Genomic DNA, 57671 nt, shown 5'->3' with positions numbered 1-57671 from the left:
GCGTGGAGACGAGCACGTAGTGCGCCCCCGGTTCGGAGGCGTAGGAGATGTCGGTGCGCGAAGGGTAGGCTTCGGTCGCGGTGTGCGAGTGGTATATGACCACGGGCTCTTCGTCGCAATCGTCCATCTCGCGCCAGACCTTGAGCTGTTCGACGGAGTCGAACCGGTAGAAGGTCGGTGAGCGTTCGGCGTTGACCATCTCGATGAACCGCTCAGGCCGGTCGGAGCCTTCGGGGCCGGCGACGACGCCGCATGCTTCGTCGGGATGGTCTCGGCGGGCATGGGCGACGATCTTGTCGTAGATCGAGCGGTCAATCCTCAGCATGACTCTCAGCGTATCGGAGAAAATATCCCTACCCACTCACTGGGTATGGCTTCTTTCACGCGGAACCCACCGCGCGCCGGGTCAGGGTCCACCGGCTCCGTACAGCGCCTGGACCAGGCTCTCCTGCAGGCCGCCGAGCCAGTCGTAGAGATGCAGGGCGGCGGAATCGGCCTCGTTGCCCCACTCCTCGCCCTGCAGGTAGGAGTTGTAGCTCTCCTCGGTGACACCGAGCCGTGTCCCCAGGGCCAGCCGGATGTCGTTGAGCGACTTCATCCACGTGTGAGCGTCCTCGGGCCCGAGGATCAGTTGGCCGCCCGACTCCGGCAGCCTCCCAGCAGTGTCTCGGCGTTCTCACGCTTGTTCCGCCGCAGACCGTCCTCGGTGTAGCGGCGGAAGTCGCCCGCCGCCTCGTCGTCATCGTTGTAGGCGTCGGGGAACAGCCGGGCGAGCACCGGATCGTCCGACTTCTCGCTGCTGCCTCCGATGCCGACGAGTTCGGAGAACTCGTCCTTGGGCTCGGGCGGCTCGACGAGCTCCAGCACCAGGGCGGTCATGGAGCGCAGCACCGCGACCTCGTCCGCGTCGAGGACGATGGTGACACCGCCGCCGTGTGCGGGTCGGAATCCGATGGTCATCTGCTGCCCTGCCTACTGTTGTCCGGACCGTCCCGAAGGCATCCCCTGTGCCCCCCGTGTCCGCGGTCGCTACTTGTCCTGCTGCAGGGTCGCCCACAGACCGTATTCGTGCAGCAGGGCGACGTCGCGTTCCATCTCCTCGCGGCTGCCGTTGGAGACCACCGCGCGCCCTTTGTAATGCACGTCGAGCATGAGCTTGTGCGCCTTGCGCTTGGGATAGCCGAAGACGGCCTGGAAGACATAGGTCACGTACGACATCAGGTTGATGGGGTCGTTCCAGACGATCGTCACCCACGGGAGTTCCGGCCGCACATCCTCCTCGATGTCCGGCCGCTCCAGCTCGGCCGGCGCCGTCGACATGGCTCCCTCACCTTCTTCGTCCGATTCGCGGAGCACTGCCTCGGGGACCGCACGGGCACGCTGTCGCGCCATTGTGCCATTGCCCGCTCCCCTGTGCGCCGTCGTACCGACTCGACGATTTTAATACCGAGAGGCACAAACTAGGCTGGTCAGTATGACCGACGACTGGAGCACCGCGCTGCTCACCGACAGGTACGAGCTGACGATGCTACAGGGAGCACTCCACAGTGGCGCAGCACACCGGCGGACCGTGTTCGAGATGTTCGCGCGCCGGCTCCCCGATGACCGCCGCTACGGTGTGGTCGCCGGCACTGGACGTTTCCTGAACGCTCTGGAGAACTTCCGATTCAGCACCAAGACCCTCGATTACCTCGCTGATTCCGCGATCGTGGACGACCTTACCCTGCAATGGCTCGCCGACTACCGCTTTTCCGGAGATATCTGGGGCTACGGCGAGGGCGACTGCTATTTCCCCGGCTCCCCCATCCTCGTCGTCGAGGGGACCTTCGCCGAATCCGTGCTCCTCGAAACCATCGCCTTGTCGATCTACAACCACGACTGCGCGATCGCGTCGGCCGCCTCCCGCATGGCGGTCGCCGCCGGCGAACGCCCGCTGATAGAGATGGGCTCGCGCCGCACCCACGAGATGGCCGGCGTCGCCGCGGCCCGTGCCGCCTACATCTGCGGATTCAGCAGTTCCTCGAACCTTGAGGCGGGGCGACGCTACAGCGTGCCCACAGCGGGCACCTCCGCGCACGCGTTCACCCTGCTGCACGACAGTGAACGGCAGGCCTTCGGCGCGCAACTGGAAGCGCTGGGCCTGGGAACCGCCCTCCTGGTGGACACGTTCGACGTCGACCGTGCTGTGCACACGGCGCTCGAACTGGCCGGACCGGAGCTGGGCGGGGTACGGCTCGACTCCGGTGACCTCTCGATGACGGCGTCGCGGGTGCGCAAGCTCCTCGACGAGCACGAGGCCTTCGACACCCGCATCGTCCTCACCGGCGACCTCGACGAGTACGCCATCCAGGCGCTGGCCATCGCCCCGGTAGACGGCTACGGAGTGGGGACCGCGCTGGTCACCGGGTCCGGGTCGCCAACGGCGTCCCTTGTCTACAAGCTCGTCGCCCGTGCCCGCGGCACCGATCCCGGTATGCCGCTGGAACCCGTGGCCAAGCGGTCGGTCGGCAAACCCAGCAAGGGCGGCCGAAAATGGGGGCTGCGGCGGCTCGACGACGAGGGAAAGGCGGTCTCCGAACTGGTCTACGACCACGAGCCGGATCCGGAGCCGCGGGTGCGCCCGCTGCTGCGGCGCCTGGTGGCCAACGGCGAGATCGTGGGCCGCGAACCCCTGGAGGACGCCCGCGAGCGGCACACCCGGTCAGTGCGGGAACTGCCGGCCACCGCACAGCAGATGTCGCGCGGCGATCCCGCGATCCCCACGTACTTCGAGCAACGCGTGCGCGCATGACGCGCGGAAGGGGAGATCGAGAATGAAGGCACTGATCGTCATCGACGTGCAGAACGACTTCTGCGAGGGCGGGAACCTGGCCGTCGCCGGTGGGGCCGGGGTCGCCTCGGCGATCTCGCGCTTCATCGCCGAACACCGGGAGGACTACGCCTACGTGGTCGCCACCCGCGACTACCACATCGACCCTGGGGCGCACTTCTCCGACCAGCCGGACTTCGTCACCTCCTGGCCCCGGCACTGTGTTCCGGGGACCCGCGGCGTCGAATTCCACCCGGAGTTCGACACCTCGTCGGTGGATGAGGTCTTCAGCGCAGGCCAGTACAGCGACGGCTACAGCGGTTTCGAGGGCACAACGGCGGACGGTTCCCTGCTGGAAGACTGGCTGCGCCGGCACGAGGTCACCGAGTTGGACATAGTGGGCATCGCCACCGACCACTGCGTCCGCGCCACCGCGGTGGACGCCGCAAAGGCCGGTTTCACCGCGCGTGTTCTGCTCGGCCTGACCGCCGGTGTCTCCCCGGCGACCGTCGATCCCGCCCTGGAGCAGATGCGCCGGGCCGGGGTGGCGCTGCAGGGCGCGCCGGTCGTGGCCTGACCGGACTCCCGGCGGTACGGGACCCCGGTTCCGGCGCGCGGAGGGGCTACCAGTGCGCGGGGCGGGCGAGCGCCGGGGGCAGCTTGGCCGCGGCGTCTCCCTTGGCCGCGTTGACCTGGGGCTGGGTGAGGAAGATGCTTCCGGTCAGGTCGGCGCCTCTCAGGTCGGTGTCTCGGAAGTCCGCCCCGATCAGGTCCGCTTCCCGCAGGTCGGCGCCTCTGAGCCTGGCTCCGATGAGGTCGGCTCCCCTGTGGTCCCTCGTGCGGCCCGGGACGCCCGCCCGAACCAGTTCGCTGGTGCGCAGCAGCAGCGGGTTGACGTCGCGACGGAGTGCCGCCACGTCCACCTCCGCGAGTGCTTCGGCGCTGCCGCGGGTGATGCCGGTCGACCTCCTCCAGCGCACCGCGGAGATCCCCGTGGACGGGGCGGGCCCTGGGCAGCGCGACACAGCACAGTCCGAAGCAGCTCGCGCAGTCGGCTCGCAGGCTGAGGCGGCCGTCATCGGCGGAAGGCGCGTCGCACTTCTGGGGCAAGGTACGTGGTCTCCTACTGCAGGGTGAGCACCGCTTCCCGCCGTGCTCCGGACATGGCCGTTCTTCCCCGGCCGGACACCGCCGGGCGAGCTGGGTGCGCCATCGCGGCGGGACCGCCCCGGCGGCCCTCCGGATCAGTCGATACCGATGGCGGCGCGGACCTTGGCCAGCGTGGCCCTGCTGCGCTCGCGGGCACGCGCGGCGCCGGCTTCCAGGATGTCGTCGAGTTCGCTGCCGGAGTCCATGAGCTCCTCGTAGCGCTCCCGCATGTGGGCGAACGTGGTGTTGAGCACCTCGAACAGCTCGTTCTTCAGCTCGCCCCAGCCCATGCCGCCGGCCTCCAGGCGCTTGCGCGCCGATGCCGCCTGCTCCTCGCTCGCGAACTGGCGCAGGATCTGGAACACAGCGGAGTTGTCGGGGTCCTTGGGGTCCTCCACCGGCGTGGAGTCGGTGGGGATACGCCGGACCAGCTTCTTCAGTTTGTTCTCCGGCAGGAACATCGGGATGTGGTTGTCGTAGGACTTGCTCATCTTCCGGCCGTCGATCCCGGGCAGGATGCTCGCCTCGCCCTCCGGGTAGACGCCCTGCGGGACGGGGAAGCTGTAGTGCTCGCCGTACAGGTGGTTGAACGATCCCGCGATATCGGCCGCGTACTCGATGTGCTGCTGCTGGTCGCGCCCGACCGGTACGTAGTCGGTCTCCATGACCAGGATGTCGGCCGCCATGAGGATAGGGTAGTTGAACAGCCCCATGTTCACCCCGGCGTCGAGATCGGTGAGTCCCGCCGCTTCGTTTCGGTCGCGCGCGGCCTTGTAGGCGTGGGCGCGGTTCATCAGCCTTTGGCGGTGACGCTGGAAAGGACGAGGCTCAGCTCGAACACCTCGGGAATGCTCGACTGCCGGTAGAGGATGGTGCGTTCGGGGTCGAGCCCGCAGGCGAGCCAGGCAGCGGCGACCGACCGGATATCGTGCCGGAGCTTCTCGGGGTCCTTGACCGTGTTGAGCGAGTGATAGTCGGCGAGGAAGTACAGGGTGTCGTGCGCCCCGGCGGCGGCCAGCGCCGGTTTGATCGCACCGATGTAGTTGCCGATGTGGGGCTCGCCCGATGTCTGGATGCCCGTGAGGTAGGTCGTGGTCGCTGCCATGCCATCGAGTTTATCGGGGGTGGAGCGCGCACGGCCCTGGGATCGGCCCCGTGCCCGCGAACCCGACCTGGCGGCTCAGCCGCCCCCGGTAGCCCATGAGCGGATCTTGACGATCCGCTGCCGGATCTGGTCCGGTGAGGCCTGCGCGATGGGCGGACCGCCGCAGGCGCGGCGCAGCTCGTTGTGGATCATGCCGTGCGGCCGGCCCGTGCGGTGGTGCCAGGCGCCGACGAGACCGTTGAGCTCCCTGCGCAACTCGGCCAGCACCTCGTGGGTAGGTGCCTCCTCCTCGGACTCCTCGGCCTTAGGGGTTTTGCGCTGGTTCGCCTGCTGCTCCAGCTTGCGCTTGCGCAGCAGCTTCGAGACCTGCTCGGGCTCCAGCAGGCCGGGCAGGCCGAGGAAATCCTCCTCCTCGGGCGAGCCGGGGTCGCCCCCAGCGCCGAACTCGGAACCGTCGTAGAGGGCGCGGTCGAACTCGGCCGAGGCCTCCATCGTCTCGAAGGGCAGCTCCTCACCGGCGTCAGGCGTGTCGCGCTTCTTTCTCGCCTCGTCGATCAGGTCCTGCTCGGGGTCGAAGTCATCGTCCTTCGGCGGCCGATCGAGCACGTGGTCGCGTTCGCGCTCCATCTCGCCGGCGTACTCCAGCAGCGTGGGAACCGACGGCAGGAACACCGAGGCGACCTCGCCGCGCCGGCGCACCCGCACGAAGCGCCCCACCACCTGGGCGAAGAACAGCGCTGTGCTGGTCGATGTGGCGTAGACACCGACCATCAGCCGGGGTACGTCCACGCCTTCGGAGACCATCCGCACGGCGACCATCCAGCGGTCCTCGGTCTCGGTGAACTGCTTGATCTTCTTGCTGGCGGCGGGGTCATCGGAGAGCACGACGGTCGCGCTGCGCCCGGTGATCTGCCGCAGGATCCGCGCGTAGGCGCGGGCGTGCTCGTGGTCGGTGGCGATGACCAGCCCGCCCGCGTCGGGGGCGGTGTTGCGGATCTCGGTGAGCCTGCGGTCGGCCGCCGCCAGCACCTTCTTGATCCAGTCGCCCTTGGGGTCGAGCGCCGCCTTCCACGCCTGGGCCAGCGCGTCCTGGGTGAGCGGTTCGCCGAGGCGCGCGGCGAGCTCGTCGCCGGTCCTGGTGCGCCAGCGCATCTCGCCGGAGTAGGCCAGGAAGATGACCGGACGCACCACTCCGTCGGCTAGCGCGGGCGCGTACCCGTAGCTGTAGTCCCAGGCGCACCGGCGCACACCGCTGTGGTCCTGGACGTAGTCGACGAAAGGGATCGGGTTGACGTCGGTGCGGAACGGAGTACCGGTCAGGGAGAGCCGCCGGGCGGCCGGGTCGAAGGCCTCCCGCACCGCCTCGCCCCAGGAGAGCGCGTCGCCCGCGTGGTGCACCTCGTCGAAGACGACCAGGGTGCGCCGGGCTTCGGTGCGGTTGCGGTGCAGCATCGGGTGTGCGGCGACCTGCGCGTAGGTGACGGCCGCGCCGATGTACTGCCGGCCGAGGGCACCCTGGCCGTTCTTGAAGTCGGGGTCGACGGCGAGCCCGAACCGCGCCGCGGCCTCCGCCCACTGCTTCTTCAGATGCTCGGTCGGGCAGACGACGGTGATCGCCCGTACCACGTGCCGCGCGAGCAGCTCACTCGCGAGCGTCAGCGCGAACGTGGTCTTGCCCGCCCCCGGGGTCGCGACCGCGAGGAAGTCCCGCGGGTCCCGCCGGAAGTACTCATCGAAGGCCTCGCGCTGCCATTGGCGCAGGCCACTCAGCCGTTCCTCCGTGCTGGCCGCCAGAAGCGTCATTCCGAGAATCCCCTGCTGCTCACCCGGATGAGGGTATCCGGCTCCGGGGACCGGAGCGGTAACGGCACGGTGGTGCCCTCCCTCACGTCGACCGGACCGCTCCCGGTCCACGCTCAGGAGCCGTTGTCGCCGCCGACCGGGACGTCCACTCCGACGATGCCCTCCTCGTCTCCGTTGCCGCCGGTCTCTCCGGCGTCCTCGCCGGTTCCGGCCCCTTCTTCGGTGTCCGCTTCCTCCTCCGGGGCGGAGTCCGGACCGGGCGCGGAGTCCTCGATCTCCACCGCGCTGTCGTTGAACGGCATGTAGGGGTCGGCCCAGGGGAACACGACGTACCAGAGCAGGGCCGCGGCCCCCACCAGCAGCCCGAGCGAGAGCGTGAACCGCACGAACCACGGGCCGGGCAGGATGCGCCAGATCAGACCGTACATCGGTGGCTCAGCCCTCCTCTCCGCTGCCGTCCTCGGGTGCCATGTGGGCGATGTTCTCGGGCATGCCGTCGTTCTTGGACCGGGCGTCGTCCAGTTCCGCGTGCACGACCAGCCGCTGCGCGTTCTGCAGCTTGGGGTGGCAGGTCGTCAGGGTCAGCAGCGCCCGTTCGGGATCGTCGTTGTTATCGGAGTCGAAGGGGTCCGGATCGACGACCTCGATCTGGTCGGGCGTGATGACCTCGATCTCGATGACCTCGTAGGTGTAGAAGCTCTCCGCGTCCTCCAGAACGATGTCGTCACCTTCGGAGAGCAGGTCGAGGTCCCAGAAGATACCGGGCGTGCGGTGCCCGGCGACGGCGTAGTTGCCGTCCCCTCCCGCCTCGGCGCTGCCGGGGTAGTGGCCGGGGCTGTACTTGATGTCCTCCTGGGAGACCCCATTGACCACGATCCAGTCCAGGTCGAGCCCGGGGATGTACATGCGGCTGTTGGCCGACCCGGGGAGCGGCTCGGAGCCGGGTCCCTGCGCTTCCTCCACCCACTGGTCCTCAAGCCCCTGCGCCAGCTCGTTCTGCTCGCGGTCGGTCTCCATCTGCTTCCCGTAGACCTCATAGACCGCGAAGAACAGCATGACGAGACCCGTGGTGAAGAGCAGCTCGCCGGAGAAGCGGATCGTGCCGCGCACGACATCGCCGAATGTCAGCCTCCGCGGAGTGGGTTTCCTGCGGCGACCACGCGTGCCGCTCCGCCCTCGCACGGCTGAGGGCCGCTCGGTTATGGAGTCCATGTGTCCTACCCGTAGTTACGATGACCTGGCTCGTGAGCGCCGCGGGCTCGGGGGTGGGGATTCCGGGCTACCGGCGTGCCGGCCACCGGCTCGGACGAGGGTCGGTCATCGACTGCGCGTTCCTACGCCAACAGACGGAGTATTCGGATCCGTCCCATTGGAGCGTATCGTGCGCCATGCGGCACGGAGAGCCAAAAAGCCGAGACGGCGGGGGTTTCCGTCTCGGCCTGACGCGTATGGAAGGCGATGAGCGGGTCTTTAGGACTTCGTCATCTCTTCGTAGATGTCCTTGCACTCCGGACAGACCGGGTACTTCTTCGGGTCGCGGTTGGGGACCCACACCTTGCCGCACAGGGCGATAACCGGATTACCGGTGACGGCGCTCTCGGTGATCTTGTCCTTCTGCACGTAATGTGCGAACCGCTCGCGGTCGCCGTCGTCGTGCGACGTGTCCGGCCGAGTTTCGCTCTCCGGAAGCACCTTGTTGATAATGTCCATCGACATCGTGCCCTCACACCTCCTACTTCTCACCCCACGGTATCCGCAGCACGTCGGATTCAGTTCAGCGTCGGATCGTCGGGAAAGGTCGATACCAAGGCGAGATCCCCGCCCTGGCGCCGCAGAACCCGCGACCACAGGGAATCCGGATCCGCGGAGAAAACGTCCTCGGCGGTGGCCGGGAGCACGTACCACGCGCCCTCCTCGATCTCCTCCCGCAGCTGTGTCTTACCCCAGCCGGCGTAGCCGGCGAAGACACGAAGCCGACCGAGCGCACCGCCAAGGACTTCGGGCGGGGTGTCCAGGTCGATCATCCCGAGCCCGGACATCTCCGCCCCCTCCTCCAGGCTCTCCAGCGGCCGCCACCCCAGAGGAGCGTCGTCCCCGCCGGGCACACCGAGGGCGAGTCCCGATTCCACCCCCACGGGGCCGCCCGCGAACATCACCGCCGGTTCGCTGGCGTAGTCGCTCCAGTCCGCGAGCACATCGCTGACCGCCATCTCCGAGGGCCGGTTCACGACCACTCCGATGGTGCCCTCGGCGGTGTCGTCGTCGATCACGAAGACCACCGACCGCCGGAAATTGGGATCCTCCAGCAACGGAGTCGCCACAAGCAGGTGGCCGGTGAGAGGCTGCTGGTCCATGCTTCCCCTCTTCCCCCGCGGGCCGCACGATCACCGCCCCTGGAACGGTGTACCGGGGCGACGCTACTCCGGCCGCTCCCCGCGGCACCAGATCACGCGCCGAGACCTTCGCCGGCTGCGCTGCTCGCCGCCTGCTCCCGCAGTACCACGTCGCGCACGGCCGAAGCCACCTGGTGCGACAGGTCGGTGTGGAACACGCTCGGATGATGTAGTGCGGCCCGATCTCGTCCTCGGTGACGACGTCGGCGAGCGCGTCGGCGGCGGCCACCATCATGTCGGCGTCGACCTTGTGGCTCTGCGCGTCGAGTAGGCCGCGGAAGAAGCCGGGGAAGACCAGGACGTTGTTGATCTGGTTCGGGTAGTCGCTGCGCCCGGTGGCGACGACGGAGGCGTGCAGGTGCGCGACCTCCGGGTCGACCTCCGGGTCGGGGTTGGCCAGCGCGAAGATGATGGCGCCCTCGTTCATCTCGGCGATGTCCTCTCCGCCGAGCACGTTCGGGGCGGAGACGCCGATGAACACGTCGGCGCCGGCCACCGCCCCTTTGAGATCCCCTTCGTAGCACGCCGGGTTGGTGTTGGTGGCGATCCAGCCGAGGTTGGTGTCGAGGTCGTCACGTCCTTCGTGGATCGCCCCGTGGATGTCGCAGACGATGACGTCCTTGGCCCCGGCGTGCATCAGCAGCTTCAGGATCGCGGTGCCCGCCGCCCCGGCACCGGACATCGCGATGCGGACCTCGCCCAGGTCCTTCTCGACGACCCGCAGGGCGTTCTTCAGGGCGGCGAGCACGACGATCGCGGTCCCGTGCTGGTCGTCGTGGAACACCGGGATGTCGAGCAGTCCGCGCAGCCGGGCCTCGACCTCGAAGCAGCGCGGGGCGGAGATGTCCTCCAGGTTGATGCCGCCGAAGCCGGGGGCGAGGATCTGAACGGTGCGCACGATCTCGTCCACGTCCTGGGTGTCCAGCGAGATCGGCCAGGCGTCGATGTCGGCGAAACGTTTGAACAGCGCCGCCTTGCCCTCCATGACCGGCATGGCGGCCTCCGGACCGACGTTGCCGAGCCCCAGCACGGCGGAGCCGTCGGTGACCACGGCGACACTGTTCCGCTTGATGGTGAGCCGGCGGGCGTCGTCGGGGTTGGCCGCAATGGCCTGGGAGACGCGCGCGACGCCCGGCGTGTAGGCCATGGACAGCTCGTCGCGGTTGCGCAGCGGCACCTTCGACTTCATCTCGATCTTGCCGCCGAGGTGCATCAGGAAGGTGCGGTCACTGACCTTGTGCACGTCGACGCCCTCGATTGCCCCGAGAGCGTCGACGATGGACTGCGCGTGGTCGGTGTCGCGCGCGGCGCAGGTGACGTCGATCCGGATCCGCTCGTGTCCGGCCGCGGCCACGTCCAGGGCCGTGATGACGCCTCCCACGTGCTCTACGGCGTTGGTCAGGCTGCCCACGGCGCTGCCATGGCCGTCCAGTTCCAGACGAACCGTGATGGAGTAGGAGACACTTGGAAGGGTGGCCACGTAAAGCTCCTCAGTTCAACGGATCTGCCGCGCTCACGCGCACTTTCAATGGTGCCACCGCGGCGGAACGCCCAGCGCACGAAACGGCCGCTCCGGGCGCGCGACGGTCCGGGAACCCCGTCCACACCGCGCGCCGGGGCCGTGCACCCCCGGATCCCCCATCCGGGTGAAAATTGCCACGGCGTCAAGTATGCCGCTTTTTACCGGTGCTCCGCACGCTCTCTGGCAAGGCGCTCGATCAGGTCCACACATGTGGCCAGGCTGATCACCGTCGAGTCGATGATCAGGTGGTAGAAGTGCGGGGAGTCCGCCTCCACACGGTAGAAGCGGCGTACGTAGGCCGCTCGGGCCCGATCGTTGTCCTCCAGGTCCCGCATGGTGGGCGGCTGCCAGGCGGAGGCGCCCTCGTGCGGATCATCGCCGGTGGCCAGCGCCTCCTCCCGCTCGGCCTCGCGCATGGAGACGGCCCGGGCGAGCCGCCGCTCCTTCGCCCCGCCGAGGCGCACGTGGAGGGCGTGCTCGTGGTCGGCGAGCACGATCGCTCCGGCGCGGCCGAGGACGACGCCCCCGTTCGATCCCACCTTGGTGATCACGCGCTCGGTGTACTCGACGAACTCCTGTTCGTAGAGGAGCCGCCCTTCGGCGTCGGTGGCGCCGATGAAGGAGGTGTCGACGCTGCCCAGCGTGATGCTGGGCAGCCGGGCGGCGCTGGTCAGCAGCCGCTCGATGCCTGTTGGGGCGCGGTCGTCGTGCTCCAGCACGTCTTGGAGGGAGCAGCCGATCTCCTTGGCCACCTCGCTGGGGATCGCCCGATCGAGGAAGGGGACACCGAGACGCTCGGCGACGCGGCGCCCCACGATGCTCCCGCCGGCCCCGTAGGCCGCGGAAACCGTCACCACGTATGTCATCGGCCACCACCTGGTTCGGCACTGCTGTGCGCACCCTGGTTTTACCCGAATCGACCTGGGCATCAGCGAACGCTCACGTAGCGATTCGGCCACACCGCAGTGTCGCGGCCGACACGGTGTCCCCTTGTCCCCCAGCGTGCCCGGACCGCCGCCTCTAGAACAGAGCGGAGGTGAGGCCGCGCCGCGCCTTGGCCACGCGGGGATCCCCCGCGGGAAGGACCTCGAACAGCCGGAGTAGGTGCTCGCGCGCCCGGTCGCGGTCCTCGTCGCGGGTGCGCTGCACCGTGCTGACGAGCCGGTTGAAGGCGTCCTCGAACTTGCCGCCGTACATGTCGATGTCGGCGACCTTGCATTGGGCGTCGACGTCCTCGGGACGGTCCGCGGCCGCCTGCCGCGCGGAGTCGGCGTCCAGTTCGCGTACCCGGGCGAGGAGGCGGACCTGCCCCAGCTTCATCTTGGCGTCCTCGTTCTTCGGGTCGCTTTCGAGGGCCTTGGCGTACACCGCCTCGGCGGCATCGAAGTCACCGCGCTGCAGCGCCTGCTGGGCCTCGACGTCGACCGGATCCTGCGGTGCCTCCGCCTGCTGTTCGGACGGCTCGGCCGGCTCCTGCTGCGCTTCCTCGCCCTCCGGGCCGAGGCCGGAGTAGTTCTCGGGCAGCACCCCCTGCTGGCGCAGCCCTTCGAAGATCTTGGCGAGCCAGTCGCGCAGCTGCTCCCGGGTGGCCGAACCGGTGGGACCGGGAACGACCTGGCCGCCGATGACCATGGCGACCATGGGAACGGTGGAGGCGCGCAGCGCCTGGGCGAGCTGCGGGCTGGCGTCGGTGTCGACCTTGGCCAGGTACCACTGGCCGCCCGCCTGGGAGGCGAGTGTGTCAAGTGCCCTCTCGACCTGTGTGGCCTGCTCGGACCAGGTGGCCAGGATCGCGAGGACGACCGGGGCGCTCAGTGAGCGCTCCAGGACTTCGTTTTGGAAGTTCTCTTCGTTGACGTCGATGGCGTACGGGTTGGCTGTACCGGACGACGCCTCGGCCTGCCGCTTGGCCTCGCGTTCCAAGGCCGCCTTGCGAGCTCCGAGGTCGATCGCGCTCTGGGTGGAGTAGTCCGAAGGCTGCATACTTCCATCCTGCCGTATCACGTGCGAGCACGGTGAACGGCGACGCAGTACGACGCGCCCGCTCCCGGCGGGGCCTCAGAACCGCGGGTCCTCGGTGTAGCTCCCGAACTCCTCTCCCATGGCCCGGCAGATCTCGCGAGAGTGGCCTCGGCCCGCGCCGCGTCCAGGATCACCGGTATGAGGTTTCCGCTGCTCTCCGGGGCGCGGACGGCGGCCAGCAGGCGGGCCAGCGCGGCGTCGACCGCGGCCTGGTCGCGCCCGGCCCGGCGATCGGCGAGGGCCTTCCGCTGCTCGTGCTCCACCTCGTGGCTGATCCGCAGGGTCTCCAGCTCGCCGGAGACGGTGCTGGTGTGGCAGTTGACGCCGACGATGCGTTTCTCGCCCTTCTCCAGCGCCTGCTGGTACTGGAAGGCCGACTCCGCGATCTCGGAGCTGAACCACCCGCTGTTGATACCGGCGAGGATGCCCGAGGTCATCGGGCCGATGGGATGCTCGACCCCGTCCCCGCCGCCCATGCGCAGGATCCGCTCGAAGACGCGCTCGGCTTCGGCCTCGATCTGGTCGGTGAGGGCCTCCAGGTACCACGAGCCGCCGAGCGGGTCGGCCACGCTGACGACACCGGTCTCCTCCTGGAGCACCTGCTGGGTGCGGAGGGCGGTCTCCGCGGCCTGCTCGGTGGGCAGCGCGAGGGTCTCGTCCAGGGCGTTGGTGTGCAGCGAGTTCGTGCCCCCCAGCACCGCCGAGAGAGCCTCCACCGCGGTGCGCACCACGTTGTTGTAGGGCTGCTGGGCGGTGAGCGAGACGCCGGCGGTCTGGGTGTGGAACCGCAGCCACTGCGCCTTCTCGCTCGTGGCGCCGTAGCGGTCGCGCATCCAGCGCGCCCAGATCCGGCGGGCCGCCCGGAACTTGGCGATCTCCTCGAAGAAGTCGATGTGGGCGTCGAAGAAGAAGGAGAGCCCCGGGGCGAAGCGGTCGACGTCGAGTCCCCGCGACAGCCCCAGCTCGACGTAGCCGAAACCGTCGGCGAGGGTGAACGCGAGCTCCTGGGCGGCCGTGGCCCCCGCCTCGCGGATGTGGTACCCGGACACCGAGAGCGGCTTGAACGCGGGGATGTGCTCCGAGCAGTACTCCATGAGGTCGCCGATGAGGCGCAGGTGCGGCTCAGGGGGGTACAGCCACTCCTTCTGGGCGATGTACTCCTTGAAGATGTCGGTCTGCAGGGTGCCGTTGAGCTTGGTGATGTCCTGGCCCTGGCGCTCGGCGGCGGCGAGGTACATGCAGAACACCGGGACGGCCGGACCGCTGATGGTCATCGAGGTGGTGGTGTCGCCGAGAGGGATGGAGTCGAACAGGACGTCCATGTCGGCCACCGAGTCGACGGCCACACCGCAGTGCCCCACTTCCCCCAAAGCCTGGGGGTCGTCGGAGTCGTAGCCCATGAGCGTGGGCATGTCGAAGGCCACCGACAGCCCGCCGCCCCCGGACTCGAGGATCATCTTGTAGCGCTCGTTGGTCTGCACCGCATTGCCGAACCCTGCGAACTGCCGGATCGTCCAGGCACGCCCCCTGTACCCCGTGGGGTACAGGCCGCGGGTGAAGGGGAATTCACCCGGCCAGCCGATGCGTTCGAATCCGGGAACCTCGGCCCCTTCCAGGGGCCCGTAGACCGGATCCACCTGCTGCCCGGAGATGGTCGTGAAATCGGCGTCCCGTTTGCGAGCGGCGTCGTAGCGCGCCTGCCAGCGGGCACGGCCCGCTTCGATGTCCTCAGCCATACTCCGATACTAGGATGTCCAACTAAATTTCGGTAGAGGGTCGCGGACCAGCCTCGACCGTGCCGCCACCCGGGAAGTCCCCGAAGTCCACCCGGAGCTTCGTGAACAGCCTGTGGATCTGCCACAGTTCGTCATCGCTGTAGCAGTCGAGCCCGAACTCCAGGGCCAGCAGGTCGCGGGTGGCGTCATCGACGACCTCGCGGCCGGCGTCGGTGATCTCGGCGAGCGTCCCCCGGCCGTCACTGGGGTTGGGTTTGCGGCACACCAGCCCTTGGCGCTCCAACCGGTCGATCGTGTTGGTGACGCTCGTGGGATGGACCATGAGGCGCTCCCCGATCTTGCCCAGCGGGACCGCTCCCGTTGAGCTGAAGGACAGCAGCACCAGCGCCTCATAGCGCGCGAACGTCAGCTCGTAGGGTTTCAGCGCGTTGTCGAGCTGACCGATGAGGATCTGCTGCGCCCGCATGACCGAGGTGACCGCGGCCATCGCCGGAGACGCCCCCCACCGGCGGGTCCAGTTCTCATGGGCGCGTTCGATCGGGTCGAAGGAGAGATTCAGCGGGTTTCCCACGTCGCCACTCTAGCGACTCGAAGAGGACTATCACTGAGACACCCTCAAGGCAAGGCACTCCTTCGGTCCGGATCCGGCCACCTCTCCGGCGGGCGGGCCGCGCGCCGCGATCGTCGAGCGCACCCCGCCGCCGGCACCCCTCCCGGGCGCCCCGCCCCCTCAGGGAGGGCGACAGAAGGGCGGCGGCATCCATTGACCTCTCCCAAAACTAATAGTTAACTTTCCTAAAAATTTATCCCCCTGCTCATGCCGGAATCATGTCCGTCGCATCCCGCTGGTTCTCGATGCTGTGCCGCGGCCCCCCGCTCCGCCGCGGCCACCGCTTCCGCGCCCGAAACACGCCTCCCTCCCCCTTCGACTCCCGCATCCTCCAGCCGGTCGGTCGAAGACCCGCTCACCAAAGGAGACGAAAACGCATGAGAACCCCGCTCCCCCGAGGACGGCTGGTCGCGGTGGCCGCCGGCCTCCTCGTGATCCCGTTCCTGTCCGCAACCGCACCCGCTGCCGCCGGCGCCGAGGCGTCCGCGGGCGACCTCCGCGTCGGGTATTTCACCCAGTGGGGGATCTACGACCGCGACTACCTGGTCAAGGATGTCGCCACCAGCGGTACCGCGGAGAGACTCACCCACATCAACTACGCGTTCGCCAACATCGGCGGCGAAGGCGAGTGCTTCCAGAGCAACCAGCCGGGCGAGGGAGACGCCTGGGCCGACTACGGCCGCTCCTTCACCGCCGAGGAGAGCGTCGACGGGGTCGGCGACACCTGGGGCCAGGAGCTGCGCGGCAACTTCAACCAGCTCCGCAAGCTCAAGGAGGAGTACCCGCATCTGAGGGTCAACCTCTCGATCGGCGGCTGGAGCTGGTCCAAGCACATCTCCGACGCCGCTCTGACCGAGGAATCGCGCGAACGCATGGTCTCCTCGTGCGTCGACATGTTCCTGCGCGGCGACCTGCCCGTCCTGGACGGCGCGGGCGGGCCGGGGGCCGCAGAGGGAGTCTTCGACGGCATCGACCTGGACTGGGAGTGGCCCGGTTCCGAAGGGCACTCGGACAACGTGGTCCGCCCCGAGGACAGGGAGAACTTCACCGCCCTCGTCGCTGAGTTCCGCGACCAACTCGATGGTCTGGAGGCCGAAACCGGCCGGGAGTTCGAGCTCACCTCATTCATGCCCGCCGATCCGGAGAAGATCGACGCCGGCTACGAAGTCGAGAAGATCATGCCGCACTTCGACTTCGTCACGATCCAGGGGTACGACTTCCACGGCGGCTGGGAAGAGCTCACCAACCACCAGTCCAACCTGACACCGGTCGACGGCGACCCCGGCCCCGATGTCTACAGCGTGCAGACCACGGTCGACGCCTGGGTCGAGCGCGGCGCCGACCCCGCGGACCTGGTCCTCGGCGTCCCCTTCTACAGCCGCGGCTGGACCGGCGCCGCCGGCGGGCCCAACGGCGACGGCCTGTTCCAGGAGGCCGCCGGTCCCGCCCCCGGCCCCTACGAAGAGGGCATCGACGACTGGAAGAACGTCAAGGACTACCCCGGGTTCGAACTGCACCGCGACGACGAGGCCGGAACCGCCTGGCTCTACAACGGTGAGGAGTTCTGGACCTACGACGACGAGACGTCGATGGCCCGGAAGGCCCAGTGGGCACGGGACGCCGACCTGGGCGGCGTCATGGTCTGGTCCCTGGACGGCGACGATGCCCAGGGCAGCCTGATGTCCGCGCTGGACCAGGCCTTGGACTCCTGACCCCGGAACGGCGGCGGGCCGGGGCTCCCTCCCCCGGCCCGCACCGTCGCCCGGAGGCCTCGCCATCGGCGCGGAACGCGGAGCGGGAGGGCGCGCTCACCGCTCCAGCGCGGCCAGCAGGGTGTCGGCGGCGCTGTAGGGATCGCCGTGCCCGGTGGCGACCTCGCCGGCGAGCTTGTCCAGGGCGGCGTGCCCGTGCACGTCGCCGACCCGCTCCCGGAGCGCGCTCAGCACGATCGCCTCGATCTCCTCACGCGCCCGTGCGTGCCGGCGGTGGTCCAGCTCGCCGGACCCGCGCAGGTACGCCAGGTGCTCGTCGAGACGTTCCACCAGTTCGCCGGCCCCTTCCCCCTTGGCGGCCACGGTGCTCACGATCGGCGGCTTCCACTCTTCGGGGCCGCGGTCCACCTGGGACACCATCTGGCGCAGCTCGCGGAGCGTCGCGTGCGCGCCTTCGCGGTCGGCCTTGTTCACCACGAACACGTCGGCGATCTCCAGCACCCCGGCCTTGGCCGCCTGGACGCTGTCGCCCATCCCCGGAGCGCACAGCACCACAGTTGTGTCGGCGTGCCCGGCGATGTCCACCTCCGCCTGCCCGACGCCGACCGTCTCCACCAGGATCACGTCGAATCCGGCGGCGTCCAGCACCCGCAGCGCGTGCGGGGTCGCCCACGACAGCCCGCCCAGATGCCCGCGGCTGGCCATGGACCGGATGAACACGCCGCTGTCCGTGGCGTGCTCCTGCATCCGGACCCGGTCGCCGAGCAGCGCGCCGCCGCTGAAGGGGGACGAGGGGTCGACCGCCAGCACCCCCACGCTCTCCCCGCGCGCCCGCAGCGCCTTCACCAGCGCGTTCGTGGAGGTCGACTTGCCAACCCCCGGAGAGCCCGTGAGCCCGACGATCCAGGCCCGCCCGGTCCGCGGGGCGAGCCCGGCCATGATCTCCCGCAGCGCCGGCGCGCCGTCCTCGACCAGCGAGATCGCGCGTGCGACGGCACGGCGCTCCCCACGCAGGGTGCGCGCGACGAGTTCGGAGGCGTCAGCGCCCATCTAGGCGCCAGGCACCGTGAACAGCAGGGCGTCCCCCTGGCCGCCGCCGCCGCACAGGGCCGCGGCGCCCAAGCCGCCTCCGCGGCGGCGCAGCTCATGGACCAGGTGCAGGGCGATACGGGCGCCGGAGGCGCCGATCGGGTGTCCCAGCGCGATGGCGCCGCCGTCGACGTTGACGATGTCCTCCGCGACACCGAGGTCGCGCACGGACTGCACGGCCACGCTGGCGAACGCCTCGTTGATCTCGATCAGGTCGAGGTCGCCGACTTCGGCGCCGCTCTTGCCCAGCGCGTGCTTGATGGCGTTGGAGGGCTGGGACTGCAGCGAGTTGTCCGGCCCGGCCACGTTGCCGTGCGCGCCGATCTCGGCGAGGGTCCCGCAGCCGAGCTCCTCCGCCTTCTCCCGGCGCATGACGACAACGGCGCAGGCGCCGTCGGAGATCTGCGAGGAGGAGCCGGCGGTGATGGTGCCCTCGGGGTCGAAGGCGGGGCGCAGCTTGGCCAGGCTCTCGGCCGTGGTGTCGGCCCGCACCCCCTCGTCCTCGCTGAAGGTCCGCGGATCCCCTTTCCGCTGCGGGATGCTCACCGGGACGATCTCCTCGTCGAACCGGCCGTCCTTGATCGCGGCGGCGGCGCGCTGGTGCGAACGCGCGGCGAAGGCGTCCTGCTCCTCGCGCCCGATGCCGAGCCGGGCGTTGTGCCGCTCGGTCGAGGCGCCCATGGAGTCGTTGTCGAAAGCGTCGGTGAGGCCGTCGTGCGCGGTGGCGTCGAGCACCTCGATGGAGCCGTACTTGTAGCCGTGCCGCGACTTCGGCAGCAGGTGCGGGGCGTTGGTCATCGACTCCATGCCCCCCGCGACCACGACGTCGAACTCGCCGGCGGCGATGAGCTGGTCGGCGAGCGCGATGGCGTCCAGACCCGAGAGGCATACCTTGTTGATGGTGAGCGAAGGCACACTCATCGGGACGCCGGCCTGCACGGCCGCCTGCCGCGACGGGATCTGACCTTGTCCGGCCTGAAGTACCTGTCCCATGACCACGTAACCGACCTGGTCGCCGTCGATCCCCGCACGCCGCAGAGCGGACTCGATGGCAGTCGCACCGAGATCCACAGCCTGCATACCGGACAGCGAGCCGAGCAGCCGGCCGGTCGGGGTCCGGGCGCCACTGACGATGACGGATCCGGGCATGACGCGCCTCCAATGTGTTCCGCTGGATCTGCCACGATACATATACATCCGTCACCCGTCGCCGGGAGGTTCGAACACCGTGTTCACCCGTATCGACCACGTGGGGATCGCCTGCAGGGACCTCGACGCCGGCGTGGAGTTCTACCGGCGCACCTACGGTTTCGAGGTGACCCATACCGAGATCAACGAGGAACAGGGCGTGCGCGAGGCGATGCTTCGCGTCAACGGCACCGACGACGGCGGCGCGAGCTACCTTCAGCTACTGGAGCCGATCCGCGCGGACTCCCCCGTGGCGAAATTCCTCGACAGGAACGGCGAGGGCGTGCACCACATCGCGTTCGGCACCTCCGACGTGGCCGGCGCCGCCGAAGCGGTCGGCGCACAGGGGGTGCGGGTGCTCGACGCCGAGCCGCGCGCGGGCTCCATGGACTCCCGGATCACCTTCCTGCATCCCAAGGACTGCGGCGGGGTGCTCACGGAACTCGTGCAGGCGCCCGACTCATCCGGGTAGCAGGAGTGAACAGGGCACCCGGACCCGCACCGGGCTGGGCCGGGTGCCGGCCGCCACTACCCCGAAGATCCGTAACCCAACCGTCACTTTCAACGTCAGCGCACGTCCCAGACCCCACGACACGCAGAAATAACCCGCCGATCCTGGCGAACTACTCTTCTTTCGCGGTCGTGTCTTGATAAAGTCGCCTAGCTGCTGGATCATTCCCGGCATACCCCCTGTTCCCCGCCGGTTCAGGCAGATCGAGTCGGGTCAGCGCGTATAACGTCTGCATCTACCCGCCAAGACTCCGCACCAACGGAGCGAACACCCGCACACGGCGGGATCTCGCAGAGTAGTCTTCCCGGAGGAAGCTCTCTGCCCGGTCCTCCGGAGTGCGGAGCGGCCCCGTAGCGACGCCACGGCGCCTGCGGCCCGGCTCGAAACGAATACACCCGAAATGTAGCCGTCTCGTCACCCGTTCAGGATTCCGCCACATGTCGTCGTCCGATATTGAAGCCCAGCTCAGTAATTTCTTCGAGGAAGGCAATCAAGCCACCGAATTCGACGTGGTGCTGCGCGGTTACGACCGGCACCAGGTCACCACCTACATCGACCAGGTAAAGGCCCAGCTCCAAAGCGCCAAGGAAGAGGCCGACAAGAGCCGGAACGAGCTCGTCGAAACCAAGCGCCACCTGGAGGAGCAGGAGCGTCCGACCTACTCCGGTCTGGGCGCGCGCATCGAGCAGCTGCTCCGCCTGGCCGAAGAGCAGGCCACCGAACTCGTCCAAGGCGCCCGGGCCGAGGCCAACGACATCAAGTCCGAGGCCAAGATCGAGGCCGCGGAAATGCGCTCCGCCGCCGAGAACGAGGCCACCGACCTGCGAACAACCGCCCAGCGCGAGGTGGACGAGCAGCGTCAGGCGGCCGAGGCCGAGGCGGAGGAGATCCGCACCACCGCTCGCCGCGAGGCCGACGAGCTCACCTCGACCACCGAGCGTGAGGTGCAGAAGAAGCGTTCTGCGGTCGATCACGAGATCGCCGAGAAGCGTGCCACGTTCGAGGGTGAGATCGCCAAGCTGCGCACCACCACCGAGCGCGAGTGCGCCCAGGCCCGTGCCTCAGCCAAGCGCGAGCGCGACGAAACACTGCAGACCGCCAAGCGCCAGGCCGACGAGATGCGCGCCCAGGCCCAGCGTGCGCTCGAAGAGAGCGAGGCCAAGCGCGCCCAGGAAGAAGCCGAGTTCGAGATACAGCTGGCCAACCGGCGCGAGGAGGCCGAGCGTCAGGACGCCGAGCGTCTCGCCGCTGCCCAGGCCGCCACGCAGAAGCTGGTGTCGGAGGCCGAGGAGCGCGCCGCCAGCGCTGAGCAGCGCGCGACCAAGGCCAGCACGCAGGCCGAGCAGACCCGCCGCGAGGCCGAGCAGCACGCCAAGCAGGTCGTGAACCAGGCCAAGAAGTCCGCCGAGCAGATCAACTCGGAGGCCAAGGCCAAGGCCGAGCACCTGGTCAACGACGCCAGGTCGGAGGCCGACCGCATCATGACCGCTGCTCAGCAGCAGGTCGACGAACTCAACCGCCAGCGGGACAGCATCCAGTCGCATCTGCAGCAGCTGCGCCAGCTGCTCGGCGGCGGCGACGCCCCCGCGCCCGGTTCCGCCGCCCCTGCCGCACCGGCGGCGGAGGAGCCACCCGCGATCGAGGCCAAGGGCGAGGAGCAGAAGCAGCCCCAGGCCAACTCGAAGAAGCCCGCGGAAGCCAAGCAGCCTGTTGGCACCTCCGCCAAGGGCTCCGACGACGAGGACTGGTGGCAGGAGTAGCCGATCGGGCGAACCGCCTTGGGCTGCGTCTCAACTAGAGGAGAGGCCCCGGATCCGCAACGGGTCCGGGGCCTCTCGCATGGATCGGGGCCGGGCAACGGGCAGGAGCGCGCCCGCCGTCGCCACCGCGGTCGGGCGCCGTTCGAGGAGCCGCCCGCCCCTTCCGGGCTCGCGCCGGCGATGCGGATCACAGGCGGCTTACACGGTGTCCCGTTCGAAAGGACCGTCCCACTCGGCGGGGAGCGGATAGGCCTTCGGGGCCGCACGGCGGACGATCTCGTCGAGCACGATGCGCACGTAGGGTTCGCCGACCCACAGATGCTTCGCGTTGTCCACCCCGATGACCTCGGCCTGCGGAATCGCGGAGAAGCGCTCGCGCGCCTCCGCCGGGCGCAGGTAGTCGTCGAACTCCGGGACGAGGGCCGCCAGCGGCTTCCCGGACTCGGCCCACACGGCCATATCGGCCGGGCCGGCGCGATGCAGCGGGGGCGACAGCAGGATCGCTCCCTCGATCTCGGGGTCACACCCCCACTTCAGGGCCAGCTCCGTACCGAACGACCAGCCCACCAGCCACGGCCGAGGGAGCCCTTCGAACTCGGTGAACTCGATCGCCGCGGCCACGTCGAAGCGTTCGGTCTCTCCCTCGCCGAACTCGCCCTGACTGGTGCCGTGCCGTGACGAGGTACCGCGCGTGTTGAAGCGCAGCACCGCCACGTCCGCCAGCGCGGGAAGCCGGAAGGAGGCCTTGCGCAGCACGTGGCTGTCCATCATGCCCTCGGCCGTTGGCAACGGGTGTAGGCAGACCAGCGTGGCCACCGGGTCGGTGTCCGCCGGCAGCGCGAGCTCACCGACGAGCTCAAGGCCGTCGGCGGTGTGCAGGGTGATCGGGCTGCGCCTGGCGGGCAGCACCGTACTGGCGCGGATCTCCATGACTCCTCAAGCTCAGACGGGCGCGGGGATTGATCGAGGTCAGTGCCGCGGCATCCGGACACCGCGGTCGGAACGCCGGTCCCAGCATGAGGAGTGCCAGTGCCGCCGGTCCGTGCCGTCTCCGAAGGGGCGCCACGCCACCACATGCGGCTTCCCCGGCGGGATCTCCTGGTAGCAGCCGGGGCAGCGGTAGCTCTTGGCCGCGGCCGCACCGCTGATGCGCCGGATCACCCACTCGCCGTCGGGGCCGGTCTCCCGGCGCTCCCCTCCGGTCACGCGCAGGAACAGCGAGTCCTCGTCGCCGTGCGGACGCTGTCGCCCCTGCTGGTTGCGGATCTCTTTGCGTCGAGGGGTGTTACGGCGCGGACTCACTGTTCCAGGGTACGAGGAACGGTCCCGCCCTCCAACCGGCGCCCGTCAGTCGCCACCATCGCCGGCTTCCTTGGGCAGCATGTCGACGAGCAGGGGGGCGGGCATGCCGAAGGGCTTCAGCCCGGTGTCGACGAGCGCGAACAGGATCTCGGCGACCCGCTCGGCTCCCCGTTCTTCGAGCAGCTCGGTCGGCCCCTTCGGGTATCCGCAGCCGAACCGCATGGCGGTGTCGACGTCGTGGGCGCCGGCGTAGCCTCGCTGATCATCCGCATCGCGTCGTCGAGGTGCGGGGCGAGGAGCATGTCGGCCAGGTCGAACTCCTCCTCGCGGTTGCGTACGATCTGGGCGAGGCGGCCGCCGGGGAGGTCCTCGGCGGGGGTGTCCGCACCGGAGTATCCGTAGAACCCGCCTCCGCTCTTGCGGCCGAGCAGTCCGGCGGCGACCATACGGCGCAGCAGCGGCGCGGCGACATAGCGCGGCTCGCGGAACTCCTCCCACAGCACGTCCATGACCGCCAGGCAGACATCCAGGCCGACGAGGTCGGCGAGGGTGAGCGGTCCCATGGGCAGGCCGGCGGCCTTGGTGATGGCGGTGTCGATCTCCTCGCGGGAGGCGATCCTGCGTTCGTAGACCCTGATGGCGTCGTTGATGTAGGGCACCAGCAGCGCGTTGGCGACGAACCCGGCCCGGTCGGTGACGGCGACCGGGGTCTTGCCGATGCGCTTGGCGACCTCGGAGACCACCTCGATCGTCCCTGGTGAGGTACTCACGGTGCTGATGACCTCGGCCAGCTTCATCACCGGCGCCGGGTTGAAGAAGTGCAGGCCGACGACCTTGCCCGGGCGTCCGGTAAGGGCGGCGATCTCGGTGACGGACAGCGACGACGTGTTCGTGGCGAGGATGGTGCCCGGCGGGCAGATGCGGTCGAGGTCGGTGAAGACGTCCCGCTTGAGGTCCATACGTTCGGGGACGGCCTCGACGACGAAGTCGGCGTCCCTCAGCTCTTCGCGCGCGGTCTCGAAGGCGATGCGGCCGAGGATGGAGTCCTGCTCCTCCTCGGTGAGCTTGCCCTTCTGCACCGCTTTGCTCAGGGATTTCCGCACGTGGCCGCGTCCGCGCTCAAGCGCCTCGGCGTCGATCTCCACGCCGGTGACCATGAAGCCGGCCCGGGCGAACACCTCGGCGATCCCCGCGCCCATAGCGCCGAGTCCGACCACGCCGACCTTGTCAAATTCCTGCACCATGGGCCCTACTGTAAACCGTGCGCGGGCGGCCGCTCACCGCCGGGTGGCGCGCGTCTTCGGGACTGCTCAGCGAGGAACCTCCCGGACCGCGGCACGCTCGGAGGACCGGGAGTCCGCACCCGCCTTCACCAGCGCGCTCCTTCCCGTCCTCGGGCGTTCTGAACCGCGCGGTCCGCGATAGGGGTAGCGTGACGTAACGTGCGTCTCGTTATTGCCCGCTGCAGCGTCGATTACGTCGGCCGGCTCACCGCCCACCTGCCCATGGCACCCCGGCTGATTCTGATGAAAGCCGACGGCTCGGTCTCCGTACATGCCGACGATCGCGCGTTCAAACCGTTGAACTGGATGAACCCGCCGTGCACGGTGCGCGAGTCAGCGGGGGACGACGGCAGCAACCTCTGGACGGTCACCCATGGCAAGTCCGGCGAGATGCTGATCCTGCGCATCGAGGAGTTCCTGCACGACAGCTCGCACGAACTCGGCCCCGACCCCGGCCTGCAGAAGGACGGTGTCGAGGCCCACCTGCAGGAGCTGCTCGCCGAGCACATCACCACCCTCGGCGATGGCTACGCCCTGATCCGCCGCGAGTACCCGACCGCCATCGGGCCGGTGGACATCCTCTGCCGCGACGCCGAAGGCGGCACCGTCGCGGTCGAGCTCAAGCGGCGCGGGGACATCGACGGCGTCGAGCAGCTCACCCGCTATCTGGAGCTGCTCAACCGCGACCCGGCCCTGAAGCCGGTCCGGGGAGTCTTCGCGGCCCAGGAGATCAAGCCCCAGGCCCGGGTCCTCGCCCACGACCGCGGCATCGACTGCGTCACCCTGGACTACGACGAACTCCGGGGAATCGAACCGGACACCCCGCGGTTGTTCTGAGCCCGCGCCCCGGCCCGTCGGACCGTCCGAAGACCCGGGTCGCGTCAGGGACATCTCAGGGCTTTTTCCGGAGCGGTGGGAGGTTCGACCGCGCGAGGATGGAGGTATGACCGACACCATGGGCACCCCGTCCCCCGACGGCGACGACCGGATACGCGCTTCCGACGCCGACCGCGACGCTGTGGCGGCGCGGCTGCGCGAAGCGCTGGCCGAGGGCCGTCTCAGCCCCGACGAGCACAGCGATCGGCTCGACGCCGTCTACAGCTCCAAGACGAGGGGGGAGCTCGAACCGCTCACCGTCGATCTCCCCGAGACCGCCCCGGCTCGCGCCGGGAACCCGGCGTTCGCCTCGCCTCGACCGGTCTACGGCTCGGAGCGGGTCGGCGGTACCGAGGCCAGCGGGCACGCCTCCCTCGCCATCATGGGCGGCGCCGACCGCAGCGGGGTCTGGACCGTTCCCGCGCGCTACGTGGCCACCGCGCTCATGGGCGGGATCGACCTGGACCTGCGCGAGGCGCGGTTCACCCAGCGCGGGGTGACCATCTACGCCAACGCCGCCATGGGCGGCATCGACATCATCGTCCCGGACGACATCGACGTGCGGGTCAACGGTGTCGGCGTCATGGGCGCGTTCGGCAGCGAGGACGAGATCGATCCTCCCAGCGTGACCGACCCCGGCACGCCCCTCGTGCGCGTCACCGGTCTGGCCCTGATGGGGGCCGTCACGGTCATCCGCAAGAAGCGCAAGCACCAGAAGCGCCGCGGGGACCGCGAGATCGATTCCGGCGATTGACAGGGCGGTGCCCGCCGACGCGAAACCCTCTATAAGACCACATTCGTCATGTCCGTGTAAGACGCTTGGCTGAATGTGGCAATCGTGCCTCCCCCTCCTTGAACCGCGGCATCGCCGGGTGGCAGGCTGCACCGAACTCGCTCCCGTCGCATCGGTTCCACTCCCCCGATGCCCCGCATAGGAGGACGATTCGTGTCCAGCGCACATCCCGAAGGGACCCCGCGGCGCGCCCACACGGCGCGCCGGAGGTTGCTCGCCGGCGGCACCACCGTGGTGGCGGTATTGGGGCTCGGACTCACCCCCGCCAGTGCCCACGCCGACACAACGCAGCTTCCCTCGCTGGTGACCGCGGACAACATCCGCGGCCACATGGAGAACCTTCAGACCATCGCCGATTACAACGGCGGCAACCGGGCCCACGGAACACCCGGTTATGACGTGGCGGCCAACTACGTTGTCGACCAGCTCAAGCGTGCGGGCTACGAACCGCAGACGCACACCTACGAATTCGACCGCTGGCTCGAGAACTCCGATCCCGCGCTCGCCCAGGCGGCCCCCGAGCAGCGCGAATTCGCCCACGAGGACGACTTCCGCACCATGACCTACTCGGGCGCCGGCGAGGTGACGGCGCCGGGCGGTCCGGTGAACCCCGATAGCGGCGCCAGCGGCTGCTCGGCCGACGACTTCTCCGGGTTCTCCGAGGGCGCGGTCGCCATCATGCGGCGCGGTACCTGCTCGTTCGAGGAGAAGGCGACCCACGCCGTCGAGGCCGGCGCCTCCGCCGCCATCGTCTTCAACCAGGGCGGCGACACCGAGGAGGAGACCGAGGCCTTCCAGGGAACGGTGTCCAACCCGGTCGACATCCCCGTCCTCAGCGCGAGCACCGCTGTCGGAGAGGACCTCGTGGACGCGGGCGAGGAGCTCGAACTGCAGCTCAGCGTGGACTCCGAGATCGCCACGGAGTCGTCGTACAACATTCTCGCCGATTCCGGCAGCGGCAAGGAGGACAACACCGTCGTCGTCGGAGCCCACCTGGACAGCGTCCCCGAGGGTGCGGGAATCAACGACAACGGCAGCGGCACCGCCGCGGTCCTGGAGGCCGCCAAGCAGTTCGCCAAGCTGGACGATCCCAACAACCAGGTGCGCTTCGCCTTCTGGGGAACCGAGGAGGAAGGGCTCGTCGGTTCCACACAGTACGTCGAGGGCCTGAGCGAGGAGGAGCGGGACGATATCGCGCTCTACCTGAACTTCGACATGATCGGCTCGCCGAACTACGGCCGGTTCGTCTACGACGGCCGCGGCGAGCTAGAGGGCTCGATTCCCCCGCCTTCGGGCTCGGCCGCGATCCAGCAACTCTTCGAGGAGTACTTCGAGGACCAGGGGCTGGTGAGCGAGCCCACCGAGTTCAGCGGGCGCTCCGACTACGCCGCCTTCATGGACGCCGGGATCGCCTCCGGCGGCCTCTTCAGCGGCGGCGACGGCACCAAGAGCGAGGAGCAGGTCGAGTACTACGGCGGCACCGCCGGTGAGCCCTTCGACCCGAACTACCACACGCCGGAAGACGACATCGACAACATCAACTGGAGTTCCGTGGAGGAGCTTTCCGGCGGGATCGCCCACGCGGTGGAGACCTACGCCTACAGCACCCTTCCGGTGAACGGCGTCCTGCGCGGTAGCGGGGATGCCGCGTTCGACCGCCAAGCCGACCTCTGGCTGCGGTAACCGTCCGATCGCGGTAGGAAGCCCGTGGACCGGTAACAGAGCCTCCGGTCCACGGGCTCCCGTGTACCACCCGTCGTATGCCGTCCCGCCGAAAGCGGAAGGCGCCCCCCGCGAGCACCCGAGCGGACCGGCGTGGAACCCCCGATCCACGCCCCACCCGACGGCATCCGTTCCCCTCCTTCGGATGGCCCCCGCCATTGCACCCGAGTGAGAAACGCACCCTCAGGGCCGTTTAACTACCCTTAGTAGTTTAATCATTCCCCAAAGTATCAGCAACATGGCTGCGTCGCCCTCTGGAACGAAACAATCATCAAGAGTAATCATCGTGTCTCCGCGGACGCGTTACGCACGGCGCCCCGTCCGCTGGGCTCCGCCCCCTCTAGGGTGAGGGCATGACCAAACGAGACACCGATACGCCTGTCGTGCTCTCCAAGATCTACACCCGGGGCGGGGACTCCGGGGAGACCGCTCTCGGCGACATGAGCCGGACCGCCAAGACCGACTCCCGGTTGACCGCTTACGCCGATGTCGAAGAGGCCAACGCCGCCATCGGGACGGCGCTCGCGTTCGGCGAGATCCCCGAGGACATCCGGGCCCTGCTCGGCCGGGTACAGAATGAGCTCTTCGACCTCGGGGCGGATCTGTCCGCGCCGGTCGTGGAGAACCCGGAGTTCCCCCCGCTGCGCATCGAGCCCGAGTACATCGACCGCCTGGAGGAGGCCTGCGACACCTACAACGCGGATCTGCCGAAACTGCGCAGCTTCATCCTGCCCGGCGGCTCGCCCGCGGTCGCACTGATGCACACGGCCCGGGTCGTGACACGGCGGGCCGAACGCAGCACGTGGGCCGCGATCGAGGAGCACGGGAACACCATGAACCCGCTGACCGCGAAGTACCTGAACCGGCTGTCGGACCTGCTGTTCATCCTCTGCCGGGTACTCGGCCGGGACGGCACCGAGGTCCTGTGGAAGCCCGGTGGTGAGCGCTGAGGCCGGATGCGGCCCGCAGCGCCCCCGATGCTTCCGTCCGCCCGCGGCCGCAGCGTGGTGTCCCCGCACCGCCGCGGTCCGCGGCTACCGCTGGAGCTCCTCCTCGACGGCCTCGACCTTGCTGGTGAGTCCGTCCTGGACCCCCTCGCGGATGTCGGCCTTGAGGGTCAGGCTGACCCGTTTCGACCCTTCGCCGGCGGCCTCCACGGCGCGTTTGACGACGTCCATGACCTCGTCCCACTCGCCCTCGACACTGGTGAACATCGCGTCGGTGCGGTTCGGCAGGCCGCTCTCGCGGACCACGCGGACAGCCCGGGCTACGGCCGGAGCCACGGACTCGCCCGTATCCATGGGGCTCACGGAGAATGCGACAATCATGGGGCCCACCCTAGGTTCCGTCCGGTCAGGGGCGCCAGACGCCACCCGGCGGCATGGACTCCAGCCAGGAGAGGAATCCGGTGAGCGCGCTCTCGGTCATCGCGATCTCGTAGACCGGCTCTTTGGGGTCGGAGCCGTTGGTTCCCAGCCAGCCCACCTCGATCACCACGAGATCGGACGTGAGTTCGGCGAGGTCCGCCCCCGTCGGCGCGCGGCGGCCCACAATAACGAGACCGCGGCGCGACAGCTCTGCTGTCGGCCGCGGCCAGAGTGAGAAAACGCGATACCAGCGCAGCTCATCGGTGCCGTAGCGCCCGAACCCCATGCGCCATGGGCGTGCGGTTCCGGTGCCGTGGCGCAGGTAGCACTCGACGGCGCCGCCGCCGCGCTCCAGAACGTATCTGCGCACGGTGACGGCCACCAGGGCCAGCAGTGCGACGGTGAGCAGGGCGAAGAACAGCCATTCGGCGATCTGGAACCATATCTCGCTGGACAGCTGCTCCCCCACTCTCGTCCCCCTACAGGACCCCGATCAGACGTCCTCGCCCACGGCCCGGAGCCGGCTGCGCGCGCGCTCGGCGCGTTCCTGCGCCTCGGCGGCGTTGGCCGCGGCCTCGTCGGAGACCGCGTCGCGCAGGGCCACCCTGGCCCGCTCGGCGTCGACGTCCTCGGCCAGTTCGGCCACCTCGGCGAGGATGGAGATCCGGTCGTCGGCCACGGAGATGAACCCGCCGTGCGCCGCCGCGCGGACCTCGCCGGACTCCCTGCCGCCGAGAACGCGGACCACCGAGCCCGGCGCCAACGTCGCCAGGACCGGGATGTGCCCCGGCTGGATACCGATCTCGCCCTCGGTGGTCTTGGCGATGACCATGTCGCCCTCGCCCGCCCACAGCTCGCGCTCGGGTGAGACGAGTTCGACGGAAAGCTTCTTCGACACTGCCTCAAACTCCTCTGATCGCGGGCGGTTCTGCCGAGGGCGGGCACCGCGCGGCGCCCGCCCTTCGCCTCAGAACTAGCCCTGCAGCGTCTTGGCCTTCTCGACGGCCATCTCGATGTTGCCGACGTCCAGGAACGCCTGTTCGGGCAGGTGGTCGTACTCGCCCTCGCAGAGCGCCTTGAAGGAGGCGACGGTCTCCTCCAGCGGCACGAACACGCCCGGGTTGCCGGTGAACTTCTCGGCGACGAACATGTTCTGCGACAGGAAACGCTCCAGGCGCCGTGCCCGGTTCACGATGATCTTGTCCTCTTCGGACAGCTCGTCGATACCGAGAATAGCGATCTGGTCCTGCAGCTCGTTGTTGCGCTGCAGGATCTCCTTCACCCGCTGGGCGACCCGGTAGTGCTCCTCGCCCACGTACTGCGGGTCGAGGATGCGGGAGGTCGAGGTCAGCGGGTCCACCGCGGGGTAGATGCCCTTCTGCGAGATCGGGCGGGAGAGCTCGGTCGTCGCGTCCAGGTGGGCGAACGTGGTGGCGGGCGCCGGGTCGGTGTAGTCGTCCGCCGGCACGTAGATCGCCTGCATCGAGGTGATCGAGTGGCCGCGGGTCGAGGTGATCCGCTCCTGGAGCTGGCCCATCTCGTCGGCCAGGTTGGGCTGGTACCCCACCGCCGAGGGCATGCGGCCCAGCAGGGTGGAGACCTCCTGGCCGGCCTGGGTGAACCGGAAGATGTTGTCGATGAACAGCAGCACGTCCTGCCTCTGCACATCACGGAAGTACTCCGCCATGGTCAGAGCGGAGAGCGCGACACGCAGCCGGGTACCCGGGGGCTCGTCCATCTGGCCGAAGACCAGCGCGGTGTCCTGGAGGACCTCCATCTCGTCCATCTCCAGGAAGAGGTCGGTCCCCTCACGGGTCCGTTCCCCCACGCCCGCGAAGACGGAGACACCGCCGAAGTTGCGGGCGATACGGGTGATCATCTCCTGGATCAGAACGGTCTTGCCGACACCGGCGCCGCCGAACAGACCGATCTTGCCGCCCCGCACGTACGGGGTGAGCAGGTCGATGATCTTGATCCCGGTGACCATCATCTCGGTCTTCGACTCCAGTTGGTCGAAGGCCGGGGCCGACCGGTGGATCGGCCAGCGCTCGTTGACCTCCAGCTCGGAGGTCTTGACGTCCAACGACTCGCCCAGCGTGTTGAACACGTGGCCCTTGACGACGTCGCCCACCGGAACGCTGATCGGCTCGCCGGTGTCGCGGACCTCGTTGCCGCGGGTCAGTCCGTCCTGCGGCTGCAGGCAGATGGCCCGGACCAGGTTGTCGCCGAGGTGCTGGGCAACCTCCAGCGTCAGCGTCTTGGTCTCTCCCCCGATGGTCACATCGGTCTTCAGGGCGTTGTAGATGCCCGGCAGCGCGTCGACGGGGAACTCCACGTCGACGACCGGGCCGGTAACCCGGGCGATGCGCCCGGGGGCCGTGCCCGGCGCGGCCGTCTCTTCAGCAGTCGCAGTCACTTCTCTTACTCACTCCCCGCTGGCAGCAGCGAGGGCGTCGGCGCCGCCGACGATCTCGCTGATCTCACTCGTGATCTCCGCCTGGCGGGCCTGGTTGGCCTGGCGGGTCAGGGTCTGGACAAGCTCCTCGGCGTTGTCGGTGGCCGCCTTCATCGCGTTGCGGCGCGACGCGTGCTGGGAAGCCGCCGACTCCAGGAGCGCGAAGTAGATCCGGTTCGTCACGTACCGCGGAAGCAGTTGGTCCAGGACCTCTTCGGCCGACGGCTCGAACTCGTAGAGGGGGAGCGCTCCCTGCTCCGCCTCCAACTCCGAGGCCTCGACCTCCTCGACCTCCAGCGGCAGCGCGCGGTTGGAGGCCGCCCGCTGCGTGAGCATCGAGATGAACTCGGTCGAGACGATGTGGATCTCGTCCACTCCGCCCTCGGCCGTGTCCTGGGTGAACCGGCCTATCAGGGCATCGCCGATCTCCTTGGCGTGCATGTAGGAGGGGCGCTCGGTGAACCCTTCCCACGTCTGCTCCAAGGAACGCCTGCGGAACTCGTAGTAGGCGATCCCCTTGCGGCCCACCATGTAGAGGAGGACCTCCTTGCCCTGCTCCTGCAGGAGCGAGGACAGGGATTCCGCCTCCTTGATGGCGTTGGTGGTGTAGGCGCCCGCGAGCCCTTTGTCGCTCGTGACGACCAGAATGGCGGCCCGGGTCCGGTTCTCCGACTCGACGAGCAGCGGGTGCTCGGACACCCGCGCCGCCAGGGCCGAGACGGCCCGGGTGATCTCCCGCGCGTAGGGCCCAGCCGCCTCGGCCGCCCGCTGCGCCTTGGTGATGCGGGTGGTGGCGATGAGCTCCATCGCCCGGGTGATCTTCGCCATCGACTTGGTCGAGCGGATCCTCCGGCGATAGACGCGAAGCTGTGCTCCCATGGTCTACTTCCCGGCGCTCTTGGCGACCTTGATGGTTTCCTGGCCGACCTTGCTCTCCTCCAGCGCCTCGGCTTCTTCCTCGTTTCCGAGGAGCCCGCCGGAGCTGGTCTGGAAGCTCTGCTTGAAGGTCTCGATGGCGTCCTTGAGCGTGGCCTCGGTCTCGTCCTCGAACTTGCCGCTCTCGCGGATGTTCTGCAGGACACCGGGGTGCTCGCGGCCGACGTACTCCAGGAAGTCCGACTCGAACCGGCGAACGTCCTCCACCGGGACGTCGTCGAACTGGCCGGTGGTGCCGCCCCAGATCGAGATGACCTCCTGCTCCATCGGGAACGGGGTGTACTGCCCCTGCTTAAGCATCTCCATCAGGCGCTCACCGCGTTCCAGCTGGGCCTTGGAGACGTCGTCCAGGTCCGAGCCGAAGGCGGCGAACGCCTCCAGCTCGCGGTACTGGGCCAGGCCCAGCCGAAGCGAGCCGGTGACCTTCTTCATCGCCTTGGTCTGGGCGGAGCCGCCGACACGCGACACCGAGACACCGACGTTGATCGCCGGGCGCTGTCCCGCGTTGAACAGGTCGGACTCCAGGAACACCTGGCCGTCGGTGATGGAGATGACGTTGGTCGGGATGTAGGCGGAGACGTCGTTGGCCTTGGTCTCGATGATCGGAAGACCGGTCATCGACCCGGCGCCCATTTCGTCGGACAGCTTGGCGCAGCGCTCCAGCAGCCGGGAGTGCAGGTAGAAGACGTCACCGGGGTAGGCTTCGCGGCCCGGGGGGCGACGCAGCAGCAGGGACACGGCCCGGTAGGCCTCAGCCTGCTTGGTCAGGTCGTCGAAGACGATCAGGACGTGCTTGCCGCTGTACATCCAGTGCTGGCCGATGGCCGAACCGGTGTAGGGGGCGATGTACTTGAAGCCCGCGGGGTCGGAGGCGGGGGCGGCCACGATGGTGGTGTACTCCATCGCTCCGGCCTCCTCCAGCGAGGCGCGCACACCGGCGATGGTCGAGCCCTTCTGGCCGACCGCCACGTAGATGCAGCGCACCTGCTTGTCCGGGTCTCCGGACTCCCAGTTCGACTTCTGGTTGATGATCGTGTCGATACCGAGAGCGGTCTTGCCGGTCTGCCGGTCGCCGATGATCAGCTGGCGCTGGCCCCGGCCGATCGGCGTCATGGAGTCGATCGCCTTGATGCCGGTCTGCATCGGCTCGTGCACGGGCTGGCGCTGCATGACAGAGGGAGCCTGCAGTTCCAGGTCGCGGCGTTCGGTGCTCTCGATGTCACCCTGGCCGTCGATCGCCCGGCCCATGGGGTCGACGACGCGGCCGAGGAAGCCGTCGCCCACCGGTACAGAGAGGACCTGACCGGTGCGGCGCACGGTCTGTCCCTCTTCGATCTCGGTGAAGTCGCCCAGGACAACGGCGCCGATCTCGCCGATCTCCAGGTTCTGGGCCAGACCCAGCGTGCCGTCTTCGAATTCCAGCAGCTCGTTCGCCATCGCCGAGGGAAGGCCACCGACGCGGGCGATACCGTCACCGGAGTAGGTGACGGTTCCGATCTCCTCGCGTGCGGCCGCGTCAGGCTCGTACGACTGGACGAAGCGCTGCAGCGCGTTCCGGATCTCATCCGGCCGGATCGTCAGCTCCGCCATCTCACGTATGTCCTTGCTCTCGTATGGCGCCGTGTTTCCCTGGCGCCGTGCGTCTTGCCTTGCGTGATTCGTCGCGTCAGCCGGCCAAGCGCCGCCGGACCTCAGCGAGCCGCCCGGCGACGGTGCCGTCAATGACCTCGTCACCCACGCGGATGGAGAGCCCACCCACGATCTCCGGGGCGATTTCGATGTTCAGATGGATCGTCCTGCCGTATACCCGGGTCAGCACACCCTGCAATTGAGCCTGCTGATCCTCGCTCAGCGGCACGGCTGTGCGCACCACCGCGATGTAGCGCTGGGCACGCTCGGCGACCAGGTGCCCGTAGTAGTCGAGTCCCTGCTCCAGCCTACGTCCCCGTGAACGCGTCACAGCCTCGGTGACCAGCCTCAGGGTGGCCGGATCGACCTTGCCCGAGAGCAGGTTCTCCACCAGGGTCCGCTTGTGCTGGGCGTCCACGCCCTCGGCTGTGAGCGCCGAGCGGAGGTCCGGCTCCGCGGCGACGATCCGCCCGAACCGGAAGAGCTCGTCCTCCAGTTCGTTGAGACGCTCCTCGTTCTCGACACCGGCCACCGTGGCGTAGACCGCCATGCGCTCGGCGGTGTCCACGAGATCACGCGCCCGGGACCACCTGGCCTGGACGATGTCGCTGACCACCAGGACCGTGGACGGCGACACCTTCGTCTCCAGCAGCTCGCCGATCAGCGCGGACTTCTTCTCGGCCTCGTTCGCCGGGTCGGCCAACCACCGACGCAGGGAGTGCTGCTCCTCAAGGAGCGTCACGACCTCGAAGAGCTCGTGTCCAAGCGTTACGGCGTTGGCCGACGGCAGGATCGCGTCGAAGCGCCGTGTCACCTCATCCAGTGAGGTCCGGCTAATACCTCGCATCAGCGCACCTCAGCCTGCGATTCGCTCTGCTCCAGCTCGGCCAGGAACCGGTCGATGACCCGGTTCTGGGCCGCGCTGTCGGAGAGCGTCTCGCCGACGATACGGCCGGCGAGATCGGCGGAGAGGGCACCGATCTCGCTCCGCAGCTGCGCAAGGGTCTGCTGACGATCGGCCTCGATCTGGGCGTGCGCCGTCTCGATCACACGGCGAGCCTCGACCTGGGCCTCCTCACGCGCCTCCGCGATGATGGCGGCGCGCTGCTCCTTCGCCTTCTCCAGCTCTTGGGCGTACTGGCGGTGCGCCTCCTCGAGCTTCTCCCGGTACTGCTGCCGGATCTCCTCGGCTTCGGCTTCGGCCTTCTTCGCGCGTTCGATGCCACCCTCGATCTGGTTGGCACGCTCGTCCAGTGCCGAACTGATCTTCGGCCACATCCTGTAGATGGCGCCGAGGAGGATGAAGAAGGCGATGAGGCCGAAGGTGAACTCGTCCCAGTGGATCGCCAGGACGTTTCCTTGTTCGGCTGCGACGATCATGGCCGCCATCCCTTCGCGTTCGTTGAACCGGTGTGCCTACGTCAGAGGATGAACGCGAGGACCAGGCCGATCAGGGCGAGCACCTCGGTGAGGGCGAAGCCGATCAGCATCTGACCCTGCAGCAGACCGCGGGCCTCCGGCTGGCGGGCGATGGCCTGCACGCCCAGACCGAAGATGAGACCGACACCGATGCCGGGGCCAATAGCGGCGAGACCGTACCCGATGATGTTGAGGTTACCGGTGATGTCCATTAATTATTCCCTTTGCTAGAACAGACCGACGAACAGGGGTGAGCGTCGGATCTACTGACCCGAATTAGCGAACTGGCCCAAGAAAGCGGCTAGTGCGCTCCCTCTAGAGCTTCACCGAGGTAGCTGGAGGCCAGCATGATGAACACGTAGGCCTGCAGTGCCATGATGAATAGCTCGAATCCCGTGAAGACGATAAAGGCGAACAGTGCCAGTCCCGAGTACCCCACGGAGAGGACGCTGAGGAAACCTCCGGCGCCGAGGTTGAACATGTAGAAGCCGCCGGCGGCGAAGACGGCGAGCAGCAGGTGGCCGGAGAGCATCGCCGCGAACGGCCGCAGCGCGTGTGTTATCGGCCTGGCGATGAAGTTCTGGGCGATCTCGATGGGCACGAGCAGGGGGAGGATCCACTTGGGTGTGCCGCCCGGGACGACCCTGCCGACGAAGTGGTTGACCGCACCGTGTTTGCGGATGCCGATGGCGTTCCACACGATGTAGATGTAGATCGCCAATGCCGCCGGGTAGGCGAGGTGGCTGGTCACGGGCAGTTGCATGCCGGGGATGATGCCCATGGCGTTCATCACGAAGATGAACAGGAACAGGGTCACCATCAAGGCAGGTACTTGTCGCCCGCTTTGCCCATCTGCTGGCGGGTCACCTGGTCGCGGATGAAGGCGATCAGCAGCTCGGCCATACTCTGCAGGCGCCCCGGGACAACGGAGGCCTTGCGCGTGGCGATGTGCCAGAAGGCCATCACCAGGAGTGCCGACAACACCAGCATCAGCGTGTACTTCGTGATCCCGGCGGTTCCCGGGAGCCCGAAGGTCAGCCACGGTTCGGGGAAGAACACGCCGACCGTGGGTGCCACTTCCTCGAAACCGCAATTATTGTCCCCGAAGAGATGGCAGTCTTCATCCGCCGCGGCGGCGACTTTAAGCGCCTCAGCACTCACGGCGAATCCTTTCGTCGTGACACAACTCAAACCTCGTCATGGTGTCGGGGCCCCGCGGCGAGTCAGGGCACCAAAGTGGATGATCAGGACCGGACGTACCGGACATAGATCAGATAGACGGCCCCGGCCGCGCCCAGCACGATGCCGATCGGCAGGAATAATCCCTGGAAGCCCAGCGCCCAGTCGGCCAGCCAGCCCAGCCCGCCCCAGGCCAGGATCCCGCCCAGGAGAATCGCGACGAGCGACATCGGATCGGCCTGGGAATCGTGGTCGTGGTCGCCGTCGTGGCGAACGTTCATCTCGCTCCGGAAGATAGCAGGTGGTCTGAAGGGCACGCACATTGCCCTGCCCCCGCGGATTCACCGCTGCCCTCCCGGCTCCGTTTCGGCGCTGTCCGGCTCACCGGAGGGCACCGGTTCGACGATGGGCCGCCTGTCGGTGGCGAGGGCCCGCATGTGCGCGCCCACCCATATGAGGGAACCCCCGATGGCGGTCAGCCCGAAGGTCGTGAACTCGAACCCCTCGGCATCGCGGAAGAGCACCAGCAGCAGGCCGAGCAGCACGACCTTGAGGACGTAGGTTCCCAGGGCCACCGGGAACATGAGCTGGGGGCTGTGCTTGCCGGCCCAGCTCACCGTAACGAAGCTGACCGCGAAGAATGCGATGACCAGGAGGGTGCCGAGGAAGGCGCCGATCAGCCCCGGAACGCCCTGTAACGCGAGTGCCGCGACCATGGCGACCGAGCCAGCGATGGCAGTGGGAATCGCGGCGCCGCGGAAAGTCCGGGCGTCGTGTTCCTGCATGGAGGACTCCGGCTGGAATGTTCAGTGAGGTGCTTGCTCGTGAAAGCTATCACAAGCCGTCCGGCCCCCACTCGGGGGTGGGGGTTCGCCCGGGTCCGATCCGGCCGGACGTCCGGTTCACCGGGGGTCCGGCGCCGATGTCGGGGAGGTCACCCGCCTCGCGGCGGTGGTACCGGAGCGGCGAGGTGTCCTGCGGAACATCCGCGCGAGAGGATTCCGGGCCCTCTTATCAGCCGGCCGATGAATTGTGATCTTCTGTGACGGAACGTGCGGGTTTCAGTCGCTGCAGGAGCCGCCTTCGGCGCAGCTCGGCAGAGTGATCAGTCCCACGGCGCACAGCGCCACCAGGGTGGTCACGGTCAGCACCATGATCGGGGCGTCGAACACCGACAGCGAGACCGAGGCGAACGCGATGATCGCGGCCCAGAGATACATCAGCAGCACGGCCCGGGCGTGCGAGTGGCCGAGCTCCAACAGCCGGTGGTGCAGGTGCTTCTTGTCCGGGGCGAAGGGCGACTTGCCGGCCAGCGTGCGGCGCAGCACCGCGAGCACCAGGTCGGCGAGCGGCAGTGCCAGCACCAGCAGCGGCAGCAGCACCGGAAGGAACACCACCAGCGCGCCGGCGTTGAACTCGCGTGCGGCGTTGGCGTCGAACTGGCCGGTCACGGTAATCGTGATGGAGGTCAGCAGCAGGCCGATCAGCATCGACCCGGTGTCGCCCATGAAGACCCGCGCCGGGTTGAAGTTGTGCAGTAAGAAGCCGACACAGACCCCCGCGAGGATGATCGCGATCATCGCCGGGTAGGACTGGCGCTCGAAGCCCTGGTCGATCGCCGCGACGTAGTAGTAGGCGAAGAAGGCGAAGGCCGAGATCGCCACGATTCCCGCCGCGAGCCCGTCAAGGCCGTCGGCGAAGTTGACCGCGTTGATGGTCACCACGATCAGCAGGACCGATACGACGGTGCCGAGCCATGGGCCCAGCGACAGCTGGGTGCCCGGTAGCGGCAGCCACAGCAGCTGCACCCCCTTCCAGACGAGGATGCCGGCGGCCGCGGTCTGCCCGGCGAGCTTGCTGACGGGATCCATGCCCCACCGGTCGTCGACGACGCCGATGACGGTGATCAGCCGCCCGCCAGGAGCAGCCCCTGCCATGTGTCGGCGACGAAGACCTCCTGCAGGTGCGGCAGCTGCGCCGAGATCAGCAGGGCGGCGGCGAACCCGCCGTAGATGGCGATGCCCCCCATCCGCGGCACGGGTTCGGTGTGGACGTCGCGGTCCCGGACCGGAGGGACGGCGCCCACGGCGATCGCCGCCCGCCGGACGAAGGGGGTCAGCAGGTACGTGACCGCCACGGCGATGATGAAAGTGAGCGCGTACTCACGCACGGCTGGTCCAGGGGCCTTTCGTCGGGGAGGGGGCACCGGTCGGGGCCGCAGGGCGGCCTGCCTGCAGGGTCACCAGCGAACCTAGCATCCGGCGGCCCGCACCGCCGGACGCGAACGGCTCCGCCAACGGGCCCTCACTCACGGGAGGGGTCCCCTGCGCGCCCTGCCGCTTCCTCGGTCTCCCCAGCATCGCCCGCCGCGTTCTCCGTCGCCCGGTCCTGCGTTTCACCGGGCGGCGGTGCCTCCTCGGCGCTTTCGCCCTCCCCCTCGGCCTCACCGGGCTCCTTGGCGCTCTCAGCGCCGCCGTCCGGTCCCGAGGCGCGGCGCTTCGTCTCGCCGAGCACCGTCCCGCAGACGGCGCGCAGCCGCTCGATCGGGATGGCGCCGGTGCGCAGTACCCGCGGAACGGCATACGTCAGGTCGACGATCGTAGAGGGGACATCGTCCTGACACGGACCGCCGTCGAGGTAGACCGAGACCGACTCCCCCAGCTGCTCGGCGGCCTCCTCGGCGGTCGTGGCGGCCGGCCGCCCCGAGACGTTGGCGCTGCTCACCGCCATAGGACCGACCTCCTTGAGCAGTTCAAGGGCGAGGGGGTGCATCGGCATGCGCACCGCCGCGGTTCCCTTGGTGTCGCCGAGGTCCCAGGAGAGGCTCGGCGTCGCCGCGCAGACGATGGTCAGCGGACCGGGCCAGAACTCGTCGATCAGATCCCGGCCGTACCGGCCGAAGTCCTCTATCAGCGCCTGGGCGGCACGCACCGAGCCGACCAGCACCGGCGGCGGCATGTCGCGCCCGCGCCCCTTGGTCTTGAGCAACCCGGCGACGGCGGCGGGACTGAAGGCGTCGGCCCCGATGCCGTAGACGGTATCGGTCGGCAGCACCACCAACTCGCCGCGGCGGACCGCGGAGGCGGCGTCGGCGATGCCGTCCTTGCGGCGCGTGTCGTCAGCGCAGTCGTAGCTGCGGCTCACGTACGCTCACCCCTCTCGTAGTGTCCCGAAGGCCAATCGTCGGCCCTGCGCATGACCACGAAGCGGTCCCGGTGGGCCAGATCCTTGCGGTTGCGGACATCGCGCCACCCGGCTTCCTCGGGGAACAGAGGCGGGATGTCGATCCCCTGGCCGTCTCCGTGCTCGACCGCCATCGCGCCGCTGGGGCGCAGCAGCCGCCGCCCGACCCGCTCCAGTTCGCGGATCATGTTCAGGCCGTCCCTGCCGGCCCACAGCGCCGGCGCGGGATCGTGGTAGCGCACTTCGGGCGGGATCTGGGCGGCATCGGCGGTGGGGACGTAGGGCGGGTTGGTGATCAGCAGGTCGACGCGGCCGTCCAGCTCGGTCAGCGCCGTCCGCATGTCCGCCTGGCGCGCGGTGACGCGATCGCCGTGCACACTGGCGTCGATGTTGCGCTTGGCCCAGATCAGCGCCTCGGGATCGCTCTCGACCGCGTGCACGCGGGAGCGGGGGACCTCCTGAGCGATGGAGATCGCGATGGCGCCCGAGCCGGTGCCCAGGTCCACGACGAGCGGGTCGGCGACGTCCATGGCGCGCAGCGTGTCGATGGCCCAGCCGACCATGATCTCGGTCTCGGGGCGCGGCACGAACACGCCCGGGCCGATCTGGAGTTCCAGGTAGCGGAAGTAGGCACGGCCGGTGATGTGCTGCAGGGGCTCCCGAGCGGCGCGCCGGGCCACGCACTCCCAGTAGAGGGCGTCGAAGTCGGCATCGGCGACATTGTGCAGCTCTCCTCGACGAACGCCGTGCACGAACGCCGCGAGCTCCTCGGCGTCGGTGCGAGGCGAGGGGACGCCCGCTTCGGCCAGCCGCAGCGTGGCCCGGGCGACCTCGTCGAGCAGGAAGTTCATGACTGGGCCTGCTCCAGCCTTTCCTTGGTGTCGGCGTCGATGAGCGCCTGCAGAACGGCGCCCAGGTCACCTTCCAGAACCTGATCGAGGTTATACGCCTTGTAACCGACGCGGTGGTCGGAGATCCGGTTCTCCGGGAAATTGTAGGTACGCACCCGCTCGGACCGGTCGACGGTGCGGACCTGGCTCTTGCGCTCGGCCTCGGCCTCGGCGTCGGCGTTCGCCTGCGCCTCGGCGAACAGCCGGGCGCGCAGGATCCGCATGGCCTGCTCCTTGTTCTGCAGCTGGCTCTTCTCGTTCTGGCACGAGACGACGATGCCGGAGGGCATATGTGTGATGCGCACAGCGGAGTCGGTGGTGTTGACGCTCTGCCCGCCGGGACCGGAGGAGCGGTAGACGTCGATCCGCAGGTCGTTCTCGTGGATCTCCACCTCGACCTCCTCTGCCTCGGGCACCACCAGGACGCCCGCGGCCGAGGTGTGGATCCGCCCCTGCGACTCGGTCACCGGGACGCGCTGCACCCGGTGCACACCGCCCTCGAACTTGAGCTGCGGCCACACGCCCTGACCGGGTTCCGGGGTCCCCTTGTTCTTGAAGGCGATCGTGATGTCCTTGTAACCGCCCAGGTCGGATTCCGTGGAGTGGATGATCTCGGTCTTCCAGCCCTGGCGTTCGGCGTAGCGCAGGTACATGCGGACCAGGTCGCCGGCGAACAGGGCCGACTCCTCGCCGCCCTCGCCCGCCTTGACCTCCAGGATGACGTTCTTCTCATCGGCGGGGTCACGCGGGATGAGGAGGTAGCGCAGCCGCTCGGTGAGCTGTTCCCTCTCCACGGCGAGCTGCTTGGCCTCCTCCGCGAAAGCGGAGTCCTCACTGGAGAGTTCCTTGGCGGCCTCCAGATCGCTCTCGACCTGCTGGAGCTGCCGGTACGCCGCGATGATCGGGGTGAGCTGGGAGTACCTGCGGCCGAGCCGACGGGCCCGGTTCTGCTCGGCATGCACGTCGGGATCCGCGAGCTGCTGCTCCAGCTCGTAGTACTCGCCCAGGAGATCGTCCAACTTCACGTTCCGCCCGCCCCCATCGAAAGCAACCTCGCCGCCGCATGCGGCACGTCGAACCTACTGCTACGGCGCCGGTCGCGTATGCCGTGGGGCACACGCGGGCCGGCGCCGCTGCTTACGAAGACGCTACTTGCGCTTGCCGAACCGCTTCTCGAAGCGGGCGACCCGGCCCCCGGTGTCCAGGATCTTCTGCTTCCCTGTGTAGAACGGGTGGCAGGCCGAGCAGACGTCGGCGCGGATCACGCCGGTCTCGGCGGTGCTCCGCGTGGTGAAGCTGTTCCCGCAGGTGCAGGTCACCTGGGTCATGACGTAGTCGGGGTGGATGTCGGCTTTCACGTGGCTCTCCTCGCTAAGGCGGTCGCCGGGCGCATGTCGGTGGAGGGAGCGCGCAACTCGTCCCCGCGTTCGCGGAGGTCGGAGTGACATGCGCGAACCGGTCCCGCAGCGGTCGGTGTGCGCGGGATGACTCCCGCGCCGGCAGGGCGGCTCCTCATCCCCAGTCTGCCAGACCTTCAACCAAGAACCGACCAGCGCGTATTCCCCGCGGCGTCGCTCAGCCGCTGTCCTCGCCGCGTCCCGTGCCCTCGACCGGCTCGCTGGGGTAGTCGGTGGGCGTGGGGTCGGGCTCCTCCGGCGCGTCCGGCGGGCACAGGGCGGTCTCGATGGTCTCCCACGCGGGCGGGTCGGGGTCCTGGACGTAGCGCGCCTGGAACATGGTGAAGTGCCGGTCCTTGTCGTCGTGCACCGTCCAGGTGCGGTACCCCGGGATGTTGCCCGAGTGCATCCAGACGTCCAGTTCGCACGACAGCGTGTACTGCCGGGGGCCCAGCGCGTAGCCGACCCCGCCGCCGTTGATCCCCTGGACGGTCAGCATCTCGCCGAGCATTTCGGCGTCGAGGATCTCTCCCCCGAGCAGCGCCTCCCAGAACCGGTTGATGTCGCTGACGGTGGAGACGATCTGGGCCGTTCCGTACCAGCGCGTCGGGTTGAACTCGGTGATGTCGCTCGGCTCGGGGTCCGCCCCGGCGTAGGGACGTTCGGCCACGTAGGCCCGCATCACGGGCGAGGGCATCTCCGGGGACGCGGGGATCGAGGTTTCACTGAGCTCCAGCGGCGTGATGATGCGGTCGGCGATCTCTTCGGTGTAGGGGCGGCCGGTGACCTCCTCGATGATCATCGCCGCCAGCACGTAGTTCGTGTTGGAGTAGTCCACGTCCGCCCCCGGTTCGAAGTCCGGCCCCTCCTCGTTGGCCACCTCGACCAGCTCTTCGGGCTTCCAGACCCGCTTGGGGTCGTTCCGCACAGCGGGCATGGCCTTGTTGTAGCTGAACACCCCGCTGGTATGGCTCAGCAGCATGCGCAGGGTGATGTCCTCACCGCCGTCGAGCACACCGGGCAGCACCTCCTCGACGGTGTCACTCAGCCGAACCTCCCCCTCCGCGACCAGCTGCAGCATGACCGCGGCGACGAAGGGTTTGGACAGGCTCGCGATCCGGAAGTGCGCCCCGGGATCGACGGGAACCCGCGTCTGGCGGTCGGCGATACCGGCCACGCCGTTCCACCTGTCCCTACCGCTCTCGTTGGCCTCGACCAGTTCGGCGACAGCGCCGCTGGCCCCTTCCTCGACGACCTTGTTCAGCGCCTTCTGCAGCTCGATGCGCTCCTCAGCGGAGATCCGGGGCGGTTCGGGGGGCGGTTCCGCCTGCGATGCGGCGGCGTCTCCGTCGGAGTCGTCCGCTCCCTGCGGCCACGCCTGCACCACGACCGCCGTCGCTGCGGTTGCGACCGCCACTCCGAGGAGGGCGGCCCATCGTTTCTTCCACATCGGGAGAAATCGAAGCATGAAAACAGAGGTTTCGCGAATAAGCACTGCAAACTGGGGTATGGCTCACGTTTCCGCCCACAGAGGGGGGATGGCGCACGCGACAGAGAGCGGTCTGGACAGCGCGGAGGGCGAGCCCTGTCGTATGTCCGGCCCACCGGGGACAGCCAACCGGCCGGGCCCTGGGAACCGCCGACAGCGCCCTCTCAGGGGCGCCGGGAGGCGCAAATGGTGCGGCCCTCCCTGCACGGAAGGGCCGCACACCGAACCATAGACGCTTCCACGCCATCTTGACCAGGGGTTGACCAGGTCAATCCGGTAACGGCCGGATTTTCCCGCGTATAACGGCGAGCGGGAGTCCGGAGACGGAAAGGCCCTCCGCGTGCAGAGGGCCTTCCGGAGCCGGGCGGGCGCGAACGGTCAGTTGTCGTTCGGTCCCACCGTGGTCTTCTGCACCTGCATCAGGAACTCGGGGTTGCTCTTGGTGTCCTTCATCTTCTCCAGGAGCAGTTCCAGCGCCTGCTGGGTGTCGAGAGCGTGCAGCACGCGGCGGAGCTTCCAGATGATGTTGAGCTCCTCGCCCGACATCAGGATCTCCTCCTTGCGTGTGCTGGAGGCGTCGACGTCGACAGCGGGGAAGACCCGCTTGTCGGCGAGCTGCCGGTTGAGCTTCAGCTCCATGTTGCCGGTGCCCTTGAACTCCTCGAAGATCACCTCGTCCATGCGCGAGCCGGTCTCGACCAGCGCAGTGGCGAGGATCGTCAGGGAGCCGCCGTTCTCGATGTTGCGGGCCGCCCCGAAGAACCGCTTCGGCGGGTACAGCGCGGTCGAGTCGACACCGCCGGAGAGGATGCGTCCGCTCGCCGGCGCGGCGAGGTTGTAGGCCCGCCCCAGCCGGGTGATGGAGTCGAGCAGCACGACGACGTCGATGCCCATCTCCACGAGCCGCTTCGCACGCTCGATGGCGAGCTCGGCGACCGTGGTGTGGTCTTCCGCCGGCCGGTCGAAGGTGGAATTGATGACCTCCCCCTTGACCGTGCGCTGCATGTCGGTGACCTCTTCGGGCCGCTCATCGACGAGGACGACCATGAGGTGGCACTCGGGGTTGTTCTCGGTGATGGCGTTGGCGATCGACTGCAGCACCATCGTCTTACCGGCCTTCGGCGGCGAGACGATCAGGCCGCGCTGCCCCTTGCCGATCGGAGCGACGAGGTCGATGATGCGCGTGGTCAGGATGCCGGGATCGGTCTCCAGCCGCAGCCGCTCCTGCGGGTACAGCGGCACCAGCTTGGAGAACTCCGGACGACTGCGCGCCTGGTCGGGCGCCATGCCGTTGATGGTGTCGAGCCGCACGAGCGCGTTGAACTTCTCGCGGCGCTCACCTTCGCGTGGCTGGCGAACGGCACCGGTGATGGCATCACCCTTGCGCAGCCCGTTCTTGCGGACCTGAGCCAGCGAAACGTAGACGTCGTTGGCACCGGCAGGTAGCCGGTGGTGCGCACGAACGCGTAGTTGTCGAGGATGTCCAGGATGCCGGCGACGGGCAGGAGGACGTCGTCCTCGTTGATCACCGGCTCGTTGTCCTGCTGGCGGTCGCGTCCGCGCCGGTCGCGCCGGTCGCGCCGACGTCCGCGGCGGCGCCCGCCGCCATCGTCGTCGCCGCGCCCACCCTGCTGGCCGCCGTCCTGGGACTGCGTTTCGGCGGTGGCGTTGGCGTCCTCGCGGTTCCCGCGATTGCGCCGGTTTCGCTGGCGTTCCCGCCCGCCGCCCTGGCCGGATTGACCGCCCTGGCCGTTCTGGGACTCGGAGCCACTCTTCTGGGGGGTATTGGATGTCTTGGTCACACTGCTCGCGGTGGTAGAGGAATCAGTGCCGTCCGACGGCCTGTTCTGGTCGCCGGAGTCGTCCCCTCGCTTGCGGGACGATCGGCGGCTACGAGCGGGCTTTTCCGGACGCTCGGCCTGCACCGGCGCCTTCTCGCCCTTCGCAGCGGTGCCGGCCACGGCCTCGTCCTGCTCCGCTTCACCGTCCTTGGCTCTGTTGGCGTCTGTGTCTGTGGCCTGCTGGCTGGAACTGCGGGTGGCGACCGCGCCGTCGGTGTCGCCGACCTTACCCTCTTCGGCTGGCCTCTCGGAGCCCTTCGAGGATTTCGTTCCCTGCGGGGCGTCCACGGGACCGCCCTGTTTGGCTTCGATGGCGGCGATGATGTCGTTTTTGCGCATCCGCCCCGTACCCGTGATACCGAGGCTCGACGCCAATCGCTGCAGCTCGGTCAGCTTCAACGCCGACAGCCCGGTTCCTCCGGAGCGGCGCCTCGACCGCGTGGACGCGTTCGTGTCAGCTGAGGAGGCCGGGTCGCCGGCTTCCGCACCGGATACGACTGACTTCTGCTGCGCGCTGACCGCCGTGTCCGTGTGGAGTTCGGTGGTGTCGCTCACTAAGGGTCCTTCCCAAGGAGCGGGCTGCGGCCGTCATCATCTCTCGAACGGCCGGCCCGGTGGTGCGAACCGGCGGGGGCCGGGTCGGGCTTGCCCCATGTGGTACCAGGAACCCTGGTCCCTACCCAATCGCGGCGGGCTCTGGGCACGACCAGATATAGGGGCGATGAGCTCGATAGTGCTGCCCGTGAACCGTCCTCCCGCTCTCACGGAACGAGAAAGCGGTCTCGGTGGGGTAGGCGCAGCCACGGGCGCGCCGCGAACTCGACACAGTGGCAACCGTGCACAGCGCTCGCATGGAGAACACCACTAACGCGAAGGGCGCGGAAAACACTGTGGCGGATGAGCACGCGCCCCGCAATGGGGCATCTGATGCTTCACCCAGCCTAACATCACCGGAGCCCACAGCTATTCCTCGACACAGGTCCATAAACGGGGAGAACTGATCCGTACCCCTGCCGGATCGATTGTTATGGGGCGTATGTGCCATCCCTTACCCGCCCGCTCACGTATTGAATCCGCCTGATCCCCGTTGATTCGCCCGGGATCCCCCTCCGGCGGAGGGTTCTCATCGCGTTCCGCGAGCTCAGGCGCGTTCCCGAGCACCAGGACCGTTGGGCCCGCACCCGAGATGACCGCGGGCAGACCATCCTGTTCACGTAACTCGCGGGCCAGCGCCGCGCTGGCCGGCATGGCCGGTCCCCGGTAGGCCTCGTGCAACCGGTCGACCGTGGCGTCCAACAGCAGTTCGGGATGGCCGGTAACGGCCGCGACCAGGAGTGCGGCACGTCCGGCGGTGAACGCGGCGGCCCCGTGCGGCACCGAGTCCGGCAGCAGTCCGCGCGCCTGCTCTGTCGACAACCGCTCCTCGGGAATGCACACCACCGGGCGCAGCCGCGGCGACGGCGCGAGCGGCAGTGCGTGCCACGCCTCCGCCTCCCGCCAGGCGATGGTGAACCCGCCGTAGACACATGGTGCGACGTTGTCCGGGTGCCCCTCGATATCGGCGGCGAGCCGGAACACGCGGTCCCTGTCGATCCGTCCGCTGCCGACGCTCTCCTGCCCCAGGAGCACCAGGGCGGCACTCACGCCGGCGACGATCGCCGACGCCGAGGAGCCCAGCCCCCGCCCGTGGGGGATGCGGTTGCGGCAGCGCAGCTCCACCCCCGGCAACTGCTTCCCCATCGCCTCGAAGGTCGAGCGCATGGCCCGCACCACGAGGTGGGAACCGTCTCGCGGCACCTCGTCGGCGCCTTCGCCGTCGATCTCCACCATGACGCGGTCGTCGTCGCGCAGAGCGACCTCGGCCTCGTCGTACAACTCCAGTGCCAGCCCGAGCGCATCGAATCCGGGGCCGAGGTTGGCGCTGGTCGCGGGGGTGCGGACGTGCACCCCGGCGGGGCGCGGCTGGGACATGCGTTGACTCCGCGGGATCGGGAACAGGGAATGGTCGGGTCCTCGGCGTTCGGGCGGGAACCATCCCGCCCGGTTCACGGGCGGCGGGGCTCAGACGAGGCCGAGAGCGGTGGCCGCCGTATGGGCGTCCACGGGTACCGTAGTGGCCGCCGACGCTCCGGCCAGCGCCCAATCGGGGTCCTTGAGCCCGTTTCCGGTCACCGTGCACACCACGCGCCGGCCGCGCTCGATGTGCCCCTCAGCGACCGCCTGCAGCAGGCCGGCGACACTCGCGGCCGACCCCAGTTCGACGAAGACGCCCTCCTGCGCCGCGAGCATCCGGTAGGCCGCGAGGATCTGGCGGTCGGTCACCGAGGTGATGCTCCCGCCTGATTCGTCCCTGGCCTGCTCGGCCTGCGCCCAGGAGGCGGGGTTGCCGATCCGGATCGCAGTGGCGATGGTGCGCGGCTGGGCCACGGGAGCGCCGGTGACGATGGGGGCGGCGCCGCTGGCCTGGAAACCGAACATACGCGGGGTTCCGGTGGCGATGCCGTCCTTGGCGTACTCCTTGTAGCCCATCCAGTACGCGCTGATGTTCCCGGCGTTGCCGACCGGAAGGCAGTGCACGTCGGGCGCATCACCCAGCGCGTCGACGACCTCGAACGACGCTGTCTTCTGCCCCTGCAGCCGGTACGGGTTGACCGAGTTCACCAGCCCGACCGGGTAGTCCACGGACAGCTTCCGGGCGAGTTCCAGGCAGTCGTCGAAGTTCCCCTCGACCTGCAGCAGCTTGGCGCCGTGCACCAGGGCCTGGGCCAGCTTGCCCATGGCGATCTTGCCTGCGGGACGAGCACGGCGCAGGTCATACCCGCACGCACCGCGTAGGCCGCGGCGCTCGCGCTGGTGTTCCCGGTCGAGGCGCAGATAACGGCCTTGGCCCCTTCCTCGGCGGCCTTCGTGATGGCCATGGTCATGCCGCGGTCCTTGAAGGAGCCGGTGGGGTTGAGCCCTTCGACCTTGAGGAACACCTCACACCCTGTCAGTTCCGACACCTGCGTGGCGGGGAGCAGCGGGGTTCCGCCCTCGAGCAGGGTGACAACCGAGGTGTTCGCGGTGAGAGGCAGGCGGTCGCGATACTCCTCGACGACCCCTCGCCACGCCCGTGCCATGTTCACGACAGGGCCCTTTCGAGTGGGATGGACACGACTTCTACGAAATGGCCACGCAGACGCGGGCGGCGCGCTCGCCCGGAACGGCGCCGACGACGAAAGGCTGAACGACCGCCTTGCGCGGCCTTTCGCGATCACTGCCGAGTCTACGGCCACACCGGCACCGCCCGTGCCCGAACGCGACCATTCTTGCCCAGGTCGGAACCGGATTCCGGCCCCGACCGGGCGCAACACCGGAAGCGCGGGGAGGCGGGTGCCGCCCCCGCGCCGGGAGGCGTCAGCCGTCCTCGCCGAACGCCTCGACGCGCATGACGCTGGCCACCGAGCGGACCATGTCCAGAGCGCGCAACTGCTCGACGGTCGTAGCCAGCGCGGAGTCGGGTGCCTGGTGGGTCACCAGGACCAGCTGGGCGTCGTCGCCGTGCCCTTCCTGGCGGACGTTCTTGATCGACACGTGGTTGCCCGCGAACACATCGGCGACACGCGCGAGCACGCCCGGCCGGTCGGCGACGTCCAGCGCCACGTGGTAGCGGGTGATCGTCTGCCCCATCTCGTGCACGGGGAGCCCGGTGTCGTGCCCGCCCTCGCCCGCGTAGGTGGTGGCCAGCCGGTTGCGGGCGACCGCGACCAGATCACCGAGGACGGCGCTCGCGGTCGGCGTTCCGCCGGCGCCGGCACCGTAGAACATCAGCCGCCCGGCGGACTCGGCTTCCACGAACACCGCGTTGTATGCCTCGTTGACGGTGGCCAGTGGGTGCTCACGCGGAAGCATCACGGGATGCACCCGCACTCCGACCGAATCGCCCGCCTCGGAGCGCTGGCAGATGGCCAGCATCTTCACGACGCACCCCATGGCCTTGGCGCTGGCGATATCGCCCGCGGAGACGTCGGTGATGCCCTCGCGGTGCACGTCGGCCGCTGTGATGCGCTGGGTGTGGAACGCCAGCCGGGCCAGGATCGCGGCCTTGGCCGCGGCGTCGAACCCTTCGACATCGGCGGTCGGGTCGGCCTCGGCGTACCCGAGCGACTGCGCCTCCTCAAGCGACTCGGCGAAGCCCGCCCCCTGGCTGTCCATCCGGTCCAGGATGAAGTTGGTGGTGCCGTTGACGATACCGAGCACACGGTGCACGTGGTCGCCGGCGAGCGAGTCGCGCAGAGGGCGGAGCAGCGGGATCGCCCCCGCGACGGAGGCCTCGTAGTAGACGTCCACGCCGGTCTCGCGCGCGGCCGAGTGGATCGTGGCGCCGTCCTCGGCGAGCAGCGCCTTGTTCGCCGTGACCACCGATTTGCCGGACTTGACCGCGGCGAGGATCAGCGACCGTGCGGGCTCGATCCCACCGATGACCTCGACCACCAGGTCGATGTCGGGACGCGTCACCAGGCTCATGGCGTCGGTGGTGAACAGCTCCGGATCGATCCCCGTGCCGCGGGCGCGCCCGAGCCGGCGCACCGCGATCCCTCCGATCTCCAAGGAAGTTCCAATGCGCGCGGACAGCTCGGTCGACTGCTCGTTGATCAGCCGCACCGCTTCGGCGCCCACAACGCCGCACCCGAGCAGCGCCACCTTCATCGCCATAAGGGGGTGACTCCCACTTCTTTCGCGTCGTGTCGGTCCATGTCCTCGCGGTCCCGGGGGACCGGAGTCGGCGCAATCAGCCTACGTCGAGGCGGAGCAGATCCTCCTCGGTTTCCCTGCGCATCAGGGTGCGCGTTTCACCGGCACGCGCCGCGACCATGGCCGGACGCGGCAGGTGGTTGTAGTTGCTGGCCATGGAGTAGCAGTAAGCGCCGGTGGCGGCCACGGCCACCAGGTCGCCCGGTCGCAGGTCGGCGGGCAGGTAAAGGTCGTGCACGATGACGTCGCCGCTCTCGCAGTGCTTGCCGACGAGACGGGAGAGCATGGGCTCGGCGCCGCTCTCCCGCGACGCCAGGACGCAGGTGTACTCCGAGCCGTAGAGCGCGGTGCGGATGTTGTCGCTCATCCCGCCGTCGACACTGACGTACGTGCGGATCCCCTCGACGTCCTTGACCGTGCCGACCCGGTACAGGGTGACTCCGCACGGCCCGGCGACGGCGCGTCCCGGCTCGACGGCGACGCGCGGCATCGGCAGCCCGGCGGCCGCGCATTCGCGCCGCACGATACCGAGCAGCCCCTCGGCGATGCTCTTGGGCTCCAGCGGATCGTCGCTCGGCATGTAGGCGATCCCCAGGCCGCCGCCGAGGTCCAGCTCGGCCGGTGTAACGCCCAGATCGGTGTGGATGCGGGTGAGGAACCCGGTGACCCTGCGCGCCGCGACCTCGAAACCGGCGGTGTCGAAGATCTGCGAGCCGATGTGGGAGTGCAGGCCGGCGAGGTTGACGTGGTCGGCGGTCAGGATCCGGCGGACCGCCTCCATCGCGGCCCCCGTGCTCATGGCGAAGCCGAACTTCTGGTCGTCGTGGGCGGTGGCCACGAACTCGTGCGTGTGCGCCTCGACTCCGGTGGTGACGCGGACCAGGGCCTCGGCGACGACGCCGCGTTCGGCCGCCAGCCGCTCCAAACGCTCGATCTCGTCGAACGAGTCGACGATGATCCGCCCGACCCCGACATCGAGCGCGCGCGCCAGTTCGGCCTCGGACTTGTTGTTGCCGTGCAATCCGATCCGCTCCGGCGGGAACCCGGCGGCCAGCGCGACCGCGAGCTCCCCTCCACTGCAGACGTCGAGCTTGAGGCCTTCCTCGTGCACCCACCGCGCGACGGCCTTGGTCAGCAGTGCCTTGCCCGCGTAGTAGACGTCCGCTTCGGCGTCGCTGAAGGCGTTGCGGAAGTCGCGGGCCCGGGCGCGGAAGTCCTCCTCGTCCAGGACGAACAGGGGCGTCCCGTACTCGGCGGCGAGGCTCTCCGCCCCGATTCCGCCGATCGTGACCTCGCCGCTGACGCGCCGGGCCGTGCTCGGCCAGACCCGGGGGGCGAGTTCGAGCACGTCACGAGGCGGGCGCGGCGGGTTCTCCTCGGGCAGCACCTCGGCGTGGCGGGGTCCGGCGGGATGGGCGTAACGGCTCATGGGCTGGCACTCTCGGCTGTGTCGTCGGGTGTTCCGTCGGCGGCGCGCCGCTCTGGAAGCGTGCCGCGCGCCGGACGCGGAGACACCCTGGATCGGTCGGAAGGCGGTCTGGTCGTTCGGGGCATCCCGTTGTACCCGGAGTACGGAAACGAGGCGTCGGGCTTGCCGGGGAAGGGCCCCGGTCCGGAGCGTCTAGAGCCTTGTGGGCGCGGACACACCGAGCAGGGACAGCCCCGTTCTGAGGACCCCCGCCACAGCGGCACACAGTTCGAGCCGCGCGGAGGTGGCCTCCCTGCGCGCGGCATCGGCCGCCGGAACGGCTTCCTCCATGACGGCGCAGGACTCCTGCCATTCATGGTATGCAGCGGCGAGACCTTCCAGGTAGCGCACCAGAATATGGGGTTGGCGACGTCCAGCGGCGGTCGAGAGCACACTGGGTCCGTCGAAGAGCGCGCCGATGACCGCGGCGGCCCGCGGCTCGTCCAGGGCCGCCACAGCGTTGTCCGCGAGCTCCCCGGTGGGACGGGGCGAGACGAGCCCGCTGTCGCGCACCCACACCCCGGTACTGACCGCATGAGCGTGCGCGTAGCGGACGACGAACGCGGGATTGGCGTCGGTGTGCCGCGCCCAGTTGCCCGGCTCCTCCGCTGTGGGCAGGGCGGGCAGCCCCTGGCCGGTCCACTCGCCCGCGCGCGGGTGCTCGGGAACGGACCTGCAGAACGCGATCCGCGCGCTCGCCTCACCGGTCGCGGCGAGCAGCCGCGCCGCACCGCCTTCCCCAAGGGGGCCGTCCAGGTAGGGGTCGCGCCACGTCACCTCGTCCGCCGGATCCGTCGGTCCCGGCACGGGCGGCGGCACCCCGGAGTCGCGCGGATCCGGGAGCGCGGCGACCTCCCTCCTCCCCAGCAGCGCGTCCACCCCGCCGGCGGCCAGCACCATTCTGCGCCGGGCGTCCCCGCGGGCGCGCTCCCGCGCCCGCGGGACCGTCTCGGCCGCGTGCAACGGGGACAGCGCCCACGCGGCCGCGGCGCGCCCCCTCCGCATCAGGAGGCGGCAGGCGCCCCCCGGCCAGGTAGTCCGCACCGCGGGCGGCGCGGACCAGCGACACACGGGCGCGCGGGGCCAGAGTGAGGTTGACGAACCCGCCCCCCGCCGCAACGGCGTCCACCACGTGCGGGCTCGATCGGAGTTCCGCCGCAATGTCCGCCGCCAGCTCCGCCGCCGGGACGCCGAGCGGGCCGGCGAGGCGCATCGGGAGCGCGCTGGCGTAGGCCCCCGGGGCGTCCTTCGGCGGGCGCCGCGGCTCCGCGGCGGGAACACTTTCCAGGGCGGCCCCGGTTACGGCCGCCGCGGCGGAGCGCAGCAGGTCGTCCAGCAGCCACGGTGTCGCACCGCGCTCCACCGGCCGCCTGGGCCCTCCCCCGTTGTCCCCACGCATGGTCTTCCCGTTCCCCTTGCCCCGCGGGTCACCCCCCGTCCCTCCACCCCCCTGGCTCGGCTCCGTCGATCCCGGCGAGCTCACGCACCACCCGGATCAGCTCGGTCGGATCGAAGGGTTTGGTCACGTAGGCGTCCACGCCGATGTCGCTCCCGCGTTTGACGTCGTCCCCCTGCGCCCGCGCAGTGATGAGCACGACCTTCACCCGCCGGGTCTCCTCGTCGTCCCGCAGCCGGATCGCGGCGCCCCAACCGTCCAGCCGCGGCATCATGACATCGAGCGTGACCACGTCCGGCGCGACCTCGCTCACGCGTTCCAGGCACTCCTGGCCGTCGACAGCAGTGTGCACCTCGAACCCTTCCAGCTGCAGGTTGACGGCGATCAGCTGCCGGATCACCTCATCGTCGTCGACCACCAGTACCCGTGCCAGCGCTTCACCCACGGGCGCGAGACTAACCCCCGGACCGCTCCCGGCGCTCGGGGTTCGCCGAACCTCACCGGATATTGTGCGTGCCACCCCTGGACCCCTGCTAAAGTGAATGACGCAAGCGCCCCCTTAGCTCAGGGGATAGAGCAACGGCCTCCGGAGCCGTGTGCGGAGGTTCGAATCCTCCAGGGGGCACCGCTTCAGGAGCACCGAAAACCCCGGTCGGCCAGGCACGACGCCGGTCACGGGGTTTTCTTGTGTGCGCAGCCGTGCGCCACCGGAAGCGGCCGGTCGCGGGGTTTCCCGGGATATACGCGGAATGGGACGCCGCCTCGTCTTCCCAGGTCACCATGGAAAAAGCCCCGGCCGAAACCGGGGCTCACGTTACTTCGACCCGTCATCCATCCGCCCGGACCAGCGGTCGTCGTCACCGTCCAGGCGGTGCGCATAGACCCGGTACGGCACCTCCACACCGCGCCCCGCCCACTCGGCGATCTGCATCGCCGGCCCCCCGGAGTTGAGTCGGTAGGTCACCCCGGCGTGCCGGAAGTCATAGGGCCGCTTCAGCAGCGGCCCTTCACGCTCCTCCGGAGTCAACCGGCCGGACGCGCCCGACCGGTCAAGAGACCCCGATGTTCTGGTTCACCCGGAACAGGTTGGTCGGGTCGTAGGCGCGCTTGACGGCGACGAGGCGCGAGTAGTTGGCGCCGTAGGTGGCCCGGAGGCGGTCGTCGCCCTCATCCATCATGAAGTTCACGTAGGCGCCTCCCATGGTGTACGGGTGCACGGCTTCCCAGTATTCCCGGGCCCAGCTGGTGATCGCGGGTGCCTTGGACGGGTCGGGGTCGATGCCGTCGATGACCATGGACCAGGTGGCGTCGCGGTAGCTCCACGCCGTCTCCCCCTGGCCGACGCGGTGCACCGCCCCGTCGATCGGATACAGGTGCATGAGCGACAGTTCGCTCGGTTTGCGCGCCGCGTGCTCGATGTGGGCGTCGATGGCCTCGTCGGGCAGCTCCTTGACGAAGTCGCCCTTCCAGTACCACTGGAGTCCTGAAGGCAGGAGCGGATCGAACAGGCTCTGCATCGCCGGGTAGGGCATGGTCGTGACACCGTCGAGGAGCGGTGCGGGCAGGTCGGTACGGATCGGCCTCATCGCCGCTTCCGCTTCCTCGGCCGGCCCGTTGTAGCAGGAGATCAGGGCGCAGACCTTCCTCCCCCACAGCTCCTCCGGGAACGGCGCCGTCGACGGGACCGTCTTCAGGCCCAGGAACGGGCACAGCTCCTCGGGAGCCTCCGGGAGGAAGTCGCGGTACCACCGCATCACTCGGCGGGCGTCCTGGAAGTCCCAGAAGATCGGCCCACCGTAGACCATGCTCACGGGGTGGGCCCGGTAGCGGAAGCTGGTGACGACCCCGAAGTTGCCGCCGCCGCCGCGCAGGGCCCAGAACAGGTCCTCGTGCCGGGTCTCGCTGGCCGTGACGAAGCTGCCGTCCGCCAGCACGACGTCGGCTTCGAGGAGGTTGTCGATCGTCAGACCGTACTTGCGCGTGAGGTACCCGTGGCCGCCGCCCAGCGTGAGCCCGGCGATCCCGGTCGTCGAGACGATCCCGGCCGGAAACGCCAGTCCGAACGCGTGGGCGGCGTGGTCCACGTCGCCCTGCTTGCATCCGGCCTCCACCCGCACGGTCGCGCTGTCCGGGTCGACGCGCACCCCGTTCATCGCCGACAGGTCGATGACCAGACCGTCATCGCAACTGCCGAACCCAGGCCCGTTGTGGCCCCCGCCCCGGACGGCGATGAGCAGGCCCTGTTCCCGGCCGTAGTCGACGGCCCTGATGACGTCGGCGACATCCGCGCAGCGGGCGATCATTCGCGGCCGCTTGTCGATCATGCCGTTGTAGAGCCGCCGGGCGCTCTCGTACTCCTTGTCAGCGCGGTCGATGAGCTCGCCGCGCAGTGATTCTGCAAGCTCTCTGTCTGTCGTCTGGATCGTCATGCGTCCCCCCTCCTCCTCAGCGACACGCCGGGAGGCCGGGCAGAGCCGGCTCACGGGCGGCCCCACCCCCGCAGCGTTCCGCTGCCGTTCCCCAGTCGAGCTCACCGGCGGGCGGCCCGACCACTCGTTCCTCGTTGACCGCGAATCATGTCCTGCGTGCTCGCCGGTTCAGGTGCGCGCGGCAAAAGTCCGGCCCCGGCACCGTGCCCCGATACAGGTGGTCGACGGCACACCGGCAGGTGTCTACGCGTCGTGACTCGCCGGCGCTGAACGTCCCTTCGTCCGGGCCCAGTGTCCTTGGCTACGGCTCAGCTGCGGCACGGTGGGACATTTCCCGACCCTCCACCGGTACAATTCCCACACGGGACGGAACCCGCGTCGCGTCAAGGCTTTCAAGGTATGCAGGGCGGCGCGCAGAGGCGAAAGTCTCCTTTCACCCGGGCCATAGGCCGCCCGCTGGTGCCACGCCGGTGATCACACTGTCCTCGTCCCCTATGCGGTCCACGCAGCGCGGCGGCCTGGCACGGTCATCGACATCTGCGCCACCTCCGGCACGTGGCCGCCGAATCGCGGAAGGATGCTCAGTGTGAGCGAACTGATCATCGTGCGGCCCGGGGAAACCTCGGCGGAGGCGACAAGAGTCTGCTGGAGCACACCGGCGACTTCTTCGGCGGGGTGTGGGACGGCGCCTCCGGTGATGTCGAGGGGCTCCTCGACACCTTCACCAGCAATCTCATCGACACCCTCACCGAGACCTGGCGGGGCGTCAAGGAAGACCCGCTGTCCCTGCTCATCAGCAAGGACGCGCGTGAGGCCTGGCCCAACGGCGACTACGGCACGGCCTTTGGGCGGGGGACCTGGGACATCGGCTCCTGGTTCATCCCCGGCGCCGGCTGGGCGGCCAAGGCCGGCAAACTCGGCAAGCCTGACAAGCCCAGAAACGACTCCGACACCCACCAGGCCGACGGTCCCGACGATACGAAGAAAGACCGGGCGGGTTGTACCCGCAGTAGTTTCCTACCGGGCACACCGGTCCTGTTGGCGAACGGCTCGACCACCCCGATCCAGGATGTCGAGCAGGGCGATGAGGTTCTCGCGTTCAACCCGCTGACCGGCCAAGAGGGCCCGCGCGAGGTCACCGGCACCGGCGAGAAGACCCTGGTCGACATCACCGTGGATGACGGGCGAGGCGGAACCGGCACTCTCACCGCCACCGCCGAACACCCCTTCTGGGCCCCCGAACCCGCCGGGTGGGTCGAGGCCGCCGCCCTGGAGCCCGGCACCCGGCTGCGTACCTCCACCGGCACCTGGACCCAGGCCACCGCGGTCGAGACACAACTACGCAGAGAACTCGGCGAGCCTCAGGTAAGAAACACCCCGAAAGGTAAGATTGAATTTTTGGACCCAGAAGAAGGAAGATCAACTATCGTGAATTCAGCACCTCCGGCGGGACCGGAGACCCGACGATAGATTTCGCTAATTTTGACCCAGACCTGAAGAGACTGCACGTTGAGTAGCGATCAATCCGACAAGGAATTCTCCGAGCGGTACAAGGAAGAGTACCGTTACCTGCTCGAATACGCCAGAGTCGATTGGGTTATCTTCTACGTAGTCCACGGTCAGGCCGTCGCTGCCGCCGGAAAGTGCGCCTCAGAGGAACAGCAGACGAATGTGATGATCAGCCTGATCAGCGACCTCTATGACGCAGGGGTCAGATCAATAGATCTACTTCCCACCGACCACCCTCCGTATGCGGTCTGGAATCTCAACAAAGAGGACACCCTCCAAAGAATAAGACAAGAATTCGAAGATCTTGAGGAAGAATGCGACATGGTTGATATCTGCTAGTTCACTCTTCCTGGTAAAAATCAGGATCCGTCAACTGGAACCGCATGATCCAGGTGCCAAAACTTCGCCTTTCATCCGCTTAGCGGAAGAAAGCCCGTCCTCCACGCGGTGCCGCAGGCGCCGAGTGCCCCTGCCGCGAGGGCCTCACCGCAGTTCCCGCGGGCGGTTCCTCGGTGGAGCGCTCATCGACATCCGGATCACCGCGGGCAGCTCGTCGAGTTCGAGGGCGTCGCGCAAGGTCGCCGCCTCCTCCCGCCGGACCCGCCGCCACACGGACTCGGCGTCGGCGTCGGCATCCAGGGTGAGGTCGAGGAACACACTCGGCTCGCGCCGCGATCCCGTGAGGCGGACGCGCGCCCGGCGCACCTCCGGGTACCCGCCGATTCCGTCCTCCAACACGTTGCGCACCGCCGCGGCGGGCATCTCGGTGATCCCCTGCGCCCTCTCGTCCTCCATGCGCAGCCGCCCCACGGTGTCGCTCCGCCCCTGGACCGCGAGCCAGCGCAGCGCCACCACGGCAACGATGACGGCGAGCACCGCACCGGCGTAGGGCACCCACGGCTGCCCGAGCCAGTCGGCCGCGGCCCCGCCGACCAGCGGGGAGCCCGCGACCCCCGGCGCCGAAC

The 57671-nt window shown here is 68.8% G+C and carries 49 protein-coding genes, 1 tRNA gene and 11 pseudogenes (1 of these 61 running past the window's edge); 12 read left to right on the top strand and 49 right to left on the bottom strand.

Annotation, left to right across the window (positions count from 1 at the left end; translation table 11 throughout):
• The 3 genes and pseudogenes from VS93_RS12735 to clpS form a co-directional block, all read right to left on the bottom strand.
• A protein-coding gene (locus tag VS93_RS12735; protein WP_046470154.1) for a Mov34/MPN/PAD-1 family protein crosses the window boundary here: on the bottom strand, nt 1-325 show its 5' portion. It extends 89 nt beyond the left edge of the window; 325 of the gene's 414 nt are visible here — the first part of the coding sequence; it begins with the start codon at nt 323-325; its stop codon lies off the left edge, out of view.
• An 81-nt stretch (nt 326-406) separates the two neighbouring features.
• Nucleotides 407-960 (bottom strand): annotated as a pseudogene (locus VS93_RS12730) (DUF2017 domain-containing protein).
• Between the two features lie 69 nt (nt 961-1029).
• Nucleotides 1030-1320 (bottom strand): ATP-dependent Clp protease adapter ClpS, encoded by a 291-nt coding sequence (gene clpS / locus VS93_RS12725; RefSeq protein ID WP_046470170.1) that lies wholly within the window; start codon nt 1318-1320, stop codon nt 1030-1032.
• 145 nt (nt 1321-1465) lie between these two features.
• On the opposite strand from clpS, the gene VS93_RS12720 reads away from it, so the two are divergent.
• Nucleotides 1466-2791: a nicotinate phosphoribosyltransferase gene (locus VS93_RS12720; RefSeq protein ID WP_269082850.1), complete on the top strand. Its 1326-nt coding sequence runs from the start codon at nt 1466-1468 to the stop codon at nt 2789-2791.
• Between the two features lie 22 nt (nt 2792-2813).
• Nucleotides 2814-3386 (top strand): nicotinamidase, encoded by a 573-nt coding sequence (locus VS93_RS12715; protein ID WP_046470152.1) that lies wholly within the window; start codon nt 2814-2816, stop codon nt 3384-3386.
• Nucleotides 3387-3432: 46 nt separating this feature from the next.
• On the opposite strand, the gene VS93_RS12710 is transcribed toward VS93_RS12715, so the two are convergent.
• The 12 genes and pseudogenes from VS93_RS12710 to VS93_RS12655 all read right to left on the bottom strand — a co-directional run bounded on the left by VS93_RS12710 (nt 3433) and on the right by VS93_RS12655 (nt 15110).
• On the bottom strand, nt 3433-3834 hold the full coding sequence (locus VS93_RS12710; protein WP_236700517.1) for a pentapeptide repeat-containing protein: 402 nt from the start codon (nt 3832-3834) through the stop codon (nt 3433-3435).
• A gap of 219 nt (nt 3835-4053) precedes the next feature.
• Nucleotides 4054-5063 (bottom strand): annotated as a pseudogene (locus VS93_RS12705) (tryptophan--tRNA ligase).
• A 75-nt stretch (nt 5064-5138) separates the two neighbouring features.
• Nucleotides 5139-6866 (bottom strand): DEAD/DEAH box helicase, encoded by a 1728-nt coding sequence (locus VS93_RS12700; protein ID WP_046470151.1) that lies wholly within the window; start codon nt 6864-6866, stop codon nt 5139-5141.
• Nucleotides 6867-6979: 113 nt separating this feature from the next.
• Complete coding sequence (locus tag VS93_RS12695; RefSeq protein ID WP_046470150.1) at nt 6980-7294, bottom strand: hypothetical protein; 315 nt, start codon at nt 7292-7294, stop codon at nt 6980-6982.
• Between the two features lie 7 nt (nt 7295-7301).
• On the bottom strand, nt 7302-8078 hold the full coding sequence (locus VS93_RS12690) for a class E sortase (protein ID WP_173434306.1): 777 nt from the start codon (nt 8076-8078) through the stop codon (nt 7302-7304).
• A gap of 258 nt (nt 8079-8336) precedes the next feature.
• Entirely contained in the window at nt 8337-8582 is a 246-nt protein-coding gene (locus tag VS93_RS12685; RefSeq protein WP_046470149.1) for a DUF3039 domain-containing protein, read from the bottom strand.
• A gap of 53 nt (nt 8583-8635) precedes the next feature.
• Entirely contained in the window at nt 8636-9220 is a 585-nt protein-coding gene (locus tag VS93_RS12680) for a YqgE/AlgH family protein (RefSeq protein WP_046470148.1), read from the bottom strand.
• A gap of 92 nt (nt 9221-9312) precedes the next feature.
• A pseudogene (locus tag VS93_RS12675) lies at nt 9313-10739 on the bottom strand (malic enzyme-like NAD(P)-binding protein).
• Nucleotides 10740-10939: 200 nt separating this feature from the next.
• A complete protein-coding gene (locus VS93_RS12670) occupies nt 10940-11647 on the bottom strand; it encodes a cytidylate kinase-like family protein (RefSeq protein ID WP_046470147.1) in 708 nt (235 codons plus the stop codon).
• A 154-nt stretch (nt 11648-11801) separates the two neighbouring features.
• Nucleotides 11802-12764 (bottom strand): tetratricopeptide repeat protein, encoded by a 963-nt coding sequence (locus VS93_RS12665; RefSeq protein ID WP_046470146.1) that lies wholly within the window; start codon nt 12762-12764, stop codon nt 11802-11804.
• A gap of 75 nt (nt 12765-12839) precedes the next feature.
• Nucleotides 12840-14539, bottom strand: a pseudogene (locus VS93_RS12660) (acyl-CoA mutase large subunit family protein).
• A 22-nt stretch (nt 14540-14561) separates the two neighbouring features.
• Nucleotides 14562-15110, bottom strand: a complete 549-nt coding sequence (locus tag VS93_RS12655) for a MarR family winged helix-turn-helix transcriptional regulator (protein ID WP_173434305.1) — start codon at nt 15108-15110, stop codon at nt 14562-14564.
• 527 nt (nt 15111-15637) lie between these two features.
• Between VS93_RS12655 and VS93_RS12650 the strand changes: the two are divergent.
• A pseudogene (locus VS93_RS12650) lies at nt 15638-16861 on the top strand (glycoside hydrolase family 18 protein); the annotation flags it as partial.
• A 96-nt stretch (nt 16862-16957) separates the two neighbouring features.
• Here the strand turns inward: VS93_RS12650 and meaB are convergent.
• Entirely contained in the window at nt 16958-17911 is a 954-nt protein-coding gene (gene meaB / locus VS93_RS12645; protein ID WP_046470145.1) for a methylmalonyl Co-A mutase-associated GTPase MeaB, read from the bottom strand.
• Complete coding sequence (locus tag VS93_RS12640; protein WP_046470144.1) at nt 17912-19099, bottom strand: acetyl-CoA C-acetyltransferase; 1188 nt, start codon at nt 19097-19099, stop codon at nt 17912-17914. It abuts the gene before it with no gap.
• Nucleotides 19100-19178: 79 nt separating this feature from the next.
• Here VS93_RS12640 and mce point away from each other — a divergent pair, with 79 nt between their 5' ends.
• Together mce and VS93_RS12630 are read left to right on the top strand one after the other, a co-directional pair.
• Nucleotides 19179-19610: a methylmalonyl-CoA epimerase gene (gene mce / locus VS93_RS12635; RefSeq protein ID WP_236700516.1), complete on the top strand. Its 432-nt coding sequence runs from the start codon at nt 19179-19181 to the stop codon at nt 19608-19610.
• A 476-nt stretch (nt 19611-20086) separates the two neighbouring features.
• The gene (locus VS93_RS12630; protein WP_046470142.1) at nt 20087-21409 is read left to right on the top strand and encodes a DivIVA domain-containing protein; all 1323 of its coding nucleotides are present in this window, start codon (nt 20087-20089) and stop codon (nt 21407-21409) included.
• Between the two features lie 198 nt (nt 21410-21607).
• Here the strand turns inward: VS93_RS12630 and VS93_RS12625 are convergent, their stop codons facing one another.
• The 3 genes and pseudogenes from VS93_RS12625 to VS93_RS12615 all read right to left on the bottom strand — a co-directional run bounded on the left by VS93_RS12625 (nt 21608) and on the right by VS93_RS12615 (nt 23955).
• Nucleotides 21608-22339, bottom strand: coding sequence for an alpha/beta hydrolase (locus tag VS93_RS12625; protein ID WP_046470141.1), 732 nt, complete (start codon nt 22337-22339; stop codon nt 21608-21610).
• A 39-nt stretch (nt 22340-22378) separates the two neighbouring features.
• On the bottom strand, nt 22379-22711 hold the full coding sequence (locus tag VS93_RS12620) for an ATP/GTP-binding protein (RefSeq protein ID WP_201776627.1): 333 nt from the start codon (nt 22709-22711) through the stop codon (nt 22379-22381).
• A 45-nt stretch (nt 22712-22756) separates the two neighbouring features.
• Nucleotides 22757-23955: pseudogene (locus VS93_RS12615) on the bottom strand (3-hydroxybutyryl-CoA dehydrogenase).
• Nucleotides 23956-24153: 198 nt separating this feature from the next.
• Between VS93_RS12615 and nucS the strand changes: the two are divergent.
• The 4 genes from nucS (at nt 24154) to VS93_RS12595 (ending at nt 28335) form a co-directional block, all read left to right on the top strand.
• A complete protein-coding gene (gene nucS, locus VS93_RS12610; RefSeq protein WP_046470140.1) occupies nt 24154-24831 on the top strand; it encodes an endonuclease NucS in 678 nt (225 codons plus the stop codon).
• A 106-nt stretch (nt 24832-24937) separates the two neighbouring features.
• Nucleotides 24938-25624, top strand: a complete 687-nt coding sequence (locus VS93_RS12605) for a DUF1707 SHOCT-like domain-containing protein (RefSeq protein WP_046470139.1) — start codon at nt 24938-24940, stop codon at nt 25622-25624.
• Nucleotides 25625-25816: 192 nt separating this feature from the next.
• Nucleotides 25817-27346 carry a M28 family metallopeptidase gene (locus VS93_RS12600; protein ID WP_236700515.1) on the top strand — a complete coding sequence of 510 codons (1530 nt, stop codon included), beginning with the start codon at nt 25817-25819 and terminating at the stop codon, nt 27344-27346.
• Nucleotides 27347-27738: 392 nt separating this feature from the next.
• A complete protein-coding gene (locus tag VS93_RS12595) occupies nt 27739-28335 on the top strand; it encodes a cob(I)yrinic acid a,c-diamide adenosyltransferase (protein WP_046470137.1) in 597 nt (198 codons plus the stop codon).
• 84 nt (nt 28336-28419) lie between these two features.
• Here VS93_RS12595 and VS93_RS12590 read toward each other — a convergent pair whose 3' ends face one another.
• The 26 genes and pseudogenes from VS93_RS12590 to VS93_RS12470 all read right to left on the bottom strand — a co-directional run bounded on the left by VS93_RS12590 (nt 28420) and on the right by VS93_RS12470 (nt 53213).
• Nucleotides 28420-28713: an MTH1187 family thiamine-binding protein gene (locus VS93_RS12590; protein ID WP_046470136.1), complete on the bottom strand. Its 294-nt coding sequence runs from the start codon at nt 28711-28713 to the stop codon at nt 28420-28422.
• Between the two features lie 25 nt (nt 28714-28738).
• Nucleotides 28739-29221 (bottom strand): DUF2550 domain-containing protein, encoded by a 483-nt coding sequence (locus VS93_RS12585; protein ID WP_046470135.1) that lies wholly within the window; start codon nt 29219-29221, stop codon nt 28739-28741.
• Nucleotides 29222-29245: 24 nt separating this feature from the next.
• Complete coding sequence (locus VS93_RS12580) at nt 29246-29650, bottom strand: F0F1 ATP synthase subunit epsilon (protein WP_046470134.1); 405 nt, start codon at nt 29648-29650, stop codon at nt 29246-29248.
• 75 nt (nt 29651-29725) lie between these two features.
• A complete protein-coding gene (gene atpD, locus VS93_RS12575; RefSeq protein WP_046470133.1) occupies nt 29726-31168 on the bottom strand; it encodes a F0F1 ATP synthase subunit beta in 1443 nt (480 codons plus the stop codon).
• Nucleotides 31169-31177: 9 nt separating this feature from the next.
• Nucleotides 31178-32086, bottom strand: coding sequence for a F0F1 ATP synthase subunit gamma (locus VS93_RS12570; RefSeq protein WP_046470132.1), 909 nt, complete (start codon nt 32084-32086; stop codon nt 31178-31180).
• A gap of 3 nt (nt 32087-32089) precedes the next feature.
• Nucleotides 32090-33733: a F0F1 ATP synthase subunit alpha gene (atpA, locus tag VS93_RS12565; protein ID WP_046470131.1), complete on the bottom strand. Its 1644-nt coding sequence runs from the start codon at nt 33731-33733 to the stop codon at nt 32090-32092.
• Between the two features lie 76 nt (nt 33734-33809).
• Nucleotides 33810-34619 carry a F0F1 ATP synthase subunit delta gene (locus tag VS93_RS12560; RefSeq protein WP_046470130.1) on the bottom strand — a complete coding sequence of 270 codons (810 nt, stop codon included), beginning with the start codon at nt 34617-34619 and terminating at the stop codon, nt 33810-33812.
• Nucleotides 34619-35152, bottom strand: a complete 534-nt coding sequence (gene atpF, locus VS93_RS12555) for a F0F1 ATP synthase subunit B (protein ID WP_046470165.1) — start codon at nt 35150-35152, stop codon at nt 34619-34621. Before atpF ends, VS93_RS12560 begins: the two co-directional genes overlap by 1 nt.
• 41 nt (nt 35153-35193) lie before the next feature.
• Nucleotides 35194-35403 carry an ATP synthase F0 subunit C gene (atpE, locus tag VS93_RS12550; protein ID WP_046470129.1) on the bottom strand — a complete coding sequence of 70 codons (210 nt, stop codon included), beginning with the start codon at nt 35401-35403 and terminating at the stop codon, nt 35194-35196.
• A gap of 89 nt (nt 35404-35492) precedes the next feature.
• Nucleotides 35493-36154, bottom strand: a pseudogene (atpB, locus tag VS93_RS12545) (F0F1 ATP synthase subunit A).
• 281 nt (nt 36155-36435) lie between these two features.
• Nucleotides 36436-36651: an AtpZ/AtpI family protein gene (locus tag VS93_RS12540; RefSeq protein WP_046470128.1), complete on the bottom strand. Its 216-nt coding sequence runs from the start codon at nt 36649-36651 to the stop codon at nt 36436-36438.
• A gap of 60 nt (nt 36652-36711) precedes the next feature.
• Nucleotides 36712-37155, bottom strand: a complete 444-nt coding sequence (locus VS93_RS12535) for a hypothetical protein (RefSeq protein WP_046470127.1) — start codon at nt 37153-37155, stop codon at nt 36712-36714.
• A gap of 229 nt (nt 37156-37384) precedes the next feature.
• Nucleotides 37385-38540 (bottom strand): annotated as a pseudogene (locus VS93_RS12530) (glycosyltransferase family 4 protein).
• Nucleotides 38541-38674: 134 nt separating this feature from the next.
• Nucleotides 38675-39514 (bottom strand): L-threonylcarbamoyladenylate synthase, encoded by an 840-nt coding sequence (locus VS93_RS12525; protein WP_046470126.1) that lies wholly within the window; start codon nt 39512-39514, stop codon nt 38675-38677.
• Nucleotides 39511-40404, bottom strand: a complete 894-nt coding sequence (gene prmC / locus VS93_RS12520; protein WP_046470125.1) for a peptide chain release factor N(5)-glutamine methyltransferase — start codon at nt 40402-40404, stop codon at nt 39511-39513. The genes VS93_RS12525 and prmC overlap by 4 nt, the downstream gene beginning before the upstream one ends.
• Nucleotides 40401-41468 (bottom strand): peptide chain release factor 1, encoded by a 1068-nt coding sequence (gene prfA, locus VS93_RS12515; protein ID WP_046470124.1) that lies wholly within the window; start codon nt 41466-41468, stop codon nt 40401-40403. The genes prmC and prfA overlap by 4 nt, the downstream gene beginning before the upstream one ends.
• Before the next feature lie 123 nt (nt 41469-41591).
• Nucleotides 41592-41801: a 50S ribosomal protein L31 gene (gene rpmE, locus VS93_RS12510; RefSeq protein ID WP_046470123.1), complete on the bottom strand. Its 210-nt coding sequence runs from the start codon at nt 41799-41801 to the stop codon at nt 41592-41594.
• A 217-nt stretch (nt 41802-42018) separates the two neighbouring features.
• Complete coding sequence (locus tag VS93_RS12505; RefSeq protein WP_046470122.1) at nt 42019-43290, bottom strand: serine hydrolase domain-containing protein; 1272 nt, start codon at nt 43288-43290, stop codon at nt 42019-42021.
• A gap of 417 nt (nt 43291-43707) precedes the next feature.
• Nucleotides 43708-45725: pseudogene (rho, locus tag VS93_RS12500) on the bottom strand (transcription termination factor Rho).
• Nucleotides 45726-46133: 408 nt separating this feature from the next.
• Nucleotides 46134-47141 (bottom strand): homoserine kinase, encoded by a 1008-nt coding sequence (gene thrB / locus VS93_RS12495; RefSeq protein WP_173434304.1) that lies wholly within the window; start codon nt 47139-47141, stop codon nt 46134-46136.
• Nucleotides 47142-47231: 90 nt separating this feature from the next.
• Nucleotides 47232-48289 (bottom strand): annotated as a pseudogene (gene thrC, locus VS93_RS12490) (threonine synthase).
• A 277-nt stretch (nt 48290-48566) separates the two neighbouring features.
• The gene (locus tag VS93_RS12485) at nt 48567-49865 is read right to left on the bottom strand and encodes a homoserine dehydrogenase (protein WP_046470121.1); all 1299 of its coding nucleotides are present in this window, start codon (nt 49863-49865) and stop codon (nt 48567-48569) included.
• Nucleotides 49866-49941: 76 nt separating this feature from the next.
• Complete coding sequence (gene lysA, locus VS93_RS12480; protein ID WP_046470120.1) at nt 49942-51333, bottom strand: diaminopimelate decarboxylase; 1392 nt, start codon at nt 51331-51333, stop codon at nt 49942-49944.
• Nucleotides 51334-51525: 192 nt separating this feature from the next.
• On the bottom strand, nt 51526-52377 hold the full coding sequence (locus tag VS93_RS12475) for a DALR anticodon-binding domain-containing protein (RefSeq protein WP_236700514.1): 852 nt from the start codon (nt 52375-52377) through the stop codon (nt 51526-51528).
• Between the two features lie 91 nt (nt 52378-52468).
• Nucleotides 52469-52771 (bottom strand): annotated as a pseudogene (locus VS93_RS31580) (hypothetical protein); the annotation flags it as partial.
• 28 nt (nt 52772-52799) lie between these two features.
• Nucleotides 52800-53213, bottom strand: coding sequence for a response regulator transcription factor (locus tag VS93_RS12470; RefSeq protein WP_236700513.1), 414 nt, complete (start codon nt 53211-53213; stop codon nt 52800-52802).
• Nucleotides 53214-53321: 108 nt separating this feature from the next.
• Here VS93_RS12470 and VS93_RS12465 point away from each other — a divergent pair.
• Nucleotides 53322-53393 (top strand) — tRNA-Arg (locus tag VS93_RS12465).
• Between the two features lie 189 nt (nt 53394-53582).
• Here the strand turns inward: VS93_RS12465 and VS93_RS12460 are convergent.
• Entirely contained in the window at nt 53583-53795 is a 213-nt protein-coding gene (locus tag VS93_RS12460; protein WP_052745718.1) for a hypothetical protein, read from the bottom strand.
• A gap of 22 nt (nt 53796-53817) precedes the next feature.
• The gene (locus tag VS93_RS12455) at nt 53818-55197 is read right to left on the bottom strand and encodes an FAD-binding oxidoreductase (RefSeq protein WP_046470119.1); all 1380 of its coding nucleotides are present in this window, start codon (nt 55195-55197) and stop codon (nt 53818-53820) included.
• A 555-nt stretch (nt 55198-55752) separates the two neighbouring features.
• On the opposite strand from VS93_RS12455, the gene VS93_RS26970 reads away from it, so the two are divergent.
• Both VS93_RS26970 and VS93_RS12445 read left to right on the top strand, forming a co-directional pair.
• On the top strand, nt 55753-56667 hold the full coding sequence (locus tag VS93_RS26970; protein ID WP_162231677.1) for a Hint domain-containing protein: 915 nt from the start codon (nt 55753-55755) through the stop codon (nt 56665-56667).
• Between the two features lie 39 nt (nt 56668-56706).
• Nucleotides 56707-57045 (top strand): apurinic/apyrimidinic endonuclease family protein, encoded by a 339-nt coding sequence (locus VS93_RS12445; RefSeq protein ID WP_046470118.1) that lies wholly within the window; start codon nt 56707-56709, stop codon nt 57043-57045.
• A gap of 144 nt (nt 57046-57189) precedes the next feature.
• On the opposite strand, the gene VS93_RS29760 is transcribed toward VS93_RS12445, so the two are convergent.
• On the bottom strand, nt 57190-57671 hold a 482-nt coding region (locus VS93_RS29760; protein WP_046470117.1), incomplete at its 5' end, for a hypothetical protein.

The organism is Allosalinactinospora lopnorensis (assembly GCF_000981225.1).
GTDB lineage: Bacteria > Actinomycetota > Actinomycetes > Streptosporangiales > Streptosporangiaceae > Allosalinactinospora > Allosalinactinospora lopnorensis.
This window is presented reverse-complemented; position numbering and strand designations above follow the sequence as displayed.

Coding starts and splice junctions, on each gene's coding strand:
- clpS (WP_046470170.1), bottom strand. CDS start 1,320: ATGTCGACGGCGCCGGCCGAGCTGGAGCGGCCGGACATCGAGGAGGAT.
- VS93_RS12715 (WP_046470152.1), top strand. CDS start 2,814: ATGAAGGCACTGATCGTCATCGACGTGCAGAACGACTTCTGCGAGGGC.
- VS93_RS12700 (WP_046470151.1), bottom strand. CDS start 6,866: ATGACGCTTCTGGCGGCCAGCACGGAGGAACGGCTGAGTGGCCTGCGC.
- VS93_RS12695 (WP_046470150.1), bottom strand. CDS start 7,294: ATGTACGGTCTGATCTGGCGCATCCTGCCCGGCCCGTGGTTCGTGCGG.
- VS93_RS12690 (WP_173434306.1), bottom strand. CDS start 8,078: ATGGACTCCATAACCGAGCGGCCCTCAGCCGTGCGAGGGCGGAGCGGC.
- VS93_RS12685 (WP_046470149.1), bottom strand. CDS start 8,582: ATGTCGATGGACATTATCAACAAGGTGCTTCCGGAGAGCGAAACTCGG.
- VS93_RS12680 (WP_046470148.1), bottom strand. CDS start 9,220: ATGGACCAGCAGCCTCTCACCGGCCACCTGCTTGTGGCGACTCCGTTG.
- VS93_RS12670 (WP_046470147.1), bottom strand. CDS start 11,647: ATGACATACGTGGTGACGGTTTCCGCGGCCTACGGGGCCGGCGGGAGC.
- VS93_RS12665 (WP_046470146.1), bottom strand. CDS start 12,764: ATGCAGCCTTCGGACTACTCCACCCAGAGCGCGATCGACCTCGGAGCT.
- meaB (WP_046470145.1), bottom strand. CDS start 17,911: ATGGGCGCTGACGCCTCCGAACTCGTCGCGCGCACCCTGCGTGGGGAG.
- VS93_RS12640 (WP_046470144.1), bottom strand. CDS start 19,099: ATGCCCGGATCCGTCATCGTCAGTGGCGCCCGGACCCCGACCGGCCGG.
- VS93_RS12630 (WP_046470142.1), top strand. CDS start 20,087: ATGTCGTCGTCCGATATTGAAGCCCAGCTCAGTAATTTCTTCGAGGAA.
- VS93_RS12625 (WP_046470141.1), bottom strand. CDS start 22,339: ATGGAGATCCGCGCCAGTACGGTGCTGCCCGCCAGGCGCAGCCCGATC.
- VS93_RS12605 (WP_046470139.1), top strand. CDS start 24,938: ATGACCGACACCATGGGCACCCCGTCCCCCGACGGCGACGACCGGATA.
- VS93_RS12595 (WP_046470137.1), top strand. CDS start 27,739: ATGACCAAACGAGACACCGATACGCCTGTCGTGCTCTCCAAGATCTAC.
- VS93_RS12590 (WP_046470136.1), bottom strand. CDS start 28,713: ATGATTGTCGCATTCTCCGTGAGCCCCATGGATACGGGCGAGTCCGTG.
- VS93_RS12570 (WP_046470132.1), bottom strand. CDS start 32,086: ATGGGAGCACAGCTTCGCGTCTATCGCCGGAGGATCCGCTCGACCAAG.
- atpA (WP_046470131.1), bottom strand. CDS start 33,733: ATGGCGGAGCTGACGATCCGGCCGGATGAGATCCGGAACGCGCTGCAG.
- VS93_RS12560 (WP_046470130.1), bottom strand. CDS start 34,619: ATGCGAGGTATTAGCCGGACCTCACTGGATGAGGTGACACGGCGCTTC.
- atpF (WP_046470165.1), bottom strand. CDS start 35,152: ATGATCGTCGCAGCCGAACAAGGAAACGTCCTGGCGATCCACTGGGAC.
- atpE (WP_046470129.1), bottom strand. CDS start 35,403: ATGGACATCACCGGTAACCTCAACATCATCGGGTACGGTCTCGCCGCT.
- VS93_RS12540 (WP_046470128.1), bottom strand. CDS start 36,651: ATGAACGTTCGCCACGACGGCGACCACGACCACGATTCCCAGGCCGAT.
- VS93_RS12535 (WP_046470127.1), bottom strand. CDS start 37,155: ATGCAGGAACACGACGCCCGGACTTTCCGCGGCGCCGCGATTCCCACT.
- prmC (WP_046470125.1), bottom strand. CDS start 40,404: ATGAACTTCCTGCTCGACGAGGTCGCCCGGGCCACGCTGCGGCTGGCC.
- VS93_RS12505 (WP_046470122.1), bottom strand. CDS start 43,290: ATGTGGAAGAAACGATGGGCCGCCCTCCTCGGAGTGGCGGTCGCAACC.
- thrB (WP_173434304.1), bottom strand. CDS start 47,141: ATGTCCCAGCCGCGCCCCGCCGGGGTGCACGTCCGCACCCCCGCGACC.
- VS93_RS12485 (WP_046470121.1), bottom strand. CDS start 49,865: ATGGCGATGAAGGTGGCGCTGCTCGGGTGCGGCGTTGTGGGCGCCGAA.
- lysA (WP_046470120.1), bottom strand. CDS start 51,333: ATGAGCCGTTACGCCCATCCCGCCGGACCCCGCCACGCCGAGGTGCTG.
- VS93_RS12475 (WP_236700514.1), bottom strand. CDS start 52,377: ATGCGGAGGGGGCGCGCCGCGGCCGCGTGGGCGCTGTCCCCGTTGCAC.
- VS93_RS12455 (WP_046470119.1), bottom strand. CDS start 55,197: ATGACGATCCAGACGACAGACAGAGAGCTTGCAGAATCACTGCGCGGC.